This window comes from Paenibacillus sp. Root52, from assembly GCF_001426865.1.
Classification (GTDB): Bacteria; Bacillota; Bacilli; order Paenibacillales; family Paenibacillaceae; genus Paenibacillus.
The window spans coordinates 1-56,069 of sequence record NZ_LMFO01000018.1; the positions used below are offsets into that span (position 1 = coordinate 1).

The following is a 56,069-nucleotide window of genomic DNA, read 5'->3' on the forward strand; positions in this document are numbered from 1 at the left end:
GTTCCACACGTACCCATCCCGAACACGACCGTTAAGCCCTCTAGCGCCGATGGTACTTGGACCGCAGGGTCCTGGGAGAGTAGGACGCCGCCAAGCGAAGAACCACTGCCGATGTTATTCGGTGGTGGTTTTTATTTTTCTCGGAAGAACATCTTATTTTCTTAGTATTTACGTAATCAAGGGGGTGCTAAGGCACCTCTTATTTGACTTTGCAGGGTTCCTCTGACACACTCATAGAGAATATATACATCACAGATCAGACCACACTGGGATGATTTCATCATTTTCTAGAGAACGGGGTGCAGAATGAGATGGAATTTCGTAAATTAACAGCAGACGCTTTCGAAGAATGCATGGCTCTTTCTGAATATGCATTTCAATTTGTAATGAAAGAGGAGCAAAGGGAGAAGCGCCAAAAACAGTTTGAAAAACACAATGTATGGGGAGTTTACGATGATGGCAGCCTAGGTGCCAAGCTCCACCTTATTCCTTTTCAAACGTATATTCATGGTCGATCATTCGACATGGGTGGTATTGCAGGTGTAGCCACTTGGCCAGAGTACAGACGAAAGGGCTGGGTAGCTGGTCTTCTCAAACACACATTGGAAGAAATGAATCGCAACAAACAGAGCATTTCGTTTCTGCATCCGTTCGCGTTTGCCTTTTATCGGAAGTATGGATGGGAAACATACATTGAGTACAAAAAATATAAAGTGCCTACTTCGCATTTGCCTGCCAAAAAACAAACACCCGGAACGTTGCGCAGAGGCAATCCAGATCTGGATGTTTTAAAAAGTGTATATAATGCATATGCGGAGCGCTATAACGGAATGTTGGTCCGTGACGATGCGTGGTGGAAAGACTCGGTGCTTACGGAGGGAACCAGTCAGAAGGCCGTATATTATGATGAAGCTGGGCAAGCCCAGGGATATATATTATACGAGGTCAAGGAGCGTAAATTCACGATCGATGAGATCATTCATCTGAATGAAGAAGCGAGACAAGCCCTGTGGACTTTCATAGCCAATCATGATTCCATGATTGAAGAAGTTACATTACAAGCGCCAGCAAGTGACACCCTTGCTTTTCAATTGGATAATCCACGGATTCAGCAAGAGATTATTCCTTATTTTATGGCTCGCATCGTGAGTGTGGAGCAATTTATTTCTCAATATCCGTTTGCCAGTCAGGATTCCCCAGTACAGATTGCTCTTCAGGTTAGGGATGCTCATGCACCTTGGAACGAAGGCATGTGGCAATTAAATGTTGCCATGAATGGAACGGCTTCAATCTGGAAGGCTTCCGAACCTGTTTCTGAGGAGCAGACAGTACAAATGGATATTCAATCCCTTACTGCTGTGCTGATGGGGTACCGAAGACCTGCTGAAATGGAAGAGATAGGAAGAATTAATGGACCTGCTGAGGCAATTAGTGCTTTGGAGAATGTAATTCCTGTCCGGGAAACGTATTTACTTGATTTCTTCTAAAGGATTAGAGTGATCAGGAAATTATAAGGATTAGTTTAATAGCAGCACTGATGGTTTTTAAAATCACCTGATATAGCACAAAGGCGTAACGGTAAGACAAATGGACTTCTCCAGCCCTTTTGGAGAGGTTTTTTTGTGTCCAAAGAATATTTCGTGTAAAATCGTAAAAAATGAATAGTGACCCCACTTGGCAAACTCACAAAATATGCTATAATGTATATAAAGTCAAAGAAAGTCAAAGTCAACTGAGATCATCTTTTCGTTTGACTTTCTTATGCCATCCGCTGAGTAGAGTGCGACTACACTTTTCTTTGCGGAACAAGCAGTATTAAAGGACCTTCGAGCGGCCTATACTCTCCCGGTAACACTTGTGCTATCCAGATTCGGTGTTTCACGGAATGGTTAAATGGGATGAGAAGGTGCACTCTGTAGGGGCGTGTGGGTCCTTATTGACTTAACGTTTCAGACAGTGGAGGATGAGTGGATGCGTAATATCTCTGATATTATCGAACAATATCTGAAGAGTATTTTGCATGAAAGTCCCGAAGGCATGGTTGAAATTCAGCGTAATGATCTGGCAGACCAATTCTCATGCGTGCCTTCTCAGATTAATTACGTCATTAGCACCCGATTTACCCTTGAGAAGGGTTATCTGGTAGAAAGCAAACGTGGTGGCGGTGGTTATGTACGTATTCAACGGATCGAACTACCTGCTCACTCGGCACTGCATAACCATTTGCATCATAGTATTGGAGATGAGATCGGGCAGACTGCTGCCGAAGGTCTGATCTACCAACTTGAGGAAGCGCGTTTCTTGAGCAAACGAGAGGCGGGGTTGATGCGGGCGGCTGTATCGAGAGAAATTATTTTGGTCAAACTTCCTTACCGGGATCAAATTCGTGCCAGAATGTTGAAGGCGATGTTAATATCTTTGCTCGGTAAATGAAAACTATCGGGATCAAAGGAGGTACATCAATGCTTTGCCAAGAATGTAATAATCGTCCGGCTACACTTCATTTCACGAAGATCGTGAACGGAGAGAAGACGGAATTTCATATCTGCGAGTCGTGTGCTCGTGAAAAAGGGGAAATGATTCCCGGAACAGCAGGTGGATTCTCCATTCATAACTTGTTGTCCGGTCTGCTCGATTTCGACCCATCTGGCAAAGGTGGATCCGCAGGAACACCACCTGCTCAATCCCTTCGATGTGAAGAATGTGGCATGACGTATTCCCAATTTAGCAAAATCGGCCGATTCGGCTGTAGCTCGTGTTATAAATATTTTGATAGCCGTTTAGACCCGTTGTTCAAAAGGGTACATGGCAGCACCTCCCACGTAGGTAAAGTACCTGCAAGGGCGGGTGGTCGTATCAAGGTCAAACGACAAATTGCAGATTTGAAACGTACTCTTCAAGAAAGTATCACGCAAGAAGAATTCGAAGAAGCTGCTCAGATTCGTGACCAGATCAGAGAACTTGAAAAGGAAATAGCTCAGGAGTAAAGTTTGACATGAGTAGGAGGGATGCGTAATGCCTAATCTGCCTTTTACAGAGAAGGCGCTCAGCGATTGGATGCGCAGTGATGCGGCTGATTCAGAGATCGTCATTAGCAGCCGTGTCCGGATCGCACGCAACCTACAGCATTATCCATTTCCGATGCTTGCATCCAATGAGCAATCGGAGGAAGTGCTGAATAAGCTGAGCGAAGTACTTCAATACGACGATGTTCATGCTTTTGGAAATTTCCACACTTTGGATCTAATCGATATTGATGAACTCGACAAACGTGTGTTGGTGGAGAAACATCTGATTAGTCCCAGTCTTGCGAATGAATCCAAGAACGGCGCTGTCATTCTTAGTGAGGATGAATCCGTCAGTATCATGATTAATGAAGAGGATCATCTTCGGATCCAATGCCTCTATCCGGGGTTCCAGGTGAAAGAAGCCTGGGAGAAAGCTTCTGCGATAGATGATGCTTTTGAAGCGCATGTGGATTATGCATTTGATGATCGTAGAGGATACCTGACCAGCTGTCCTACCAATGTCGGTACAGGTGTAAGGGCATCCGTAATGATGCATTTGCCGGCTCTGGTCATGACACAACAGATTGGACGTATTCTAACGGCGGTTTCCCAGGTAGGGCTTACTGTCCGAGGGATTTACGGCGAAGGCAGCGAAGCAATGGGTAACCTGTTCCAGATCTCTAACCAGATTACTCTAGGACAGACCGAGCAAGAAGTCATCGAAAATCTGCATAGTGTTGTTTTACAGATGATTGGACATGAACGTACGGCTCGAGAGCGACTGATTACAGACTCAAGACTGCGTATTACGGACAGGGTTATGCGTTCTTATGGTATTCTGTCTCACGCTGCCATTGTGGACTCGAAGGAAGCTGCACAGCGACTCTCCGATGTTCGTCTTGGTGTAGATCTAGGTCTGCTGGAAGGACTCACCATACCGGTGATGAACGAGCTGAACGTCATGACTCAGCCTGGTTTTTTGCAGAAAACGTTCGGGGAAGATATGCGTACAGATGAACGAGATATCTACCGTGCTCAGCTCATTCGGGATACGATCAACCCCGCAAAGTAAGGTAGCTTTTCCAGAATTATAAATGAGGTTTCACGCTGCAATTGCAGCTTTTATATAATAAGGCAGATTTACATCAGGTCATTGCAACGAATCACAATAATTGATGTGAAATGCTTAATGATTTTATTCGCAGCATGGCTGCAGACAACGTGTTATAAAGAATACGGTGGAGAGCTTGGTTCAGTTGCTCTAGCCCGTTTTATCCAAAACCATGGAGGTGCAGGAGATATGATGTTTGGAAGATTTACGGAACGTGCCCAAAAGGTACTCGCATTAGCGCAGGAAGAAGCTGTCCGTCTCGGTCATAATAACATCGGTACTGAGCACATTTTGCTCGGCCTCATTCGTGAAGGCGAAGGTATTGCAGCCAAAGCGCTGATCGGCCTGGGACTCGGATTGGAAAAAATTCAGGATGAAGTAGAAACGCTGATTGGCCGTGGTCAGGAGCAACCTACTAACATTGCATATACGCCTCGTGCGAAGAAAGTAATTGAGCTATCTATGGATGAAGCCCGCAAATTGGGACACACATATGTAGGAACAGAACACATCTTGCTTGGATTGATCCGTGAAGGTGAAGGTGTAGCAGCACGTGTACTTAATAACTTAGGTATTAGCTTGAACAAAGCTCGTCAGCAAGTGCTTCAATTGCTGGGTAGCAGCGAAGCGGTATCAAGTCATAACGGAACACCTGCTAATGTTAGCACACCGACTCTCGACAGCCTGGCTCGTGATCTCACGGCCTATGCGAGGGAAAACAATCTTGACCCTGTGATCGGACGTAGCAAAGAGATTGAGCGAGTAATTCAAGTGCTGAGTCGTCGTACGAAGAACAATCCGGTATTGATTGGTGAACCAGGGGTAGGTAAGACAGCGATTGCTGAAGGGCTTGCCCAAAAAATCATTGCAAACGAGATTCCAGAAACATTGCGTGACAAACGTGTTATGACACTGGATATGGGTTCAGTTGTAGCGGGTACGAAATACCGTGGTGAATTCGAAGATCGTTTGAAAAAAATCATGGATGAGATTCGCCAAGCAGGTAACATCGTCCTGTTTATCGATGAGTTGCATACTTTAATCGGTGCAGGTGGAGCAGAAGGTGCAATCGATGCTTCTAACATTCTGAAGCCAGCTCTGGCTCGTGGAGAATTGCAGTGCATTGGTGCAACAACGCTGGATGAATATCGTAAATATATTGAAAAAGATGCAGCGCTTGAGCGTCGTTTCCAACCTATTACGGTGGATCAACCATCCCCAGAAGAAGCTGTTCAAATTTTGCACGGCTTGCGAGACCGTTATGAAGCCCATCACCGTGTGAAAATTACAGATGAAGCAATTGTACAGGCGGTTAAATTGTCTGATCGATATATTACTGACCGTTTCCTGCCGGACAAAGCGATCGACTTGATCGATGAAGCGGGTTCCAAAGTAAGATTGAACTCATATACAGTACCACCAAACTTGAAACAATTGGAGAGCCGTCTGGAGGATATCCGCAAGGAAAAAGATGCAGCGGTGCAAAGCCAAGAGTTCGAGAAGGCGGCAGCTCTGCGTGATACGGAACAAAAAATCCGTGAAGAGCTAGATGTAACGAAGAACCAATGGAAAGAAAAACAAGGTCGCACAGATTCTGAGGTAACACCTGAGGATATCGCACAAGTGGTAGCCAACTGGACTGGAATTCCGGTGAACAAGCTGAAAGAAGAAGAAACACAGCGCTTGATGAACCTGGAGCAAATTCTCCATGAACGTGTTATCGGTCAAGATGAAGCTGTGAAATCTGTCAGCCGTGCTGTACGCCGTGCTCGTGCTGGTCTGAAAGATCCGAAACGTCCAATGGGCTCATTTATCTTCCTCGGTCCTACTGGGGTTGGTAAAACCGAGCTGGCTCGTGCGCTGGCTGAAGCGATGTTTGGTGATGAGAATGCAGTAATCCGTATCGATATGTCTGAGTATGGTGAGAAACACTCCACTTCAAGATTGGTCGGAGCGCCTCCAGGATATGTCGGTTATGAAGAAGGCGGTCAGTTGACAGAGAAAGTTCGTCGCAAACCATACTCCGTAGTCCTCTTGGATGAAGTCGAAAAAGCACACCCAGAAGTGTTCAACATTCTGTTGCAAGTGCTTGAAGATGGTCGTCTGACAGATTCCAAAGGCCGCGTAGTTGACTTCCGTAACACATTGATCATTCTGACATCCAATGTGGGTGCAGAAGCGATTAAACGTAACTCTACGCTCGGATTCACTGCTGTGGTAGATGCAGGAGCAGATTATGACAACATGAAGGGTAAAGTAATGGATGAGCTGAAGAAAAGCTTCCGTCCAGAATTCCTTAACCGGATTGATGAAATTATCGTCTTCCATTCTCTCGAAGAAAAACACATTGCTGAAATTGTTACACTGATGAGTGAAGAACTTCGGAAACGACTGCGTGAATACGAAGTCGACTTTGAGCTTACAGACAATGCGAAGGCATTCCTTGCCAAAGCGGGCTTTGATCCAGCTTATGGTGCACGTCCACTACGTCGGGCAATCCAGAAGCATATCGAAGACAAATTGTCAGAAGAGTTGCTCACAGGCAATGTGGTCAAAGGTGATTCCTTGCTCATTGATGAGGATAATGGCGCCTTGTCTGTAACTAAAAAAGATATTGTTCCGTCCACGGAAGAGATCGAAACGAAGTAACCCAACCGGGATCATTCGTTAAGAAATTCGTGGGAATGACTAAAGACCTTTCTGGCCTATGCCAGAGAGGTCTTTTTTGCAATCTGACCCATCTGGCTTCTTACCACTGATGAAGTGGCAATAGCAGGAGTAGAAGATTCAGGAACATGTGTAAAGTTTACGATAATCCTTTACGAAAAATCTCAAACAATGGTAAACTTTTATTAACCCTGCGCGTTAGGAAGTCGGGGCAAAATTCGTCGAATAATGCAAAATGCTGTTATAAAATAAATGGTAGGAGTGCTGAAGTGGCCAAAGTAAAAACCAAGTTTCAATGTACGGAATGCGGCTATGAAGCCCCCAAATGGTATGGTAAGTGTCCAGGTTGTCAGTCATGGAATTCAATGATAGAAGAAACTGAAACGGTGGTCAAAACACAAGGGAGGAATTCTCCCCTATTTGACAGTAAAGATAAACCGCTTCCTATCATAGATATAGATAGCGGTCAGGAGCCGCGAGTGCAGACTGGAATCGGAGAACTGAACCGTGTATTGGGTGGCGGGATTGTTCCAGGTTCTCTCGTTCTGGTGGGCGGAGATCCGGGTATCGGAAAATCAACATTGATGTTGCAGACGTCTCATGCGTTGACACATTCAGGTTTACGTGTGTTATATGTATCGGGCGAGGAATCGGTAAAACAAACCAAATTAAGAGCAGATCGTCTTGGCGCACTCTCTCCTGAGCTATATGTGCTGTGTGAAACCAATATGGAACGTGTTGAGGAAGCGGTGGAGCAGATCCAGCCGCATTTTCTTGTCATCGACTCGATTCAGACGGTATATTTGCCCGAAGTTACCAGTGCGCCGGGAAGTGTAGCCCAGGTAAGGGAATGTACATCAAGGTTCATGCGAATTGCCAAAGGTCGAGGCATTGCAACGGTTCTCGTAGGGCATGTTACCAAGGAAGGTGCCATTGCTGGGCCACGTATGCTAGAACATATGGTGGATTGTGTGCTCTATTTTGAAGGGGAGCGTCATCATACGTATCGTCTATTGCGGGCAGTGAAGAATCGTTTTGGTTCCACAAATGAGATCGGTATTTTTGAAATGGGTGAAGATGGGCTCCGTGAAGTCGGTAATCCATCAGAGCTCTTTCTGTCGGAACGTCCACTCGGCGTAGCTGGATCTACGGTTGTAGCGAGTATGGAAGGAACACGACCCTTACTCGTGGAGCTACAGGCATTAATCTCTGCCACTCATTTCCCTTCTCCGCGTCGTATGGCGACAGGCATAGATCACCACCGGTTAAACTTGATCATCGCTGTATTGGAGAAACGGATGGGGATGTTTCTACAAACCCAGGATGCCTATCTTAATGTAGCGGGGGGCGTACGCCTAGATGAACCTGCTGTGGATTTGGCAGTTGCAATTAGCATCGCTTCTAGTCTAAGAGATGTACCAACCAAACCAGACGATGTCATATTTGGCGAAATTGGTTTGACGGGTGAAGTTCGAGCTGTATCACGAGCCGAACAACGTGTAAAGGAAGCCGAGAAGCTTGGCTTCAAACGAGTCATTTTACCAGAAAAAAGCTTAAAGGGCTGGAAACATCCTCGCGGGATACAACTGATCGGTGTAAATACCGTGGCAGATGCACTAGCGGTCGCTTTAGATTAGGGGGCATAACAAGATGAAAGATTCGAGCCAACTGGATAATATGAATGAGTTGTTAAGGTTGATCGCACCAGGTACACCTTTCCGCGAAGGTCTGGAGAACGTGCTGCGCGCCAAAACGGGGGCACTGCTTGTTGTAGGATACAGCCCTGAAGTGATGGAAGTGGTTGACGGGGGATTTTCAATTAATTGTGATTTCTCTCCGAACTACCTGTATGAACTTGCAAAAATGGATGGTGCCATCATTCTCAGTGAGGATCTGAAACGAATTTTATATGCGAATACTCAACTGATTCCAGATTCGTCCATATCTTCTTCGGAAACAGGGATTCGTCACCGTACAGCGGAGCGCGTAGCGAAGCAAACAGGCAAATTGGTGGTGTCCATCTCCCAACGTCGGAATATTATTACCCTGTATCAGGGAACACTCAGATATTCACTGAAAGAGATCGGTGTAATCTTGACCAAGGCCAATCAGGCTATTCAAACGTTGGAGAAATATAAAGCCGTTTTGACACAGTCTCTAACCAACCTCAGTGCTTCAGAATTTGAAGAACAGGTAACCATTCCTGAAGTCGTGAATGTTATTCAGCGGACAGAAATGGTGATGCGGATCAAAACAGAAATTAAACGATATATTCATGAATTAGGCAACGAAGGAAGACTGATCTCCATGCAAATGGAAGAGCTAGTAGGTACAACGGAAGAAGAAGCATGGTTGCTCTACAAAGACTATGCACGCGACGATAGTGATGACAAGATTCGCGAAATTATTGTGGGTTTGAAGAGATTGTCGGATGATGAACTTCTTGATGCACATCATATTGTACGTTTGCTCGGATATCCTTCATCTGCAGCGACGTCTGAGGACTCGGTTGCTCCACGTGGATTCCGGGTATTAAATAAGATACCCCGTCTGCCCAATGTCATCATTCATAACCTGGTGGATCAATTTGAACAGTTGCCTCAAGTTATTATGGCAACCATTGAAGAGTTGGACGAAGTGGATGGAATCGGTGAAGTGCGTGCTCGCACAATCAAGGAAGGTTTGAAGCGACTACAGGAGCAAATGTTTATCGACAGACAGATGTAAGAGTGTGCCTATAACGGCTTGAAGATGATGAGGTGAAACAACGATGTTAACCAGATTCATTCCGAATCTCTTTACCCTAGGTAATCTGTTTCTTGGAATGATGGCAATATTACTTGCAATTGAGGGGAACTACAGTTTAGCAGCGATTATGGTTATTGTCGCGATGCTACTGGATGGTCTGGACGGACGGGTGGCACGAGCTTTGAATGCCCAAAGTGAATTCGGCAAGGAGCTGGACTCTCTGTCGGATATGGTATCGTTTGGTGCCGCTCCAGCGCTGATTGTGTTTATGGTTTCATTTCAAGATGCTTCACCCGTATTAGCTTGGATTGCAACGGCGAGCTTCCCAATCTGTGGTGCGATTCGTTTGGCTAGATTTAATGTACGACCGGGGATTCCGGGATACTTCACGGGTCTGCCGATTCCAGCAGCAGGTGGGGTGCTGGCGACACTATCCTTGTTTAACAAAGATATCGGTCCAATCAGTATGATCATCGCCACATTGTTGTTGTCTTATCTGATGGTGAGTTCACTCAAATATCCTAACTTCAAAAAGGTTGGTCTGCCTCGTAAAGCGATCTGGATTGCTCCATGGGTGGTTGCTTTTGCGGTAGCCGTAGCGGTTATTTTCCCAGAACAGTTATCCAAATTAATCTTTATTCCACTTGTGCTCTATGCCTTATACGGAATGAAGCACAATTTACGGACAGCAGCCTCTCGTAGCCGAGCTAAGAAACGTAGAGAAGAGAAGACTTCCCGTTCGGATCGGTAAAAGGGTATAAAAGCAATCACTTATGTTTATTTGCTATAGAGCAGTTTCAATAATGCAAAAAGCACGTGTGCTCCGACTTCGGAGCCACGTGCTTTTTCTCGTTATTCCAATCTATACGGTAACAACCAACCTCGTGCAGTGATGATGCATCGTTTATGACAAATTGAACATCCCTAACGTCGAACATTTCTGTGACTCGTGATTCACGACCTCTTCCATGTTGATGTCCAAGAGATTGCAGAGAGCAGACATATAAAACAGGTTGCGTCCTAGTTCGGAACTGATCACCTCTTTACAATTCTCACACAACTCACCTTCGACATGCGTCTCCAGTAAACCCTTGGTCTGAGCAATACCACTCTCAGGGGCGTACTGTTGCTTCGTAGCGTGCAGCTCAATGCAGCCGCATTCGGTAATGGCCTTGGACACGGCACGGTTGACCGAAGCCCCGGCTTGTCCCGTTTTGGACAGCACATCAATCAAACTGCGGTGACGCAATAACAGCTCAGAAACTTGATCCTGAAAAGCCTGTAAACTTAGCGTACTCATTTTGCTACTCACCTCGGGATATGAATTGAATTCATTATATGCCAATTTTTTATCTTCTTTCAACTAAGGATTGCATCTTTTCCAAAAAGTTCTTGTTTATGGGATTAGCATTTTAGGAATTGGATCATACTGGATATGAAGATGGAAATATCATGAAGGAGGTGCAGGGACGTATGTGGAAAAAAGGCATTTTAACTTTTACAGGATTGTGCGGAGCATGGTTCGGCTATACAGCATATCATCTGGCAGGGAAATCCATCCCTTGGATGGCAGAATGGATTCAATCCGCAGGGCTCTTGGGAGCTGGGGTATCCACTGCGCTGGGAGCCGTATTATTTATGGCTGCATGCAATCTAGGTGGCACACTGATCGCCGATCGACTGCATAATGGAATTAATGCTTTGGCAAAAGTACCTATGAATGAATTAGCAGCAGGTGCAGTAGGTACGGTTACAGGTTTATTGGTGGCGTTGTTGCTCTATCCTTGTTTAACATGGTTAGGGACAGCCGGGGAGGTCCTCCAAGTAGCGCTGACGGTTGTTAGTGCATATTCGGGCTATATGCTTGCACTAGCCAAAAAAGACGATCTAGCAGCCTTCTGGATGTCAGGACGATGGGGGCATCCTGAGGCAGATGAAGGACGACGGTTAGAGGAACATAAGATTTTGGATACAAGCGTAATTATTGATGGACGGATTGCAGATATTTGCAAAACCGGATTTATCGAAGGCACGATTGTCATCCCTGAATTTGTGTTGGAAGAATTACAACATATAGCCGATTCATCCGACCTGTTAAAACGAAATAGAGGACGGCGAGGACTAGATATTCTGAATAAAATTCAGAAAGAGCTCGACGTTAAAGTGCTGATTTATGAAGGTGACTTTGAAGAGATATCCGAGGTGGACAGTAAGCTAGTCAAGCTTGCTAAAGTACTTCAGGGCAAGGTCGTTACGAATGATTTTAACCTAAACAAGGTGTGTGAACTTCAGGGTGTATCTGTGTTGAACATCAATGATTTGGCGAATGCAGTCAAGCCAGTCGTGTTGCCAGGTGAAGAGATTATGGTGCAGATCATTAAGGACGGTAAGGAACATGGACAGGGTGTGGCATACCTGGATGACGGTACGATGATCGTTGTAGAAGGTGGACGCGAGTATATCGGCATGATGATGGAAGTGCTGGTGACCAGTGTACTGCAGACATCTGCGGGAAGAATGATTTTTGCGAAGCCGAAACTGTTGGAAAAAGCCCAATAAAAACGGTATGATGGGTAGTGTATCGTAGCACATATTGGATATCCCTTGTGGTGTTTGATATAGCGAACGATAAACTGACAGACAAGGCAGGGATTGCGGCATGGATAAAGGGTGGGGCGTTGTCGTTGTGGCGGCAGGTCGGGGAACCCGGATGGGTACAACCGAGAGTAAGCAGTTCCTGCTGTTGCAGGACAAGCCCGTTTTCATACATACGCTTGAAGTGTTTGCGGCTCTGGACGAGATGCGCGAGATCGTGCTGGTGACCGGAGCTGGAGATGTTGAACGCTGCCTGAATTGGGTAAAAGAATACCATCTGGAATCACGAGTTCGTGTCATCCCCGGCGGGAAAGAGAGACAGCATTCGGTCCATGAAGGCCTCAAGGCCCTAGGAACGGATTGGGTCCTCGTTCACGACGGGGTACGTCCTTTTATTAACCGTGAGCAGATCAACGCTTGCATGACAACTGTAATGTCTGGCGGGGGTGCTGTTCTGGCGGTTCCTGTTAAGGATACGATCAAACAAGTGAATGCGGAAGGTGTCGTTACGGCGACGCCAGACCGCAGCAGTCTGTGGAGCATTCAAACCCCGCAGGCTTTTCGTCTTTCTGCATTGTTGCTTGCATATGAGTCGGCAGAGAAGGATGGCTTTCTAGGAACAGATGATGCGATGCTGGCAGAACGCCAGGGCATAACAGTCAAGGTTGTGGAAGGCAGTTATACGAACATTAAGTTAACGACGCCGGAAGATTTACAGTATGCCGCGTTTTTGCTGAGGGGAGAGAGATAGCAATGATTCGTGTAGGACAAGGGTTCGATGTGCATCAGTTGGTAGAGGGAAGACCTTGCATTATTGGCGGAGTGACTATTCCTCATGAAAAAGGGTTGTTAGGCCATTCGGACGCTGACGTGCTGCTACATGCTATTAGTGATGCGATTCTGGGTGCGCTGGCACTTGGTGATATCGGCAAACATTTCCCGGATACCGATCCGGAATTTAAGGATGCAGACAGTGTGAAACTTTTGGAACATGTGTGGCAGCTTGTGAAGGATCGGGGATACCGCCTCGGTAACATTGATTCAACCATCATTGCACAGAAGCCGAAGATGGCACCTTACATTCCACAGATGGCCGAGGTTATCGCTAAGGTACTGGAAGCGGAAGTAGATCAAGTGAATGTCAAAGCAACAACGACAGAGCAGCTCGGATTCCCTGGTCGGGGAGAGGGCATTGCAGCTCAATCGGTTGTTTGCCTTGTTCGCGTGTGATATCATCAACCAACGAAGAGACGGAGGGGATAGTTATGAGCACGGAAGTACGCGTGCGCTACGCGCCGAGTCCAACGGGACACCTACATATCGGGAATGCCCGTACGGCGTTGTTTAATTACTTGTATGCTAAACATAATAACGGCAAATTCATTATTCGTATTGAGGATACGGACGTGAAGCGTAACATTGCTGGTGGGGAAGAAAGTCAACTGAAGTATCTGAAATGGCTCGGCATCGAATGGGATGAGAGCATTGATGTGGGTGGAGAATACGGGCCATACCGTCAGACGGAACGGCTGGATATCTACCGCAAATATACTCAAGAGCTGCTGGATAAAGGTCTTGCTTACCATTGCTATTGCACAGAAGCGGAATTGGAGCAAGAGCGTGAAGAGCAGACAGCGCGTGGGGAGACGCCGCGTTATTCGGGCAAGCACCGGGATCTGACACCAGAGCAACGAAGTGCATTTGAAGCAGAAGGCCGCGTAGCGAGCATTCGTTTCCGTGTACCGGAGGAACGGATCTACACGTTTGATGATATGGTTAAAGGAACAATTTCGTTTAACAGCAAGGAGTCTGGAGACTTCGTTATCGTCAAAAAAGATGGCATTCCTACGTACAACTATGCGGTAGCAGTGGATGATCACATGATGAAAATTTCCCACGTATTGCGCGGGGAAGATCATATCTCTAATACGCCGCGTCAGTTGATGATCTATGAAGCGCTAGGCTGGGAGCCGCCGCAATTTGGTCACATGACGTTGATTGTAAATGAAAATCATAAAAAGCTGAGTAAACGGGATGAATCCGTTATTCAGTTTATTGAACAATATGATCAGCTCGGCTATTTGCCAGAAGCGATGTTCAACTTCATTTCCTTACTTGGCTGGTCGCCAGAAGGAGAAGAGGAGATCTTCTCACAAGAGCAGCTCATCCAAATTTTTGATACGAAGCGCTTGTCTAAGAGCCCAGCGGTATTTGATACCAATAAACTGGCACACTTGAACAATCACTATATCAAAAATGCAGATCCAGATCGGATTGCTGAAATGGCGATTCCTCATCTGCAAAAGGCAGGACGGATTGCTTCTGAGCTGTCGGCTGAGCAGAAAGAATGGGCTTATACACTCGTTCATCTCTATCAAGAGCAGATGACAGCTGCTTCGGATATCGTTGAATTGTCTGAAGTATTCTTCCGTTCAGATCTCGAACTGGAATCTGAAGCTGCAGCGGTACTCGCTGAAGAGCAGGTGCCGACTGTACTGAAAGCTTTTGCTGACAAAGTTCAAGCAAGTGATGAGTTTACGCCAAGCAAAATGGCAGCACTCATCAAAGAAGTACAGAAAGAAACTGGATTTAAAGGCAAACAGCTCTTTATGCCAATTCGTGTAGCGTTAACAGGGCAAACACATGGTCGCGATTTGAATCAAACCATTGTACTGCTTGGTCGAGACACAGTAATTGAACGTTTGCATGCCCAAGTAAAAGGGGCATAATCCAGCGAGAATACAATTCATTTATAGTTGCGTACAGGCATTTAATTTCTGTCGATTACAGGGGAAGCCTGTTGTCAGTCTCAACCCTTTTCGCTATAATAGCAACACAACGAATAAATGATATGATTTATCTATATAGAACAGCAAAGACCGGGAGGAGTACGTTGAGCCGGACAGATTCAGAGAGGATGGCCCTGCCTAAAGAATGAAGTTCTTTGGTGCGGTGGCTGTGAGCCATCCGCTGTCCGTCAACCGAAATGCGCCTGTGAGCTGCATAGCCGAATCCAGCCCCGCCCTTCTCGATTAGGATAAGGGAAAACGTTAGGATAGGTTGTGACGGTTGGTTCCCGTTATTAAACCGTTTGAGGGTTCATTGTTATACAGATGAACTGAGCAGAGTGGGACCGCGATTAACGCCTCTGTAGCTTACATAGCTACAGGGGCGTTTTTTGTATGTCTGGACATGTAACTCTTTCAAAGATAATCAAATCACAGCGGTGTTGAATTACAGTGACAGCGGTACGGAGTCCTAACATGTGCATAGGTGTGAAGCTAGGAGTACACTATCAAGGAATGCGCCGTCCGGTAAACCGGAGGACGAGAACCTGAACAAGAGGGGAACGAGCATGTTTAAGAAGATCAGATCAGATATCCAGGCGGTGTTTGAAAACGATCCAGCGGCCCGGGGATGGTTTGAGGTGGTATTTACTTACTCGGGGCTGCATGCGATATGGGCGCATCGGATCGCGCATTTTTTATACAAGCGAAGGTTCTTCTCGTTCGCCCGGTTCATTTCACAGATTAGCCGTTTTATGACAGGAATCGAAATCCATCCTGGTGCTACAATCGGCAAACGGTTGTTTATAGACCATGGAATGGGTGTAGTTATTGGTGAAACGTGTGAGATCGGTGACGACGTTGTTATCTATCAAGGGGTTACTCTTGGGGGGACGGGAAAAGAAAAAGGTAAGAGACATCCGACAATTGGTAATAATGTGGTTATCTCGTCAGGTGCCAAAGTGCTTGGTTCGTTCAGTGTGGGGGATCAATGCAACATTGGAGCCAACTCGGTTGTACTGAAAGAGGTGCCAGCGAATAGTACGGTTGTGGGTATCCCGGGGAGAATTGTCAAACAGGATGGGCGCCGTGTCGATCGTCTGAATCAACAGTTACCAGATCCAGTCATTGATTCTTTGCGAAGTATGCAACAAGAGATTGAACGCTTGCGGGAAGAGGTGCGTACGATGCAGAATACCCGTGAGATGGAGTCTTCACGTGATACAATAAATAAAGGAAGCATGAGATGAAAGTGAGTGCTATATAAGTCGAGCGATTTCATTTCATGCGGAAAAGAACGAAAGGAAAGTGACCATGACGCTTCAAATTTACAATACAATGAGTCGTGCAAAAGAAAAATTTGTCCCCCAAGAGCCGGGGAAAGTGAAGATGTATGTGTGCGGACCGACGGTATATGATTACATCCACATTGGTAATGCACGTCCAGTGATCTTCTTCGACACGGTTCGTGGTTATTTGGAACAGACCGGACATGACGTGAATTATGTCGTTAACTTTACAGATGTTGACGATAAGCTTATCCGCAAAGCAGAGCAGCTCGGTACAGACGTACCGCATGTGGCAGAGAAGTTCATAGCGGCTTATTACGAAGACCTTGAAGGACTGGGCATTCCTAAGGCTAGCAGTAATCCGAGAGTAACCGAAAACATGCCGCTCATTATTGATTTCATCCGTGAGCTGGTAGATAAGGATATCGCATACGAAAACGGTGGGGATGTATACTATCGTACTAGCAAGTTTGCGGAGTATGGTAAATTATCTAAGCAGAATTTGCAGGAGCTTCAGTTCGGTATTCGGATCGGTGTGGATGAGCGTAAAGAGAATCCGGAAGACTTCGTTCTGTGGAAGGCTGCTAAGCCAGGAGAGATCTACTGGTCTAGTCCATGGGGAGATGGACGTCCAGGCTGGCACATTGAGTGCTCGGCCATGGCGCGGGAATACCTCGGGGATACGTTGGATATCCATGGAGGCGGGCAGGATCTACAGTTCCCACATCACGAGTGCGAATGCGCTCAATCCGAGGTGCTCACAGGCAAGCCGCTGGCGAATTACTGGATGCATAACGGATTTATCCGTATTGATAATGAAAAGATGTCCAAATCACTAGGAAATGGTGTGTTGGTTAAAGACCTCCGCACGCAATATAAACGTGAAGCCATTCGTTACTTCATGTTATCTACACACTATCGTAACCCGCTTAACTTTACGGAGGATACGATGGAGCAAGCGCAGAACAGTGTAGACCGGATCACTAATGCGGTGGTCAATCTCAAGCATCGTTTGCAGGCGGTGACTGTAGATCAGGATAGCTCAGCTGAGTTCAAGGCAAGATTGGAACAGATTCGTGAGCAGTATCATGAGAAAATGCAAGATGACTTCAATACGCCTGACGCAATCACAGCTTTATTTGAATGGGCAGGTGAAGCGAACCAATTGTTACAACAGGATGTAGTAAATGCTGCGGATATTCGTGCTCTGCTGGAACTGTTCAGCGAACTGAACGCAGTATTGCGCATCTATACTGATGCTGAGCCTGACCTGTTGGATGATGAAATTGAGCGTTTGATCGAAGAACGTGTAGAAGCGCGTAAATCTAAAAATTGGGCTCGGGCTGACGAGATCCGTGATGAACTATCTGCACAGGGAATCTTGCTTGAGGATACAGCTCAAGGGATGAGATGGCGTCGCAAATGAGTGAGGAGCAGCCGAAAAAAATGTCTGAATTTGCCGAACTTACGGAAGCTGCCTCGACAGTAGATAATGAGACACAGCGAATGGAGTCTGAAGAAACAACAACGCATATCGCAGAGGGGGGCTGGTTTCCCTACCCTCCCTCACGGCCTGCTCGTCTGATTCCTCCAATTGCTCTGGCTTATATTGGAGACGCTGTGTACGAGGTGGCGGTACGTCAGTATTTGTTATCCAAACCCAACATGCGCCCGAATCATCTGCACCGTAGTGCAACAGGGCTTGTATCAGCCAAGGCTCAGAGCCGAATTCTTACAGGAATTGAACCAGAGCTGACCGAAGAAGAACGTGATATGGTTCGTCAAGGGCGAAACGCGAAGTCTGGTTCCGTCCCTAAGAATGCGGATGTTCTAGAGTATAGACATGCTACGGCGCTCGAATGTCTGATCGGTTATTTGTATAGCAGCGGTCAACATGATCGTATGATTGCATTGATTGGTCGTGGGATTGAGCACGCAGAACAACAAGCGCAATCTTCGACAAAATAATTGAATTTCAACGAAAACCGCTACGTGAGTTTTGTCTAAACGAACTAAGGCTCGCGCAGCGTTATAGAGAGGATCGAACAACAATGGAAGAAGAATGGATCGCTGGTAAACACTCCGTAACGGAGGCACTACGCTCAGGTCGAACCATTAATAAAATATGGATTGCGGATACGGCCCAAAAGCATCTGACCCAGCCGATAATTGCGGAAGCGAAAAAATTAGGGATTGTGATCCAACATGTGGACAAGCGTAAATTGGATCAAACTGTTCCAGGTATACAGCATCAGGGGGTTGTAGCTCAAGCTGCGCCTTATGCTTACGTTGAGGTAGAAGATATTCTTGCCGCAGCTAAAGCGAAGGGGGAAGACCCATTTCTGATTTTGCTCGACGAAATCGAAGATCCACACAACCTTGGTTCCATTTTGCGGACGGCAGACTGCACAGGCGCTCATGGTGTCATTGTACCTAAACGCCGTTCAGCAGCAGTGACTGCTACGGTATCCAAAACATCAGCAGGAGCTGTTGAGTATGTACCTGTAGCGCGAGTAAGTAACTTGGGTCAAACGATTGATCGTCTCAAGGAAGAAGGCGTGTGGGTGGTCGGCACGGATGTTACTGCCAAAGAAGATGTATTTGGCAATGGGGTCTTTACAGGACCTGTAGCGCTCGTGATTGGGAATGAGAACAAAGGTATGGGGCGCCTCATCCGTGAAAAATGTGATGTGTTGATTAAATTGCCGATGCAAGGTCAGATTAACTCTCTTAACGCTTCCGTTGCTGCGGGTGTAGTTATGTATGAAGTGCTCCGGTCACGCCAAGTGCAGGAATAGAAACTATGGCTGACTCCCGTGATGTGCTTCTTGTAGACGGGTACAACATGATCGGTGATTGGCCAGAGCTGTCTAAGTTAGCGCAAAGTGGATTGGAAGAAGCGCGCAACCGCCTTCTATCGCGTCTTGCTGACTATCAGGCCTTCTCTGGCCGGAAGGTCATTGTTGTTTTTGACGCCTACCTCGTGCCCGGACTCGGCAAATCCTTTACACAGAGCAAAATACAGATCTATTTCACAAAGGAAAAAGAGACGGCGGATGAATGCATTGAGAGACTCGTTCGGGAACTCAGTATGCGAAGACGACAAATCTATGTGGCTACAAGTGATATGGTAGAGCAACACGTCATTTTTGGACAGGGAGCTTTGCGTGTGTCTGCTAGGGAACTGCTGATTGAAGTAGAGCAGAACGAAAAAGAGCTGCAAAAACGTTTGGAAGAAAGGCAGTCTCAAACGACACGCAATACACTTGGGGGGAAACTCAGTCCAGATGTTTTGAAACAATTTGAGCGCTGGCGCAGGGAATAATCTTGTTTTTTACAGATATTACAATATTGAAAGTCTTGACAATTATGTTATTCATGTTCTTTTTTAGGCAGAGCGTGGTTGACGGTGTGAGGTAGCATCATATATACTTGTCCTATATTTCATAGAGTAGAGTAACGGGGTACCTTGCGTTGCAGCCGGAGGGATTGTCTGTGAGTGTCGACCTCAAAGATATCATGTTATCAAAGTATGATTACCAAAGTGACGAAGACATTGTCGAAGCGGTCCGTGAAGGTGAAAGCGAAGCGCTGGAGTTTTTGATTAACAAATATCGCAACTTTGTACGCGCCAAGGCAAGATCTTATTTTCTGATTGGGGCAGACCGGGAAGATATTATTCAAGAAGGAATGATTGGACTCTATAAATCTATTCGAGATTTTAAGGGTGACAAATTGGCTTCGTTCAAAGCTTTCGCTGAACTGTGTATTACACGGCAGATCATTACGGCGATTAAGACAGCGACACGTCAAAAGCACATTCCACTTAATTCATATGTGTCTCTGGACAAGCCTATTTATGATGAAGAATCCGATCGTACCTTACTCGATGTGATTTGTGGAACCCAGGTCAGCGATCCTGAGGAACTTATCATTAATCAGGAAGAGTTTGTAGGCCTGGAAGATAAGATGTCAGAGATTTTAAGTGATCTGGAACGTAAAGTGTTAATGTTGTATCTTGACGGTAGATCTTATCAAGAAATCGCAGTCGATCTGGACAGACATGTGAAGTCCATTGATAATGCGCTACAGCGTGTGAAGCGAAAACTTGAAAAGTATTTGGAAGTACGAGATAATTGAACAATTGTTGTCGTTGACGGAAAAGGCTCGGGGTTTGAGTCTTTTTTTGCTGCTTTAAGTTTATAAAATAAAAGATTGATAATACTAGTAATCGTTCGATCCAAGTAGGAGAAGAGAGAAAATCAGAGATAAGCAGCCGAATGCAGACACGCGGAACTTTTACCCAGTAATGAAAGGCTATTCTTTCGTTGACATGGTTATACCCTTATGATAAAGTGTTTTAGGTAGGCCTAAATTCGCGGCTTTTTTTTTAGGATCAATTTAGAGACTCTGCTTAAGCGGAAGTCTTCGGGAGGTGTACATCATGCGGGTAATTATCACTTTGGCTTGTACTAACTGCAAACAAAGAAATTACACAACGACAAAAAACAAGCGTAATCACCCCGACCGCATGGAGATGAAGAAATTTTGCAAGTTTTGTAACGAGCAGACTTCTCATCGCGAAACCAGATAGTTTTTGGGAGGTGTAGTCGGCGTGAAACGAAGTTTCAAATCTCTGATTTCCTTTTTCTCAGAAAGCTGGGCTGAACTTAAAAAAGTTCGCTGGCCTAATCGCAAAGAGCTTACCAACTACACGTTGATTGTTCTTGGTACTGTTGTGGTTATGACGCTGTTTTTTTGGGTCGTTGACATCGGCATCTCCTTTGTGATCGAAGCGATTATTTAAGAAGGGTCCCAGGTGGCTTGATATGGAAAAAAGATGGTACGTCGTTCATACCTATTCAGGGTATGAGAACAAGGTCAAAGCCAATTTGGAAAAACGCGTAGAGTCCATGGGCATGGAAGACAAGATTTTCCGCGTTCTTGTTCCGATGGAAGAAGAAGTGGTGAACAAAGACGGTAAGAAAAAGACCGTTATGCGTAAAGTTTACCCCGGTTATGTCTTGGTTGAAATGATCCAAACGGATGACTCTTGGTATGTTGTTCGCAACACACCAGGTGTTACGGGATTTGTCGGTTCGACAGGTTCCGGGTCCAAACCAACTGCACTGTTGCCTGAAGAAGTGGAACAAATTCTGAAGCATATGGGCATGGTTGAACCGAAGCCGAAAATTGAATTCGATATTAAGGAATCCGTACGTATTAAAGTTGGACCTTTTGCGAATTTTGTGGGCTCCGTGGAAGAAATTTTGGTAGACAAAAGCAAGTTGAAAGTGCATGTGAACATGTTTGGACGGGAAACACCGCTTGAGTTGGAATATACACAAGTGGAGAAGATATAGTTTCTTCAAGTTTCTTGTGGGAGAACCGAGAGGTTCGCTAACCACTATTTTGCAAGGAGGTGTCAATCATGGCAAAAAAGGTAATCAAAATGGTAAAACTTCAGATTCCAGCAGGTAAAGCGAATCCAGCGCCTCCGGTAGGTCCAGCATTGGGTCAAGCAGGTGTCAACATCATGGCATTCTGTAAAGAATTCAACGCTCGTACAGCCGATCAAGCGGGATTGATTATTCCAGTTGAGATTTCTGTATTCGAAGACCGTTCCTTTACATTCATCACTAAAACTCCACCAGCAGCAGTTCTGTTGAAAGTGGCAGCTAAAGTTGAAAAAGGATCCGGCGAGCCGAATAAGAAAAAAGTCGCTACCGTTAAGCGTGATGCGGTACGTCAAATCGCGGAACAAAAAATGCCTGACCTGAATGCAGCAGACGTTGAGTCCGCAATGCGTATGGTCGAAGGTACTGCCCGCAGCATGGGTATCACCATCGAAGACTAATTTTCATCTGAAACATAGCTTCGTAAAACCGGTCGATTCGCGACCGGTTGATGTGGGAGGTATATCCGCTAACACCACAAAGGAGGAATATAACATGGCTAAACACGGTAAAAAATACCTGGAAGCTGCTAAGCTGATCGACAGCGAAGCAACTTACGAGCCTTCAGAAGCTGTAGAGCTTGTGAAAAAGGCAGCCACTGCAAAGTTCGATGAAACTATCGAAGCAGCAGTACGTTTGGGTGTAGACCCTCGTAAGCAAGACCAGGCTGTACGTGGTGTTGTTGTCTTGCCACACGGCACAGGTAAAACACAACGCGTATTGGTATTTGCAAAAGGTGACAAAGCGAAAGAAGCGGAAGCGGCTGGCGCGGACTATGTTGGTGATGCAGACATGATCAACAAAATCCAACAAGGCTGGTTCGAATTCGACGTCTGCGTAGCGACACCAGATATGATGAGTGAAGTAGGTAAATTGGGCCGACTGCTCGGCGGTAAAGGTCTAATGCCTAACCCTAAAGCCGGAACGGTAACTTTCGACGTAACTAAGGCTGTTCAAGAAATTAAAGCCGGTAAAATCGAATATCGTCTGGATCGTGCAGGTCAAATTCACGCACCGATCGGTAAAGCATCTTTCTCTAACGAGCAACTCAATGAGAACTTCAAAGCTCTCATGGATGCTTTGAACCGTGCTAAACCGGCGGCAGCTAAAGGTGTTTATCTGAAGAATATTAGCATTTCTTCTACGATGGGCCCTGGTGCACGCGTGAACGCAGCAGCTTTTAGATAAAATGTTCTTGACAGGTTCGTCCTGTTCTGATATTCTATAAAAGTTGTGAGTCCGAGTGACTGACCGTTGACATTTGAATATGCTTGCCGTAGACAGTAGGTGCCATCAGGCTTAATTTCCTACCGAGGTGTGATTATAGAACTTAGAACGATGTAAATCGATGATGAGTATATATCAAGCCTTCGTGATTCTACGGAGGCTTTTCTTAATGGGATAAATTTGATCAGGAGGTGTACAGATTGGCAAACGCAAAAGTGATTCAAGCAAAACAAGAGTCCGTTGATGTGGTTACAGCAAAATTGCGCGAGAGCGCTACTACAGTTGTTGTTGACTATCGCGGATTGAACGTTGCCCAAGTAACTGAGCTGCGTAAGCAGCTTCGTGAAGCCGGAATCGAATTCTCAGTGCTGAAAAACACGTTGCTTCGCCGCGCAACTGCTGCAGCAGAGCTGACAGAACTCGATAGTGTTCTTACAGGTCCTACAGCAATTGCATTCAGCGGAGAAGACGCTGTTGCTCCAGCCAAAATTCTGAACGACTTCGCGAAAAAGAACGATGCACTGAAATTGAAAGGTGCAGTTGTAGAAGGTCGCGTAATCGGAGAAGAAGAAGTTAAGGCATTGGCAGAACTTCCATCCCGCGAAGGTCTCCTTTCCATGCTCCTCAGCGTGCTTCAAGCGCCAGTGCGCAACTTCGCGCTTGCGGTTAAAGCTGTTGCAGACAAAGAAGAACAAGGCGCGTAAGCTACTTGATCTGAATACTGCTTAGCAGTAACGAAATACAAAAAAAAAAAATTATATATGGAGGTTCAATCATGAGTAAAGAGCAAATCTTGGAAGCAATCAAAGGCATGACTGTACTGGAACTGAACGATCTTGTTAAAGCAATCGAAGAAGAATTCGGCGTAACTGCTGCAGCTCCAGTAGCTGTTGCAGGTGGCGGAGCTGCTGCAGCTGAAGCTGAGCAATCCGAGTTCGACGTAATCTTGGCAAGCGCTGGCGCTTCCAAAATCAACGTTATCAAAGCAGTTCGCGAAATCACTGGTCTTGGCTTGAAAGAAGCTAAAGAAGTAGTTGACAACGCTCCAAAAGCATTGAAAGAAAAAGTAAGCAAAGAAGAAGCTGAAACTATCAAAGCTAAATTGGAAGAAGCAGGCGCTACAATCGAAGTTAAATAATTTGGCTTTTACAAGCTGAATGAACAAAACAACAAACCCCTTGACTTATATCAAGGGGTTTGTTGCTGTAATTGCAAATGGAAAGTGAGTGAGGGCATGTCCAATCATTATTATTCGGACAAACCGCAAGTAGCGCATGATCGGAAGGCAACTGAAACGATGCTTCGTGGATTTAGTCTGCGGTTCGTGACAGACGCTGGTGTATTTTCCAAGAACGGAATTGATTATGGCAGCAGAGTATTAATTGATGTGATGGAGATTCCGTCAGGAGCTCACGTTCTTGATGTGGGTTGCGGATACGGACCGATGGGTCTTACAGCAGCGAAGCTTGTACCGGATGGACATGTCACCATGATTGATATCAACGAGAGAGCTGTTGAACTTTCCAAGGAAAATGCAAAAGCGAATGGAATTAACAATGTTACCGTCATGCAAAGTAATCTACTGGCTGAAGTGAAAAAGGAAGACTTTGACGTTATACTAACCAATCCGCCTATACGGGCTGGGAAAGAAACGGTTCATATTATATTTGAACAGGCTCATCGTCATTTGAAGGTTGGTGGTTCGTTGTGGATCGTTATTCAGAAGAAGCAGGGAGCTCCTTCGGCAAAATCGAAGTTGGAGTCTTTGTTTGGAAGAGTAGAGGAAGTCACAAAGGATAAAGGCTACCGAATTTTCAAAGCGGTGAAAACGGAAGAAGTCGCTGAAGGTTGATTTCCGATTTGTAAAGTAAGCAGGGGAGCATTTTTTTTGCAATAGGACTATTGACTTGAAATTCAGGTCGTGGTATTATTGTAAAATGTCAGTATTAAGATGCCCTACTTGGCTTTAGCTAACTAAAAATGTCAACCTTTTTTTACGCCGAACGGGCTTATTATGCCAACGTTTGGCGTATAATATGTACATTTTGGGCAAACTGGGGATAAGAATGTTTTGGAAGACATCCGCCGATCAAAGTTGCTCTTTTTTCGAACGACATTTCGAGTAAGGGCTTTTCTTTATTTGTGGATGCATTGCTTTGCTCTGTATGTGTACCATTATAAGGTTACAAACAGAGGTTCGCAACGAAATTTTTAAAGTGAGTAGACATTGAGGGGTGAGTTTAAGTTGGCAGGACATCTTGTTCAATATGGTCGACGCACTCGGCGCAGTTATGCACGAATTAACGAGATACTCGAAGTTCCGAACCTGATTGAAATCCAACAAAAATCCTATGATTGGTTTTTGGAGGAAGGGTTGCGCGAAATGTTCCAGGATATCTCGCCGATCCAGGATTTTACAGGCAATTTGATTTTGGAATTTATCGATTACAGTCTCGGAGAACCGAAGTATACAGTAGACGACGCTAAAGAGCGTGACGTTACTTATGCAGCACCGCTTCGGGTCAAAGTCCGGCTCATTAATAAGGAAACCGGCGAAGTCAAGGAGCAGGAAGTATTCATGGGAGATTTCCCGCTGATGACCGATACTGGCACATTTATTATTAATGGTGCGGAACGGGTTATTGTCAGCCAGTTGGTTCGCTCTCCTAGCGTTTACTTCAGCACTAAAGTAGATAAGAATGCCAAAAAGACGTATACCGCGACAGTTATTCCTAACCGCGGCGCTTGGCTCGAACTGGAGATGGACGCGAAGGACGTTGTTTATGTCCGGATCGACCGCACACGTAAAATACCGGTGACGGTTCTCCTGCGTGCACTTGGTTTTGGCACAGACGCTGAGATTTTGGATCTGCTCGGTAATGACGAATATATCCGCAACACACTGGATAAAGATAACACAGATTCCACGGAGAAAGCGCTGATTGAAATTTATGAGCGTCTTCGTCCGGGTGAGCCACCTACGCTTGATAATGCGAAGAGCTTGCTCGTAGCGCGTTTCTTTGATCCAAAACGTTATGACCTGGCTAATGTAGGTCGTTACAAAATCAACAAAAAACTTCACATCAAAAATCGCTTGTTCAATCAACGCTTGGCTGAGTCTTTGGTTGATACCGAAACTGGTGAAATCATTGCTGAAGCAGGTCAAATGGTTGACCGTCGTTTGCTCGACGAGATCATGCCACACCTAGAGAAAAGCGTTGGTTTCCGCACATATCATGTGGCGAACGGTGTTTTGGATGCCAATGATATCCCGATGCAAACCATTGATGTGTTCTCACCGATTGAAGACGGTAAAGTTGTTAAATTGATTGCCAATGCTAACATTGACAAATCAGTTAAGAACATCACACCGGCAGATATTATTTCATCAATCAGTTACTTCATTAATCTACTGCACGGCATCGGTAGCACAGATGATATCGATCACCTGGGTAACCGTCGTCTGCGTTCAGTAGGTGAACTCTTGCAGAACCAGTTCCGTATCGGTTTGTCCCGTATGGAGCGTGTAGTTCGTGAGAGAATGTCCATTCAGGATGCTAACGTAATCACGCCTCAGGCTTTGATTAACATACGTCCTGTTATTGCATCGATTAAAGAGTTCTTCGGTAGTTCTCAATTGTCACAGTTTATGGATCAAACGAACCCACTGGGTGAGTTGACGCATAAACGTCGTCTGTCCGCACTCGGACCAGGTGGTTTGACGCGTGAGCGTGCCGGCATGGAAGTCCGTGACGTGCATCCATCCCACTATGGCCGGATGTGTCCGATCGAGACACCAGAGGGACCGAACATTGGTCTGATCAACTCCTTGTCTACGTTTGCTCGTGTAAACGAATATGGTTTCATTGAAGCTCCGTATCGTTGGGTAGATCCGAAGACGGGTGTTGTAACTGAGCAGATCGATTACCTGACAGCAGACGAAGAGGACAACTATGTTGTCGCTCAAGCGAACGCGCAGCTGAATGAAGATGGAACATTTGCTGAAGAAGCGATCATTGTACGTTACAACAAGCAATCGGATAACATCCTTACGATGCCGAGTGAGCGAGTTGACTACATGGACGTATCTCCTAAGCAGGTTGTATCCGTCGCTACAGCGCTCATTCCGTTCCTTGAGAACGATGACTCCAACCGTGCGCTTATGGGATCGAACATGCAGCGGCAAGCCGTTCCACTCTTGATTCCTAAAGCTCCGCTTGTCGGAACAGGTATGGAACATAAAGCCGCAAAAGATTCTGGTGTATGTATTGTCTCCAAATATGACGGGATTATCGAACGTTCTTCTGCGAACGAGATCTGGCTCCGTCGTTTGGAAGAAGTAGATGGCCAAGAAGTCAAAGGCGATATTGTTAAATATAAATTACACAAATTTATGCGTTCGAACCAAGGAACATGCATTAACCAACGTCCGATCGTCAAAAGAGGTGCTGTTGTCAAAGCTGGCGACATCCTTGCAGATGGTCCTTCAACGGAAATGGGTGAATTGGCTCTAGGACGTAACGTTGTCGTTGCCTTCATGACTTGGGAAGGTTACAACTACGAGGATGCGATTTTGCTCAGTGAAAAACTTGTTAAGGAAGATGTATATACATCCATCCATATCGAGGAATATGAGTCAGAAGCGCGTGATACGAAGCTCGGACCTGAAGAGATTACACGTGATATCCCGAATGTTGGGGAAGAAGCGCTACGTAACCTTGACGAGCGCGGTATCATCCGAATCGGTGCTGAGATCAGTGCTGGCGACATTCTAGTTGGTAAAGTAACGCCAAAAGGTGTAACTGAGCTGACAGCTGAAGAACGTCTCTTGCACGCAATCTTCGGTGAGAAAGCACGTGAAGTACGTGATACTTCCTTGCGTGTACCTCACGGTACGGACGGAATCGTAGTAGACGTTAAAGTGTTCACACGTGAGAACGGTGATGAGCTGCCTCCAGGTGTTAACCAACTCGTTCGTGTGTATATCGCCCAAAAACGGAAAATCTCCGAGGGTGATAAAATGGCCGGACGTCACGGTAACAAAGGGGTCGTGGCTCGTATCCTACCGGAAGAAGATATGCCTTTCTTGCCGGATGGTACACCTGTTCAGATCGTTCTTAACCCACTGGGCGTACCTTCCCGGATGAACATCGGTCAAGTACTTGAAGTTCACTTGGGTATGGCAGCAATGCAGTTGGGGATTCACGTAGCAACTCCTGTATTCGACGGAGCGAAGGAGTATGACGTCTTCGATACGATGGAAGAAGCAGGAATGCAACGTAATGGTAAAACTGTCCTGTATGATGGTCGTACAGGTGAAGAGTTTGAACGTGAAGTTACCGTTGGTGTCATGCACATGATCAAGCTGGCACACATGGTTGATGATAAAATTCATGCCCGTTCCACAGGTCCTTACTCTCTCGTTACGCAACAGCCATTGGGTGGTAAAGCCCAATTCGGTGGACAACGTTTCGGGGAGATGGAAGTATGGGCGCTTGAGGCTTATGGTGCAGCTTATACCTTGCAAGAAATCTTGACCGTTAAGTCCGATGATGTTGTTGGTCGGGTGAAAACGTATGAATCCATCGTCAAAGGTGAGAATGTTCCGGAACCAGGCGTTCCTGAGTCATTCAAAGTATTGATCAAAGAGCTGCAAAGCTTAGGTATGGACGTTAAGATTTTGAGTGAAGATGAGCAAGAGATTGAAATGAAAGAAATGGACGATGAAGATGACGCTGCGAGCGATAAGCTCAGCCTCAACCTTGAGGGTACAGAGGTCGGAGCGGAGTAACCGCTTCGGGCGCATGATGACCGGCGTTTTTCATCAGGCTCGCGTCTTGCTCCGGCTTCGGCCGGAGGGGGCGTAACCTAGAATACAGGACTTGGTTAAGGAGGGTTGCTCCTTGTTGGACGTCAACAATTTCGAATACATGAAGATCGGGCTTGCTTCCCCAGAAAAAATTCGTTCTTGGTCCCGCGGAGAAGTAAAAAAACCGGAAACGATCAACTATCGTACGTTGAAACCGGAAAAAGAAGGGCTGTTCTGCGAAAAGATTTTTGGCCCTACAAAGGACTGGGAATGTCATTGCGGTAAATACAAACGCGTCCGTTATAAAGGCGTTGTCTGTGATCGTTGTGGCGTTGAAGTAACACGTGCGAAAGTTCGTCGTGAACGGATGGGTCATATCGAGCTCGCTGCTCCAGTATCACACATTTGGTACTTCAAAGGTATTCCGAGCCGTATGGGTCTCGCTTTGGATATGTCTCCAAGATCTCTCGAGGAGATTATTTATTTTGCATCATATGTAGTAACTGATCCAGGAGAAACTCCACTGGAGAAAAAACAGCTGTTGTCCGAGAAAGAATACCGCAGCTACCGTGAAAAATACGGATATGGTTTCCAAGCTGGTATGGGTGCAGAAGCAGTTAAAAAATTGCTTCAAGATCTTGATGTAGATAAAGAACTTGATTTCTTGAAAGAAGAGCTCCGTACTGCACAAGGACAACGCCGTAACCGTGCAATTAAACGTTTGGAAGTTATCGAAGCTTTCCGTAACTCTGGCAATAAGCCGGAGTGGATGATCATGGATGTACTTCCTGTGATTCCGCCGGAACTTCGTCCTATGGTACAGCTTGATGGTGGACGTTTCGCTACGTCTGACCTGAATGACTTGTACCGCCGTGTAATTAACCGGAACAACCGTCTGAAACGTCTGCTTGATCTGGGCGCGCCAGATATTATCGTGCAAAATGAAAAACGGATGCTGCAGGAAGCTGTTGACGCATTGATCGATAACGGTCGTCGTGGTCGCCCTGTAACAGGTCCTGGTAACCGTCCTTTGAAATCTCTCAGCCACATGCTGAAAGGTAAACAAGGCCGTTTCCGTCAAAACTTGCTCGGTAAACGTGTTGACTATTCTGGTCGTTCCGTTATCGTTGTTGGACCTTACCTGAAAATGTATCAGTGTGGTCTGCCAAAAGATATGGCACTTGAATTGTTCAAGCCTTTTGTTATGAAAGAGCTTGTAAATAAAGGGCTTGCCCACAACATCAAGAGCGCTAAACGTAAAGTTGAGCGTGTAAGTCCTGAAGTTTGGGATGTTCTTGAAGAAGTAATTAAGGAGCATCCGGTTCTGCTTAACCGTGCCCCTACGCTTCACCGTCTCGGTATTCAAGCATTTGAACCGATTCTCGTTGAAGGTAAAGCGATTCGTCTTCACCCACTAGTATGTACGGCGTACAACGCCGACTTTGACGGTGACCAAATGGCCGTGCACGTTCCATTGTCCGCTGAAGCTCAAGCGGAAGCGCGTATCTTGATGCTTGCATCAGGTAACATTTTGAACCCGAAAGACGGTAAACCGGTTGTTACTCCTTCCCAGGATATGGTGCTTGGTTCTTACTACCTCACTATGGACAACAAGGAAGAAAAGGGCACAGGTATGATCCTGCGTACTGTCAATGAGGCTGTATCAGCTTACCAACGTGGTACTGCTGGACTGCATGCTCGTGTAGCTATTCCAGTTAAGGCGCTTGGTAAAACAAGCTTCACGGAAGAGCAACAAGAGGGCATGTTGCTGACAACGATCGGTAAAATTATCTTTAACGAAATTTTCCCGGCAACCTTCCCTTATATCAATGATGCGACTCGTGCAAACCTTTATCAAGGTACTGCCGATCACTCATTCGTATATGAGAAAGGCGCAGACCTCAAAGAAGCTATCATGAATGCTCCTCTGGCTGGTGGCGTCGGCAAAGAATATCTCGGATCCATCATTGCACGTTGCTTTGAAATTTATCACACAACGGAAACAGCCGTTATCTTGGATAAAATCAAACAACTTGGATTCACATACTCTACTCGTGCTGGTATTACCGTTGCGGTGTCGGACGTTATCGTTCCGCCTGAGAAGTTCGAAATTCTTAGATTGTCTGAGGAAAAAGCACAAATCGTTACGAATCAATACCGTCGTGGTTTGATTACAAACGAAGAGCGCTATGACCGTATCATTGATATTTGGTCAAAATCTAAAGATGACATCACTGAAATCTTGATGAAGTCCATGGATCGTTACAACTCCATCATGATGATGGTTGACTCCAAAGCGCGGGGTAACAAATCGCAAATCACTCAATTGGGCGGTATGCGTGGTCTGATGGCCAACCCATCTGGTCGAATTATCGAACTCCCAATCAAATCGAACTTCCGTGAAGGTCTGACGGTACTCGAGTACTTCATCTCAACTCACGGTGCGCGTAAAGGTTTGGCCGATACGGCTCTACGTACAGCGGACTCAGGTTACCTGACTCGTCGTCTCGTAGACGTTGCACAAGATGTAATTGTTCGTGAAGATGATTGTGGAACAGATAAAGGATTCACTGTAAGTCGTATCCAGGATGGTAAAGAGGTTATTGAAGATCTCTACGACCGTATTGAAGGCAGATACTGCTTCGAGACATTGCGTCATCCAGAAACGAAAGAAGTTATTGTAGGCCGCAATGAATTGATTGACTCCGACAAGGCAGAGGCTATCATTGAAGCGGGCATAACTAAATTGCAAATCCGCTCTGTACTCAGCTGCCGTGCTCGTCATGGTGTCTGCAAGAAGTGTTACGGTCGTAACTTGGCGACTGGTAAACACGTGGAGATCGGTGAAGCAGTTGGAATTATCGCAGCACAATCCATTGGTGAACCAGGAACCCAGCTTACAATGCGTACATTCCATACCGGTGGTGTAGCCGGAGACGATATCACGCAAGGTTTGCCGCGTATCCAAGAGTTGTTTGAGGCTCGTAATCCTAAGGGTCAAGCAACGATCAGTGAGATTGATGGTGTGGTTAAAGAGATTCGCGAAGCGAAAGATCGTCGTGAAATCGAAATTCAAGGTGAAGCAGAATCCAAAGTATATGCTGTTACCTACGGTTCCCGTGTCCGCGTAAGCGAAGGCATGGAAATTGAAGCGGGTGACGAGTTGACAGATGGTTCTATCGATCCGAAAGAAATGCTGCGCATTAAAGGCATACGTGGTGTGCAAAACTACATTTTGCAGGAAGTACAGCGCGTATATCGTAACCAAGGCGTAGAAATCAATGATAAGCACGTCGAAGTTATGATCCGTCAAATGCTGCGTAAGATCCGTATCGTAGATGCAGGAGATACAACGCTGTTGCCAGGATCGTTCGTTGATATGCATGAGTACGAAAGAGCTAACAAAATTGCGATTCTTAGTGATAAAGAGCCAGCGGTTGCAAAACCAATCTTGCTCGGTATCACGAAAGCATCCTTGGAAACAGACTCTTTCCTCTCAGCAGCTTCGTTCCAAGAAACTACACGTGTCTTGACGGATGCAGCGATCAAAGGTAAAGTCGATCAGTTGCTCGGTCTTAAAGAGAATGTAATCATCGGTAAACTGATTCCTGCAGGTACCGGTATGAACCGTTATCGCAGCATCAAATTTGCTGAGCCAGAAGATGGCCAATCTTCAGTAGAAGAACTTGAGCCAGTTTCGGTTGATTAATAGATTGCTCTTCATTTGAAGAGAATCGAAGGTTTTGTACGTCAGTGAGCGGACGTTTGTTTAATACAGATGGACGTTCCTGATGTACGTAAACTTTTGATAAAATGTTTTGGTGATAGCATTGACAATGTTTGTTCTAGATGCTAATATATCAAAGGTGCGTGAGTAGATGATTGTATTTAGTCCTATTCGGAGGAATGAACAATGTCTAATGAAAAAGGCTTGCAAGATGCTCATGTCAAGATAGGTACCAAACAGACCACGCGGATGGTTCAGACAGGTATGGCTTCCGAAGTCTATGTGGCTGAAGATAGTGATCCGCAGCTTACTTCCAAAATCATTGCTTTGTGTGAACAACACAATGTGAAGTGCACGAAAGTGGACACAATGAAAAATCTCGGCAAGGCTTGCGGGATTGGAGTAGGGGCAGCAATGGCTGCAGTCGTAAAATCATAAGGTAAGGAACGTTTTTGTCCGAGAACTTTTAGTGATTCTCCAAGGCAAAAACTTTTCATTTGTCTTTTTATGAACCGCCTGGGTCTGTGGACTTAGCGAAAAGAGGTTTATAAAGAAACATGAATAATTGAGGAAGGGGGTGGCAATCAAATGCCAACTATTAACCAACTGGTTCGTAAAGGACGTCAAGCTAAAGTTGATAAGTCAAAATCACCAGCTTTGCAAAAAGGATTCAACGCTTTGAAACGTGAATCCACTAACATCAGTGCCCCACAAAAACGTGGTGTCTGCACTCGTGTAGGTACAATGACTCCACGTAAACCGAACTCTGCACTTCGTAAATATGCCCGTGTTCGTTTGACGAACCGTCTCGAGGTAACTGCTTATATCCCGGGAATCGGACATAACCTTCAAGAGCACAGTGTGGTATTGATCCGCGGAGGTAAAGTAAAAGACCTTGCAGGGGTTCGTTATCACATCGTTCGTGGAGCTCTCGATACTGCAGGCGTTAACAACCGTATGCAAGCTCGTTCTAAATACGGTGCTAAGCGTCCAAAAGCTAAAAAAGCTTAAACTATTATAAGTAGATTATCCTGAAGCCTTCTGGCTTAGGTCTGGAAGGTACAGGATCTGCTGAACAAGAAAGAAAGGGGGATATCCATGCCACGCAAAGGTCCAGTTACAAAAAGAGACGTGTTGCCAGATCCGGTATACAACTCCAAGTTGGTTACTCGTTTGATCAACCGCATCATGCTCGACGGAAAACGCGGTGTTGCTCAAAGCATTCTGTATAATGCGTTCAAGTTGATCCAAGAACGCACGGGTAATGACCCAATGGAAGTATTTGAGACAGCTATCAAGAATATCATGCCAGTCCTGGAAGTTAAAGCTCGCCGTGTCGGCGGTGCCAACTACCAAGTACCAATCGAGGTTAAACCAGAGAGACGTACTGCTCTGGGATTACGTTGGCTCGTAAACTACTCCCGCAACCGCGGTGAGAAAACGATGGAAGAGCGTTTGGCTGCTGAGATCATCGATGCTTCCAACAACACAGGCGCTTCCGTTAAAAAACGTGAAGATACGCACAAAATGGCTGAAGCGAACAAAGCGTTTGCTCACTACCGTTGGTAGGATTCAGTTCATAAAAAATAACTTCAATTTTGAAGGGAGACCCATTTCATGGCTAGAGAGTTCTCCTTGAAAAATACACGTAATATCGGGATTATGGCTCATATTGATGCGGGTAAAACCACGACAACTGAGCGGATCTTGTTCTACACAGGCCGTACGCACAAAATCGGTGAAGTTCACGAAGGCGCTGCGACAATGGACTGGATGGAGCAAGAACAGGAGCGCGGAATTACGATTACTTCCGCTGCGACTACCGCTGCTTGGAAAGGTCACCGCGTTAATATCATTGATACCCCGGGACACGTTGACTTCACTGTTGAAGTTGAACGTTCCCTTCGTGTATTGGACGGAGCAGTTGGTGTATTCAGTGCGAAAGAAGGCGTTGAGCCTCAGTCCGAAACCGTATGGAGACAGGCTGACAAGTACGGCGTACCTCGTATCGCATATGTAAACAAAATGGATATCATCGGTGCTGACTTCCTGAACGTTGTATCTGACATGCGTGATCGCCTTCAAGCGAACGCTGTTGCGATTCAACTTCCAATCGGCGCTGAAAATGATTTCAAAGGTATCATTGATATCGTTGCTCAAAAGGCTCATATGTACAAAGATGACCTGGGACAAGATATCGAAGAAACCGAAATTCCTGCAGAATTTGCAGATCAAGTTGAAGAACTTCGCAACGAGTTGATTGAGCGCGTTGCTGAACTAGACGAAGATTTGACTATGAAATACCTGGAAGGCGAAGAGATCACAATTGATGAGATCAAAGCCGCTCTCCGTAAAGGTGTAGTAGAAGTTAAAATCTTCCCAGTTATCTGTGGTTCCTCATACCGTAACAAAGGTGTTCAACTGATGTTGGATGCTGTTATCGACTACTTGCCAGCTCCAACAGATGTACCATCAATCACGGGTCATCTCGAAGATGGAACTGAAGCAGTTCGTAAGTCCTCTGATGAAGAGCCATTCTCTGCATTGGCATTCAAAATCATGACTGACCCTTACGTTGGTAAATTGACATTCTTCCGCGTATACTCCGGTGTTCTTCAATCCGGTTCTTATGTATTGAATGCAACCAAAAACAAACGTGAGCGTATCGGTCGTATCCTTCAAATGCACGCGAACAGCCGTCAAGAGATCACTGAAGTTTACTCCGGTGACATTGCAGCTGCAGTAGGTTTGAAAGATACGGGTACAGGTGATACACTATGTGATGAGAAAAACCCGGTAATCTTGGAGTCAATGAACTTCCCTGATCCGGTTATCGAAATCGCCGTTGAACCTAAAACCAAAGCTGACCAAGATAAAATGGGTGTTGCTCTCGGTAAGTTGACAGAAGAGGATCCAACTCTTCGTGCTCACACTGATGAAGAAACAGGCCAAACAATCTTGGCAGGTATGGGTGAGCTTCACCTTGATATCATCATCGACCGTATGCGTCGTGAGTTCAAGGTGGAAACTACTGTGGGTAAACCACAAGTAGCTTACCGTGAAACATTCCGTGCTCCAGCGCGCGTTGAAGGTAAATTCGTACGTCAATCCGGTGGTCGTGGTCAATACGGTCACGTATGGGTTGAATTCGAACCTCTCGAGCCTGGTACAGGCAGCCAGTTCGAAAGTAAGGTTGTCGGTGGTTCCGTACCAAGAGAATACATTCAACCTGCACTGTCAGGGATTGAAGAGCAAATGAAAAACGGCGTTATTGCAGGCTTCCCGCTTGTAGACGTTAAGGCTACAATCGTAGACGGATCTTACCATGATGTCGATTCCAATGAGATGGCATTTAAAATTGCCGGATCTATGGCGCTTAAAGCGGCTAAAGACAAGTGTAAACCAGTTCTGCTTGAGCCTATCATGAAAGTAGAAGTAACAGTTCCAGAAGAGTACATGGGTGACGTTATGGGTATGTTGAACTCCCGTCGTGGCCGCATCGAAGGTATGGATTCCCGTAGTGGAGCTCAAATCATCCGTGCTAAGGTACCTTTGTCTGAAATGTTTGGTTACTCTACAACTCTTCGTTCCGGTACTCAAGGACGCGGCGTGTTCTCCATGGAACTCTCTCACTATGAAGAAGTTCCTAAGAGCATCGCTGAAGAAATCGTTGCCAAAACAAAAGGCACCGAGTAGTTTTCTCACACTGGATGCAAGTGCGTAAGAATTCATTTCGGAGCACTTCATTCAGTGAAAACATAAATTATAATTTTAAGGAGGCCACGTTCAAATGGCAAAGGCTAAATACGAACGTAATAAACCCCACGTTAACATCGGTACTATCGGTCACGTCGATCACGGTAAAACAACACTGACTGCTGCAATCACAACTGTATTGTCCAAAACTTACGGTGGTGCTGCTGTAGCATTCGACCAAATCGACAAAGCTCCAGAAGAGCGCGAGCGCGGTATCACTATCTCCACAGCACACGTTGAGTACGAAACTGACACTCGTCACTACGCTCACGTAGACTGCCCAGGTCACGCCGACTATGTTAAAAACATGATCACTGGCGCGGCACAAATGGACGGAGCTATCTTGGTAGTATCCGCAGCTGACGGCCCAATGCCACAAACTCGTGAGCACATCTTGCTCTCCCGTCAAGTAGGCGTACCTTACATTGTTGTTTTCTTGAACAAATGTGACATGGTTGAAGACGAAGAGTTGTTGGAATTGGTTGAGATGGAAGTTCGCGACCTTCTTAACGAATATGAGTTCCCAGGTGATGATACTCCAATCACTCGTGGATCCGCTCGTGAAGCTCTGCAAAACCCTGATGGTGAGTGGGCTCAAAAAATCGTTGAGATGTTCAAAGAAATCGACACTTACATCCCACTTCCTGAGCGTCAAACTGACAAGCCTTTCTTGATGCCTGTCGAGGACGTATTCTCCATCACTGGTCGTGGTACCGTTGCTACAGGTCGTGTAGAGCGTGGTACTGTTAAAGTCGGCGAAGAGATCGAGATCGTTGGTATCACTGAAGAAACTAAAAAATCCGTAGTTACGGGCGTTGAGATGTTCCGTAAATTGTTGGATTCCGCTCAAGCGGGTGACAACATCGGTGCATTGTTGCGTGGTGTTGACCGTACTCAAATCGAGCGTGGTCAAGTACTGGCAAAACCAGGTTCTGTTAAACCACACACAGAATTCACTGCACAAATTTACGTTTTGACTAAAGAAGAGGGTGGCCGTCATAAGCCTTTCTTCACTGGATACCGTCCACAGTTCTACTTCCGTACAACTGACGTAACTGGTATCATCAACTTGCCAGAAGGTACTGAAATGGTAATGCCTGGTGACAACATCACGGTTACTGTTCAACTGATCTCTCCAATCGCAATCGAAGAAGGAACTAAGTTCTCTATTCGTGAAGGTGGACGTACAGTTGGTGCGGGTTCCGTAGCTACAATCCAAAAATAATAATTTAGCCTAGTGCTAAATGAGTATATGCAACAGTGTACTGGAACGAGTAACATTGTACTGTAACGAAGCTTCGGAAGAGTTCTTTATCCGACATCGGATAAAGAACTCTTTTATTATGTAATCGTTCGGAACCTGTGTCTCTTAAAATCGAACACCATTTATAGTATAGAATAATCGGTTAGGCAGCTTGGGTATAGAAGAAAAACACCTACAATAAACGAACTCATTTCATCAGAAAAGATTAGTTTAAATGTTTTTTTTAAATATGCTTGCAATACGCCCATTTTTTCTATATAATAATGAATGTTGTTCTGAGACGTTGCGATGATGTGAGAGGTTACTGGCACACCCGGCCCCTTTGCCATGAGGCGGTGGCTAGAAAATTTTCACGGAGTATGTCCGATAAAAAATTGGGCGATAGAAGGAGGGACTAAAATGGCAAAGCAAAAAATTCGTATTCGTTTGAAAGCTTACGACCACAGAATTCTTGATCAATCCGCGGAGAAAATTGTTGAAACAGCAAAACGTTCGGGTGCAGGTGTATCCGGTCCGATTCCGCTTCCTACTGAAAAACAAATCATTACTATTCTTCGTGCGGTGCACAAGTACAAGGATTCTCGGGAGCAATTCGAACAACGCACACATAAGCGTTTGATCGACATCGTTAACCCGACTCCACAAACTGTGGATGCCTTGATGCGCTTGGATCTGCCGTCCGGTGTAGATATCGAAATTAAATTGTAATACAAGCTACAACAAAGACCATGTATAGAGGAAAAGAGGTGTCAACATGAAAGCAATCTTAGGAAAAAAACTCGGAATGACTCAAGTATTTACTCCTGAAGGTAACGTTATTCCTGTAACGGTTATCGAAGCAGGTCCTTGTGTTGTTTTGCAAAAGAAAGACATTGAGAACGATGGCTACGAAGCAATTCAAATCGGTTACTCCGATAAGAAAGAGAAAAATGCTAACAAGCCAGAAGCAGGTCACGCTAAAAAAGCGAATACTGCCCCTAAGCGCTACGTTCGTGAAGTTCGCGGTATCAACATCGCTGAATATGAAGTTGGCCAAGAACTGAAAGCTGACATTTTCGCTGAAGGCGAATTCGTTGACGTAACGGGTGTTTCTAAAGGTAAAGGTTTTGCCGGCGTAATCAAACGTTGGGGACAAAGCACTGGACCTATGTCACACGGTTCTCGTTATCACCGTGGCCCGGGTTCGATGGGTTCGATCCAAGCTAACCGCGTTCCTAAAGGCAAACGCCTGCCAGGACACATGGGACATGATACAGTTACAATCCAACGTCTTGAAGTAGTTAAAGTGGACGCTGAGCGTAACGTGTTGCTCGTGAAAGGTTCCATTCCTGGACCGAAAAACAGTCTCATTAAAGTTAAAGAAACGGTGAAAAAATAACCACTGAAGAAAGGAGGAACACAAAATGCCAAAAGTATCAGTTTACAATGTAGATGGTAGCCAAGTAGGTGAAGTTGAATTGAACGATGCTGTATTCGGAATTGAGCCGAATCAACACGTTCTGTACGATGCAGTTCTTATGCAACGCGCTTCCCTTCGTCAAGGTACCCACAAAGTAAAAGGACGTTCTGAAGTACGTGGCGGTGGACGTAAGCCTTGGAAACAAAAAGGTACAGGTCGCGCTCGTCAAGGTTCAATCCGTTCTCCACAATGGAAAGGCGGCGGTATCGTATTTGGTCCGACACCACGGAGCTATGCATACAAACTGCCTAAGAAAGTTCGCCGTTTGGCGATCAAATCAGCTCTTTCATCCAAAGTGCTTGACAATGACATTATCGTTTTGGATGCTCTCGCATTGAGCACACCTAAAACTAAAGAATTTGCAGCTATTTTGAATAATCTCAAAGTAGGACGTAAAGCTTTGATCGTAGCACCTAGCTATGATGATAATGTAGCTCTTTCCGCACGGAATATTCCAGGCGTGAAATTCGTAGCTGCTGACGGCATTAATGTTCTTGACGTGCTTGCGCACGACAAACTGATCATTACGAAAGAAGCAGTTCAGAAGGTAGAGGAGGTGCTCGCGTAATGAAGGATCCTCGTGATATTGTAAAACGTCCGATTATTACGGAACGTACTGCTGACATGATGAACGACTTGAAATATGTATTTGAAGTCGATATCCGTGCAAACAAAACCGAGATCAAAAAAGCGGTAGAAGCTATTTTCAACGTAAAAGTGAAAAACGTGAACACACTTCGTGTTCCAGCTAAACCGAAACGGTACGGACGTTATTCCGGATATACTAGCGAATGGAAAAAAGCGTTTGTAACGCTGACACAAGACAGCAAAACGCTTGAGTTTTTTGAAACTGTATAATTGAAATTGTTGAAGTAAGGAGGGAAACCCAGTGCCAATCAAAAAGTATAAACCAACATCCCCGGCAAGACGGAACATGTCCGTTTCTACATTTGAGGAAATCACCACAGATAAGCCGGAGAAATCGTTGCTTGCCCCGCTTAGCAAACAAGCAGGCCGCAACAACCAAGGTAAAATTACAGTTCGTCACCATGGTGGTGGACACAAACGTAAATACCGTATCATTGACTTCAAACGTACTAAAGATGGAATACCGGGCCGCGTTGCTACAATCGAGTATGACCCGAACCGTACATCTAACATTGCTTTGATTCATTATGCTGATGGTGAGAAACGTTACATCATCGCTCCTAAAGGTTTGAAAGTTGGAGATCAAGTATTCTCCGGACCTGAATCAGACATCAAAATTGGTAATGCGTTGCCACTCGAAAACATTCCAGTAGGTACCGTTATCCACAACATCGAGTTGAAACCAGGTAAAGGCGGACAATTGGTTCGTGCTGCTGGTACAGAAGCTCAGTTGCTTGGTAAAGAAGAAAAATACGTTTCCGTTCGTCTCTCTTCCGGAGAAGTTCGTCGTATTCTTAAAGTTTGCCGTGCGACAATCGGATCTGTTGGTAACCAAGACCACGAGCTCATCAAAATCGGTAAAGCCGGTCGTAGCCGTTGGTTGGGACAACGTCCTGAAGTTCGTGGTGTTGTAATGAACCCTAACGATCACCCTCACGGTGGTGGTGAAGGTCGTGCTCCAATCGGACGTAAATCGCCAATGTCACCATGGGGTAAACCTACTCTTGGTTTCAAAACGCGTAAGAAAAATAAAGCTTCTGATAAATACATCATTCGCCGCCGCACGAAGTAATACACACTGTGCATGACTTCGTGAGGCATCTGCGGATGCATAATAGCTACGTTTGAAGGGAGGATCTCCACATGAGTCGCAGTTTGAAAAAAGGGCCATTCATTGATGGCTACATGCTCAAGAAGGTAGAAGAGATGGAAGCGTCAGGTAAGAAGAACGTTATCAAAACCTGGTCCCGTCGCTCTACAATTTTCCCACAATTCATCGGACACACATTTGGCGTTTACGACGGTCGTAAGCACGTGCCAGTGTATGTAACTGAGGACATGGTTGGACACAAACTGGGTGAGTTCGCTCCAACCCGTACGTACAAAGGCCATACTGATGATGATAAGAAAACAAGAAGATAAATGAATATCTTTAATGTTTGAGAGGAGGTTACACAATGGAAGCAAAAGCACATGCTAAGTTTATCCGGATTGCTCCTCGTAAAGTTCAACTCGTTGTTGACTTGATTCGCGGCAAGCAAGTAGGTGAGGCGGTTGCCATTCTCCGTCACACTCCGAAATCTGCTTCTCCAATCGTTGAGAAGTTGCTCAACTCCGCTATTGCGAACGCGGAACATAATTATTCTTTGGATGTTAATAACTTGGTTATCTCGCAAGCTTACGTGAACCAAGGACCGACAATGAAACGTTTCCGCCCTCGTGCAATGGGACGTGCAAGTCGTATTAACAAACGTACTAGCCACATAACTTTGGTGGTATCTGAAAAGTAAAAGGAGGGGAAACGTGTGGGCCAAAAGGTAAATCCAGTCGGACTCCGTGTCGGAGTTATCCGTGACTGGGAATCTAAGTGGTATGCAGGCAAAGACTTCGGTGATCTTTTGATGGAAGACGTGAAAATTCGTGAATTCCTGAAAAATAAATTGAAAGACTCCGCTATGTCTCGTGTTGAGATCGAGAGAGCGGCTAACCGCGTAAACGTAACGATTCACACAGCGAAACCAGGTATGGTAATCGGTAAGGGTGGATCTGAAGTAGAAAATCTTCGTAACCAAATTACGAAAATTGCTGGCGGTAAAAAAGTACACATCAACATCTCTGAAATTAAGAACCAAGACCTGGATGCAGTCCTGGTAGCAGAAAGCATTGCACAACAATTGGAACGTCGTGTTTCTTTCCGTCGTGCTCTGAAACAAGCTATTCAAAGAACTATGCGTTCTGGCGCAAAAGGCATTAAAACTCAAGTAGGCGGACGTCTTGGCGGAGCTGAGATTGCACGTTCTGAAGGCTACAGCGAAGGAACTGTTCCACTGCACACACTGCGTGCTGACATTGACTATGGTACAGCAGAGGCTCATACTACTTACGGACGTATCGGCGTAAAAGTATGGATCTATCGTGGAGAGGTTCTTCCTACGGCTAAGAAACAAGCTGCTAAGGAAGGAGGCAACTAATCATGTTGGTACCAAAACGTGTAAAACACCGTAAGCAACAACGCGGACATATGAAAGGCCAAGCTAAAGGCGGAACTACGCTGAACTTTGGCGAATACGGTCTGCAAGCTACGGAACCGGCTTGGATTACGAACCGTCAAATCGAAGCGGCTCGTATTGCGATGACTCGTTACATCAAACGTGGTGGTAAAGTCTGGATTAAAATTTTCCCTGACAAACCAATCACTCAAAAGCCTCTCGAGGTTCGGATGGGTAGCGGTAAAGGTAATGTAGAAAAATGGGTTGCAGTAGTGAAACCAGGTAAGATCATGTTTGAACTTGCTGGTGTACCGGAGGAGATTGCACGCGAAGCAATGCGTCTTGCCGCTCACAAACTGCCAATCAAAACGAAGTTCGTGAAACGTGAAGAATTGGGTGGTGAAGCAAATGAAAGCTAGTGAATTTCGCAACCTAACCTCTGCTGAAATCGAGCAAAAGATTGCCGGATTTAAAGAAGAACTCTTTAACCTCCGCTTTCAACTCGCTACCGGTCAGCTGGATAACCCGACTCGAATCCGTGATGTGCGGAAAGAAATAGCTCGTGCTAAAACCATTATCCGTGAAAGAGAATTGGGAATCGGTTAATTAGGGTCGGATATATAATCCGTCCGTAATCAGGAAGGAGGCCAACAATGAGCGAAGAACGTAACGCACGTAAAGTGCAAACTGGTAAAGTAGTCAGTGATAAAATGGATAAAACGATTGTTGTTGCTGTAGAAACCTACAAAAACCACAAATTGTACCATAAGCGCATTAAGGTTACTAAAAAGTTCAAAGCGCATGACGAAGAAAACACTGCGAAAATCGGTGACACGGTGAAAATCATGGAGACTCGTCCGCTTTCGAAAGATAAACGCTGGAGACTTACTGAAGTCGTAGAAAAAGCGGTTATCATCTAATGCATATACAGCATAGCTGAAAGGAGGAATTCTAAATGATCCAACCATTTACACGATTGACTGTAGCTGACAACTCCGGCGCGAAGGAATTGATGTGTATCCGCGTACTCGGCGGTACTGGACGTCGTACAGCTCAAATCGGTGACTTGATCGTTTGTTCTGTAAAACAAGCAACACCAGGCGGCGTTGTCAAAAAAGGTGATGTAGTTAGAGCGGTTGTCGTTCGTACTAAACGTTCTATACGTCGTAAAGACGGTTCCTACATCGGTTTTGATGAAAATGCAGCGGTTGTTGTCAAAGACGACAGAAGCCCTCGTGGAACACGTATTTTCGGACCTGTTGCTCGTGAACTTCGCGACAAAGATTTCATGAAAATCGTTTCCTTGGCTCCAGAAGTTATCTAAAGCTTAATCTCGTGATGTTAGAAACAGGAGGTGTACGAAATGCCAAGAGTGAAAAAAGTTCTGGAATCACATAACAACAAACTTCACGTTAAAAAGGAAGATACGGTTATGGTGATCAGCGGTAAAGACAAAGGTAAAAAAGGCCGTGTCATCGCTGCTTATCCTCGTGAGAACCGCGTCCTTGTGGAAGGTGTTAACATGGTGAAAAAACACCAGAAGCCTAACCAGCAAAATCCGCAAGGCGGCATTATCGAGAAGGAAGCTCCGATTCACGTTTCAAACGTAATGCACATCGATCCGAAGAGCGGAAAAGTAACCCGTGTTGGTTACAAAGTGTTGGATAGCGGAAAGAAAGTGCGCGTTGCTAAACGTTCCGGAGAAATTATCGACTAATTGAACCGAATGAGAAAGGAGGGCTATGATTCATGGCATCAAGAATGAAAGAACGTTACCTGCAAGAAATCGCTCCTGCTTTGATGCAGAAGTTTAACTATACAACGGTAATGCAAGTGCCGAAAATCGAGAAAATCGTTATCAACATGGGTGTGGGCGAAGCTGTCCAAAACTCCAAAGTGTTGGATTCTGCAGTAAACGATTTGCAACTGATCGCAGGTCAAAAACCTGTAATCACTCGTGCTAAAAAATCTATCGCAGGTTTCAAACTGCGTGAGAACATGCCTATCGGTGTGAAAGTGACATTGCGCGGCGAGCGTATGTATTACTTCCTCGATAAATTGCTTAACGTAACACTTCCACGTGTCCGCGACTTCCGCGGTGTTTCAAGCAAAGCTTTTGATGGTCGTGGTAACTATACACTGGGTCTTAAAGAGCAATTGATCTTCCCAGAGATCGAGTATGATAAAGTAGACAAAGTCCGCGGTATGGATATTGTCATTGTAACAACGGCGAAAACAGACGAAGAGTCCCGTGAGTTGCTCACGCAACTGGGAATGCCTTTCGTTAAATAATGTTGGTATAACGTTTCCGGGTGTCTGGAAAGACTCCCTTTTCTCCGAAATTATTTAGGAGGTGTCAGGCTAAGTGGCAAAAACTTCGATGAAAGTTAAACAACAACGTACACCAAAGTTTAAAGTACGTGCTTATACACGCTGTGAGCGTTGCGGACGTCCACATTCGGTACTGCAGAAGTTCAAAATTTGCAGAATTTGCTTCCGTGAATTAGCTTATAAAGGCCAGATCCCTGGCGTGAAAAAAGCAAGCTGGTAAAAAGTCCTGAACGGGAAGGAGGTTAACTCACAATGACTATGTCTGATCCAATTGCAGATATGCTTACTCGTATTCGTAACGCGAACACTGTTCGCCACGAAACAGTAGAAATGCCTGCTTCGACAATGAAAAAACAAATCGCCGATATTCTGAAGCGTGAAGGTTTCATCCGTGATGCTGAAGTTATCGATGATAACAAACAAGGGATTATCCGTGTTTTCCTGAAATACGGTCAAAATAACGAGCGCGTTATCACTGGTCTGAAAAGAATCAGTAAACCTGGTCTTCGTGTTTACACGAAAAGCAACGAAGTACCTCGTGTACTTGGTGGCCTGGGAATCGCGATCATCTCAACATCCAAAGGTATCATGACGGACAAAGAAGCTCGTCAATCAAAATCCGGCGGCGAAGTAGTCTGCTACGTTTGGTAATATAACGTCACAAGATAGGAGGTGCAACATATGTCTCGTATTGGTCGCAAACCAATTACAGTACCAAGTGGTGTGGACATCACACTGGACAACACCGTTATTACGGTAAAAGGACCAAAAGGAACTCTGACTCGTGAGCTTCATAAAGATATGAAGGTTACAGTTGAGAACAACGAAATTACAGTTGTGCGTCCTTCCGATAACAAAACTCACCGTTCTTTGCACGGCACAACGCGTAGCGTTGTAAACAATATGGTGAGCGGCGTTACTGAAGGATTCGCAAAATCTCTGGAGCTGGTTGGGGTCGGATATCGTGCAAGCAAATCCGGAGATAAAATCGTTCTGAACGTTGGATACTCTCACCCGGTTGAAATTACACCGGAAGCGGGAATCGAATTCGAAGTTCCTTCGAATACGAAAATCATCGTTCGCGGAATCGATAAAGAGCGCGTAGGAGCTTACGCTGCTAAAATTCGTTCCGTTCGTGAACCTGAGCCGTACAAAGGTAAAGGTATTAAATATGAAGGCGAGCGTATCATCCGTAAGGAAGGTAAAGCCGGTAAGAAGAAATAAGATTTCTCTTACCGCCTTTGCGCGGCTTTCGGCTTGCTTGCTTCGTGTGTTTCTAATATACCCCGTGGCTTCTGCTTTGAAGCCAGCGAGGTAACCTGAAAGGAGTGAATCCCTGAGATGATTACGAAACCAGATAAAAATAAGGCTCGTCTGAAAAGACACCTTCGTGTTCGTAAGAAAATCCAAGGAACGGCAGCACGTCCACGTTTGAACGTATTCCGTTCTGGTAAACATATGTATGCTCAAATCATCGATGATGTAGCTGGTGTAACAATCGCTTCCGCGTCTACCGTAGACAAAGAATTGAGCAGCGGCATTCAAAATGGTGCATCTGTTGAATCAGCTCGTAAAGTTGGCGAACTCGTTGCTAAACGTGCGAAAGACAAAGGTGTTTCCAACATCGTATTTGACCGTAGTGGTTATCTGTACCATGGTCGTATCGCAGCATTGGCTGAAGCGGCTCGTGAAGCAGGACTTGAGTTTTAAGATATTTTTCAAAAGGAGGTTAACGACTTGCGTGTAGATCCGAATACTTTGGAACTGACTGAAAGAGTTGTAAATATTAATCGCGTAGCTAAAGTAGTAAAAGGCGGACGCCGTTTCAGCTTTAGCGCACTAGTTGTAGTCGGCGACGGCAACGGCTGGGTTGGAGCTGGTATCGGTAAAGCGGGCGAAGTACCTGATGCAATTCGCAAAGGTATCGAAGACGCTAAGAAAAACCTTGTACACGTTCCACTCGTAGGAACATCGATTCCTCACTTGGTAACAGGTAAGTTCGGCGCAGGACGCGTGCTGTTGAAACCAGCATCTGAAGGTACTGGTGTTATCGCTGGTGGTCCTGTACGTGCGGTTCTCGAACTTGCTGGTGTGGGTGACATTTTGACAAAATCTCTGGGTTCTTCGAATTCCATGAACATGGTCAATGCGACTTTGGAAGGTTTGTCCCGTTTGAAGCGTGCTGAAGACGTGGCTAAACTGCGCGGAAAATCCGTCGAAGAGCTTCTGGGTTAGGAGGGAATTCTCATGGCTAAATTAGAAATTACCCTCGTCCGTAGCTTGATCGGACGTCCGGAGACGCAAAGAACAACTGTGAAAACATTGGGATTGCGCAAAATCAACAGCAAAGTGGTTCAAAACGATAATCCTGCCATCCGTGGTATGATTAACAAAGTAAGCCACTTGGTAGCTGTAAAAGAAGTAGAAGCTTAATAACGGGTTAATCCCACAAATCTTTAAGGAGGTGCAACGAACGATGAAGTTACATGAGCTTTCTCCATCTCCTGGATCTCGTAAAGAGCGTAAGCGTGTTGGTCGCGGTCCAAGTAGTGGTACAGGTAAAACATCAGGTCGCGGTCACAAAGGACAAAACTCTCGCTCTGGCGGTGGTGTTCGTCCAGGCTTCGAAGGTGGACAAAATCCATTGTATCGTCGATTGCCAAAACGTGGTTTCGTAAACCCAACTCGCAAAGAATTTGCAGTTGTGAATATTGAAGACCTGAACAGTTTTGCTGCGGGTACTGAAGTAACTCCAGAATTCTTGATGACGAACGGCGTAGTTAAAAACGCTAAATCCGGAATCAAAATCCTGGGTAACGGTGAAGTCACTGTGAAGCTGACTGTTAAAGCTAATAAGTTTTCTCAATCTGCGGTGGAGAAAATTGAAGCTGCCGGCGGTACAACCGAGGTGATTTAATGTTCAAGACCCTAAAGAATATCTGGCGGGTTGAGGATCTGCGCAAAAGGGTATTATTTACCCTTTTTGTACTGATCATTTACCGCATCGGCTCCTTTGTTCCCGTTCCCGGTGTCAACAAAGATGTGTTCGAAGCGACAAATTCTGCGGGTAAAGAAGTTTTTGGACTTCTCAATACGTTTTCGGGTGGAGCACTGTTCCAGTTCTCGATATTTGCACTCGGAATCGTACCTTACATCACTGCGTCTATCATAGTACAGTTGCTTTCCATGGACGTTATACCAAAATTAGCGGAGTGGGCAAAGCAAGGTGAACAAGGTAAGAAGAAATCTGCACAGTTGACCCGTTATTTAACGATAGGGTTGGCATTGGTTCAAGCGTTTGGTACGTCGATCGGATTCAATCGCTTGTACAATACTGACATGATTCCTAATGCAACTTTTGCAGATTATATCTTGATTGCGATTGTACTTACGGCCGGTACTTCATTCCTGATGTGGCTTGGTGAGCAGATCACCGAGAAGGGCATAGGAAACGGGATTTCGATTTTGATCTTTGCGGGTATCCTATCAACGGTGCCTAACATTATCAAACAAACGATCGAATCCGACTTTATCCAACCTGATCAGTTGTTTATGAACATTCTCAAGGGTGTAATCATCGCAATTGTTATTGTGCTGATCATCATTGGTGTCATTTACATTCAGCAGGCGATTCGGAAAATTCCTGTACAGTACGCTAAACGTGTCGTAGGTAACAAAATGTACGGTGGACAGAATACACACATCCCGCTGAAAATTAATGCAGCAGGTGTTATCCCTGTCATCTTCGCATCATCGCTGTTGATGTTCCCAACGATTATCGCCAACTTCTGGGCAGATCGCGTATGGGCACAGTGGATCGGTCAGAATCTGACTACACACAAACCTCTTGGTATGTTGTTGTATGTCGTGATGATCTTCGGTTTCACATTCTTCTATACTTTCGTACAGATGAATCCTCAGCAGATGGCTGACAATATGAAAAAGAACGGCGGTTACGTCCCAGGCATTCGTCCGGGTAAAGCAACCGAGAAATATCTGACCCGTGTCATGACTCGTTTGACAATGGCCGGAGCCATCTTCTTGGCAGTCATTTCCGTTCTGCCTGTATTCTTAGGGGCACTTTCTGGTTTGCCTCAAGCAGCGCAAATTGGAGGAACATCCCTCCTGATCGTTATCGGTGTTGCGCTGGATACGATGAAGCAAATCGAAAGCCAATTGATCAAACGCCACTACAAAGGTTTTATCAATAAATAGGCAATAGGTACCGGTCGAGTGAAGATTTACTTGCCGGCACCTATTGTGCTGTTTGTTGATGTAGGGTAGTCTTGGAGGGAGTGACATAACGTGAACATCCTATTCATGGGCCCTCCGGGGGCAGGAAAAGGAACGCAAGCAGAAGTCATCGTGAAAGAGTTCGGTATTCCCCATATTTCAACAGGCGATGCATTTCGCCTTGCGATCAAACAGGGAACTCCCATTGGTTTGAAAGCCAAGGAATATATGGATCAAGGATTGCTTGTACCAGATGATGTTACAATCGGCATCGTTGAAGAACGATTGCAGCAGCCTGACTGCAGAGAAGGGTTTCTCTTGGATGGTTTTCCAAGAACCTTGTCTCAAGCAGAAGCGCTCGATGGCATTCTGGATCGACTGAATTCAGGTCTTGATCATGTGATTAACCTGAAAGTGGATCGCAACAAACTGTTGGCTCGTTTAACGGGTCGTCGGCTTTGTAAAGACTGTGGCGCCACGTATCATGTCGTATTCAATCCGCCTAAGCAGGAAGGTATTTGTGATAAATGCGGCGGAGAGTTGTACCAACGCTCTGATGATAATGAAGAGAGCGTAGGCACGCGTCTGGACGAGTATATCAACAAAACAGCACCACTCCTCACGTTTTATGAGAACAAAGCTCTTCTTCGTCAAATGGATGGAGAGCAGGATATCGATCAAGTTTCTCAACAAATCGTGTCCTTACTGAGAGGTTAATTGAATGATCATTGGTAAGTCAGAAACGGAACTGGGTTTGATGCGAGAAGCAGGGAGAATCGTGGCGGAAACGCATCGTCTCTTAGCAGAACATATCTCACCCGGTATTACGACTGGAGAACTTGACCATATGGCCGAACAATTTATCCGCAGTCAAGGAGCTGTGCCGTCTTTCAAAGGTTATAACGGTTTCCCTGCCAGTGTGTGCGCTTCAGTGAATGAAGAGTTGGTGCATGGATTTCCCGGCAAACGCAAGTTGAACGAGGGCGATATTGTTACGTTTGACATCGGCGCGCAGTACCAAGGGTATCACGGAGATTCAGCCTGGACTTATCCAGTTGGCCGTATTTCTGAAGAAGCCCGTCGTCTCCTAGACGTTACGGAGGCTTCATTGTACGCAGGTCTGGCGCAAGTGAAACCTGACGTTCGCTTGTTTACAATATCTCATGCGATTCAGAAATATATTGAGGATGCTGGTTTTTCGGTAGTACGTGAATATGTCGGTCACGGCATAGGAGCCAATCTGCATGAGGAACCAAAGATTCCGAACTATGGTCTTCCTGATCGGGGGCCACGGCTCAAAGCGGGCATGGTGCTGGCCATAGAGCCGATGGTTAACGTAGGTAGACGGTATGTAAAAACGTTGGAAGATAACTGGACTGTCGTAACTGTTGATGGATCGTTATGTGCCCACTTTGAACACACCGTAGCAGTTACACCAGATGGCATGGAAATTTTCACAAAACTGAATGCGTAGGTGATAAGGCATGAATAATCAGTCTAATCCGCAGCTCGGTCAACTTGTGAAGATCCGTAAAGGCCGCAATGCGGACCAAGCCGCAGTAATTGTTGCTATAGCGGACGCGAGGTTCGTATATATTGCGGATGGAGACAAACGTAAGTTTGATCAGCCCAAGAAGAAGAACATTCTTCATCTTGAGCTCCAACCGATGATTAGCAGCGAGGTCGTAAACAGTTTAAACGAGAGTGGTCGGGTGACAAACGGAAAGCTCCGCTATGCGGTGCATTCGTTTCTGGAATCCACCAACATTCAAGCTGAAGAGAAAGGAGACTGACTAATGGCTAAGGAAGATGTCATTGAAGTGGAAGGTACGGTTCTCGAACCGCTACCGAATGCAACGTTCAAAGTTGAGCTTGAGAACGGTCATCAAATTCTCGCTCACGTTTCCGGAAAGTTGCGGATGCACTTTATCCGTATCCTGACTGGTGACAAAGTAGTTGTTCAGTTATCGCCTTATGATCTAACAAAAGGTCGTATAACTTACCGTAAATAGTAGTAGACAGTTGCAATGAACTGTGAAGCTTATGAAGCGGGTTTTGCCCGGCAAAACTTGCGAAAGCTTCGAAGCCGGTTTTACAATAGTAGAACAAGGTCAATGCTTACGAAGAGAGTTTTGCTAAGCAGAACTTTGAGGAGGTAATTCACATGAAGGTAAGACCTTCGGTCAAGCCGATTTGCGAAAAATGCAAAGTCATTCGCCGCAAAGGGAATGTTATGGTTATCTGTGAAAATCCGAAACACAAACAAAAACAAGGTTAATGAAGGGGGTGTAGCGTAAAATGGCACGTATAGCTGGTGTGGATTTGCCACGTGATAAGCGCGTTGAGATCGCCTTGACTTATATTTTCGGAATCGGTAAAACGACTTCCCAGAAAATTCTGAGCTCTACAGGCATCAATCAGAACACTCGTGTTCGTGATTTGACGGAAGATGAAGTCAGCAAATTGCGTGAAAGTATCGACAAAGAGGTCAAAGTTGAAGGTGACCTGCGTCGTGAAATCTCTTTGAATATTAAACGTTTGACGGAGATCGGTTGTTACCGTGGAGTTCGTCATCGTCGTGGTCTGCCTGTTCGTGGACAACGTACGAAAACGAATGCTCGTACTCGTAAAGGTCCTCGTCGTACAGTAGCGAACAAGAAGAAATAATAAGGGGGGATAAGAGAAAATGGCTAAACCGAAAAAAGTCGTACGTACTAAACGTCGTGACCGTAAAAATATTGAATCTGGCGTGGCACATATCCGTTCCACTTTCAATAACACTATCGTTACTATTACGGATCCTCACGGAAACGCAATTTCGTGGGCAAGCTCCGGCGGCCTCGGATTCAGAGGTTCCCGTAAATCGACTCCGTTTGCTGCACAAATGGCTGCTGAGACTGCTGCCAAAGCTGCAATGGAACATGGGATGAAAGCCGTTGAGGTTATGGTTAAAGGACCAGGCGCAGGCCGTGAAGCAGCGATCCGCTCTTTGCAAGCTGCTGGTCTTGAAGTTAACCTGATCAAAGACGTAACTCCAGTCCCGCATAACGGATGCCGTCCTCCAAAACGTCGTCGTGTCTAATGAGATTTGCCCCTGCGTGTGGTATACTTCCGGCACAATCTGCTAATAATGGTTGTTTAGGCATAGTACTGCATGTTTTCGCAAGAGAAGGTAAATGTTTCATAGAGGACCGACGTTTTGAAGGAGGGGTATTGCAGTGATTGAAATCGAAAAGCCGAAAATTGAGACGGTAGACGTCAACGATGATGGCACCTATGGGAAATTCGTAGTAGAACCGCTGGAACGTGGATACGGTACGACGCTTGGAAACTCGCTTCGCCGAATCTTGCTTTCCTCACTGCCGGGTGCGGCAGTGTCTTCGGTTCAAATCGATGGCGTTCTGCATGAATTTGCTACAGTTCCTGGCGTAATGGAAGATGTAACGGAGATTATTCTTAACCTGAAAGCTTTGTCGCTTAAGATTCATTCCGACGAGGAGAAAGTTCTCGAGATTGATGCTGAAGGCGAAGGAGCAATTACGGCAGGAGATATCCGTGCTGACTCCGATGTGGAAATCCTTAATCCGGATCTTCACATTGCTACGCTCGGACCAGGTTCGAGACTTCACATGCGTATTTTTGCCAATCGCGGTCGCGGCTACGTCCAGGCAGATCGGAATAAACGCGATGACCAGCCGATCGGCGTCATCCCTGTCGATTCCATCTTCACCCCGATCAGTCGCGTAAACTACGCTGTGGAAAATACGCGTGTCGGCCAAGTGACCAACTATGACAAGCTCACGTTGGAAGTTTGGACTGACGGAAGTATTCGTCCTGAAGAGGCTGTAAGCCTCGGCGCTAAAATTTTGACCGAGCACTTGATGCTCTTCGTGGGTCTTACAGACGAAGCGAAAGATGCAGAGATCATGGTCGAAAAAGAAGAAGACAAAAAAGAAAAAGTACTCGAAATGACGATCGAAGAGCTGGATCTCTCTGTTCGTTCCTACAACTGCCTCAAACGTGCTGGTATTAATACCGTACAAGAGCTGACTACGAAAACAGAAGAAGACATGATGAAAGTCCGTAACCTCGGACGTAAGTCTTTGGAAGAAGTTCAAGAGAAGCTTGAGGAACTTGGTTTGGGACTCCGTACAGAAGAATAGACAGCCGAGTGCTTGAAGTGAAGGAGGGAAAACAATGGCATACCAAAAGTTGGGCCGTAATTCCAGCGCACGTAAAGCTTTGTTCCGTGACCTGGTAACCGACCTGTTCTTATACGAACGCATTCAGACAACTGAAGCGAAAGCAAAAGAGGTTCGCTCTATTGCTGAAAAACTGATCACTAAAGCGAAAAAGGGAGATCTTCACGCCCGTCGCCAAGTGGCAGCATATGTTCGCCGCGAAACTATCGATGGTGAGCAAGATGCAATCCAAAAACTGTTTAGCGAATTGTCCGGTCGTTACGCTGAGCGTCCAGGTGGATACACTCGTATCCTGAAACTGGGACCTCGTCGTGGTGACGCAGCGCCAATGGTTTACTTGGAACTGGTAGACCGCGCGTAAAACAGATGAGATGAGGAAAGGGGACAGAGTCAACGATTCTGGGTTAACCCTTTTTTTCTCTTCATTTCGGAATTCGTGCTGTAATTGAAGCTCCGTAAGGGGCTTCTTTTGCTGTTCGGGATAGGGATATGTATAGTATGGAACAAAGGTGTGGTTATGATGCGCAACTTATGTATGACGGTAACTTATGATGGAACAGCCTATTACGGCTTTCAAGTACAGCCGGGAGGTAATACCATTCAGGACCATCTTGAAGATGCCATTCGTGCATTAACCGGTGAGACAGTTAAAATTACAGGTTCAGGCCGAACGGATGCAGGCGTTCACGCCCGCAGACAAATCTTCAATTTTCCTACAGCGTCACAGATTCCAATTGAGCGTTGGTGTATTGCACTCAACTCCAGATTACCATCGGATATTGTCGTTATTGATGCACTGGAAGTGCCAGTGGATTTTCATTCTCGCTATGCAGCGAAAAAGAAAACGTATCGGTACACTGTTAATGCGAATCAATTTCCGGATGTTTTCAACAGACGACTGCAATATCATCACCATGCCAAACTGGACACTGCGGCTATGGAGGAGGGACTGCGTCACTTTATAGGTACGTATGATTTCACTTCCTTTGCTTCACGCAAGTCTCAGAAAGAGAATCATGTACGTTCGGTATACGAAGCATGGATGGAAGTAGACCGTTCAATGTGTAGGGATCATCCGCGCGATCAGGGTGTCATTCACATTTATGTGAGTGGTAACGGCTTTTTGCAGCATATGGTTCGTATCATTGTAGGTACACTGCTGGAGATCGGAGAGGGCAAACGGAAAGCCTCTGAAGTACCGAATATGATTGCTGCATGTAATCGATCTGCTGCAGGACCTACTGCAGTTAGCTGTGGTTTAATGCTCTGGGATCTTGAATACAAAAAAGATTAAATTTGGTGGGTAAAAAGCTTAATTAACACTTGCGATTTAATCTCCTATCATGTAATATAAAAGTTGTGTTTTCTTAATGGCTTTCCCACAGCCCCAATTAAGAGGTTCACATCGCAACAACTAATCCATCAACACCTAAAGTTATAACTTAATGAACGAAGATAAATGAAAATGATGATTTTGAACATTTTAAGGAGGAACTTTTCATGCGTACTACGTACATGGCGAAGCCTAGCGAAGTTGAGCGCCAATGGCACATCATTGATGCTGAAGGCAAAACCCTCGGACGTTTGGCGAGCGAAGCAGCTGCTTTGATCCGCGGCAAACATAAGCCACAATTCACTCCACATGTGGACACTGGCGATTTCGTTGTTATCATCAATGCTGAGAAAATCGTATTGACTGGTAAAAAAATGCAAGGTAAGAAATACTACCGTCACTCGATGCACCCAGGTGGTTTGAAAGTAACTACTGCCGAAGAGATGGTTAAAAACAAACCTGAGCGTATGTTGGAATTGGCTGTTCGCGGTATGCTTCCAAAAACTCGCATGGGCGAGAAAATGAAGCTGAGACTTAAAGCGTACAGAGGCACTGAGCATCCACATGCAGCACAAAAACCAGAAGTTTACGAACTTCGCGGTTAATTAAAAGGAGGACAGTTTCATGGCACAAGTACAATACTATGGGACAGGTCGTCGTAAACATTCGGTAGCACGTGTTCGCCTTGTACCGGGTGAAGGACGCATTGTCATCAATAAACGTGATATTAATGAATACTTCGGTTTGGAAACACTCAAACTGATCGTAAAACAACCATTGACTTTGACAGAAACGCTCAGCAACTATGACGTTTTGGTTATCGCTCATGGTGGCGGAATCTCCGGTCAAGCCGGCGCTATCCGTCACGGTATCTCCCGCGCTCTGTTGAAAGCAGATCCTGAGTACCGTGCATCCCTGAAAAAAGCAGGATTCCTGACTCGTGACCCACGGATGAAAGAACGTAAAAAATACGGTCTCAAAGCCGCTCGTCGCGCTCCTCAGTTCTCCAAACGTTAATATGCATTACAAGCCTCTGGCCTCGGCCAGGGGTTTTTTTGTGTCTAAAATGCCTACAACCTACGGCGATCAATGATATTTTCTTACACCCTGCCACATCTTGTTTTCTTCTCCGGGAGAGGGTTAGAAATACGTAGTTCGCTATATAGCCTCATCTCGTTTTGAAGCTATTCCTTCGGACACCATAGATCACACAAAGAACTTGAGCTATACAATACTTCAATACATAATCACAATAACCTGATGAAGTGGCCTACCAATCCATCAGTCTTTCTTATAGTTTCAATAAAACTCGCTTACATATCTACGAGTAATCATTGATCTTAGTTCTGAGTGTAAGCACATCTATCCGCTACTACAGTTAGACAATATAGATAGGGAGAGGCGTATGATCTAAACTCCTTAAATGTCTGTAAACCCAATAGGGGCAAAGGATTACTGGCAATCACTATAAGGGGTGTACTGGCTTAGTGTGTGCTGTATTGATTCACATCTATTCCTTTCAGCAGGGTTAGAGGGTAACTGAATCATTAATTGATGGCTCATTTGTAACGTCAAAGTGAAGTAAAGCATGTTCTTTTTTACCATATGGCAGGCATTGACATCCCCTAAGAAAGATTTATACTAAACATAATTCATATTAGATTAGTCGGCTTTAGATTTACAATTGTTGAATGGGGGAAATACAAAATGAACTTGCTTGAAAAAGAGGAACTTGCCCGGACAAAAGCTGAGGAATTAGAATCTGCTAGCCCAGAAGATATTATTCGTTATGCGGTTGAGACATTTCCCAACATTACATTTGCATGCAGCTTTGGTGCGGAGGATGTTGTGTTAGTAGATATGCTGCAAAAGATCAGTCCATCCACGGATGTGTTCTACTTGGACACGGACTTTCATTTTAAGGAAACGTA

The 56,069-nt window shown here is 45.5% G+C and carries 69 protein-coding genes, 1 rRNA gene and 1 other annotated feature (1 of these 71 running past the window's edge); of the genes, 69 read left to right on the forward strand and 1 reads right to left on the reverse strand.

Annotated elements, in window-relative coordinates; translation table 11 throughout:
• The 9 genes from rrf to pssA form a co-directional block, all read left to right on the forward strand.
• Positions 1-96, forward strand: a 5S ribosomal RNA gene (gene rrf / locus ASD24_RS16375); the annotation flags it as partial.
• Positions 97-311: 215 nt separating this feature from the next.
• A complete protein-coding gene (locus ASD24_RS16380; protein WP_056697608.1) occupies positions 312-1,487 on the forward strand; it encodes a GNAT family N-acetyltransferase in 1,176 nt (391 codons plus the stop codon).
• A gap of 484 nt (positions 1,488-1,971) precedes the next feature.
• Positions 1,972-2,433, forward strand: a complete 462-nt coding sequence (locus ASD24_RS16385; RefSeq protein WP_024633618.1) for a CtsR family transcriptional regulator — start codon at positions 1,972-1,974, stop codon at positions 2,431-2,433.
• A gap of 29 nt (positions 2,434-2,462) precedes the next feature.
• Positions 2,463-2,987, forward strand: coding sequence for a UvrB/UvrC motif-containing protein (locus tag ASD24_RS16390; RefSeq protein ID WP_056697612.1), 525 nt, complete (start codon positions 2,463-2,465; stop codon positions 2,985-2,987).
• A gap of 28 nt (positions 2,988-3,015) precedes the next feature.
• Positions 3,016-4,080 (forward strand): protein arginine kinase, encoded by a 1,065-nt coding sequence (locus tag ASD24_RS16395; protein WP_056697615.1) that lies wholly within the window; start codon positions 3,016-3,018, stop codon positions 4,078-4,080.
• A 228-nt stretch (positions 4,081-4,308) separates the two neighbouring features.
• On the forward strand, positions 4,309-6,768 hold the full coding sequence (locus ASD24_RS16400; RefSeq protein ID WP_056697769.1) for an ATP-dependent Clp protease ATP-binding subunit: 2,460 nt from the start codon (positions 4,309-4,311) through the stop codon (positions 6,766-6,768).
• 287 nt (positions 6,769-7,055) lie between these two features.
• The gene (gene radA, locus ASD24_RS16405; protein ID WP_056697618.1) at positions 7,056-8,423 is read left to right on the forward strand and encodes a DNA repair protein RadA; all 1,368 of its coding nucleotides are present in this window, start codon (positions 7,056-7,058) and stop codon (positions 8,421-8,423) included.
• Between the two features lie 13 nt (positions 8,424-8,436).
• Positions 8,437-9,513, forward strand: coding sequence for a DNA integrity scanning diadenylate cyclase DisA (disA, locus tag ASD24_RS16410; protein WP_056697620.1), 1,077 nt, complete (start codon positions 8,437-8,439; stop codon positions 9,511-9,513).
• A 43-nt stretch (positions 9,514-9,556) separates the two neighbouring features.
• Positions 9,557-10,285 (forward strand): CDP-diacylglycerol--serine O-phosphatidyltransferase, encoded by a 729-nt coding sequence (gene pssA / locus ASD24_RS16415; RefSeq protein WP_056697623.1) that lies wholly within the window; start codon positions 9,557-9,559, stop codon positions 10,283-10,285.
• Between the two features lie 153 nt (positions 10,286-10,438).
• On the opposite strand, the gene ASD24_RS16420 is transcribed toward pssA, so the two are convergent.
• Positions 10,439-10,834 (reverse strand): hypothetical protein, encoded by a 396-nt coding sequence (locus tag ASD24_RS16420; RefSeq protein ID WP_056697625.1) that lies wholly within the window; start codon positions 10,832-10,834, stop codon positions 10,439-10,441.
• Between the two features lie 173 nt (positions 10,835-11,007).
• Between ASD24_RS16420 and ASD24_RS16425 the strand changes: the two genes are divergently transcribed.
• The 60 genes from ASD24_RS16425 to ASD24_RS16715 form a co-directional block, all read left to right on the forward strand.
• Positions 11,008-12,093, forward strand: a complete 1,086-nt coding sequence (locus tag ASD24_RS16425) for a PIN/TRAM domain-containing protein (protein ID WP_056697627.1) — start codon at positions 11,008-11,010, stop codon at positions 12,091-12,093.
• A 100-nt stretch (positions 12,094-12,193) separates the two neighbouring features.
• The gene (gene ispD / locus ASD24_RS16430) at positions 12,194-12,880 is read left to right on the forward strand and encodes a 2-C-methyl-D-erythritol 4-phosphate cytidylyltransferase (RefSeq protein ID WP_056697629.1); all 687 of its coding nucleotides are present in this window, start codon (positions 12,194-12,196) and stop codon (positions 12,878-12,880) included.
• A 2-nt stretch (positions 12,881-12,882) separates the two neighbouring features.
• The gene (ispF, locus tag ASD24_RS16435) at positions 12,883-13,359 is read left to right on the forward strand and encodes a 2-C-methyl-D-erythritol 2,4-cyclodiphosphate synthase (protein WP_056697632.1); all 477 of its coding nucleotides are present in this window, start codon (positions 12,883-12,885) and stop codon (positions 13,357-13,359) included.
• Positions 13,360-13,394: 35 nt separating this feature from the next.
• Positions 13,395-14,858, forward strand: coding sequence for a glutamate--tRNA ligase (gene gltX / locus ASD24_RS16440; RefSeq protein ID WP_056697635.1), 1,464 nt, complete (start codon positions 13,395-13,397; stop codon positions 14,856-14,858).
• Between the two features lie 626 nt (positions 14,859-15,484).
• Positions 15,485-16,165, forward strand: a complete 681-nt coding sequence (gene cysE / locus ASD24_RS16445; RefSeq protein WP_056697639.1) for a serine O-acetyltransferase — start codon at positions 15,485-15,487, stop codon at positions 16,163-16,165.
• A gap of 64 nt (positions 16,166-16,229) precedes the next feature.
• On the forward strand, positions 16,230-17,630 hold the full coding sequence (gene cysS, locus ASD24_RS16450) for a cysteine--tRNA ligase (RefSeq protein WP_056697641.1): 1,401 nt from the start codon (positions 16,230-16,232) through the stop codon (positions 17,628-17,630).
• Positions 17,631-17,710: 80 nt separating this feature from the next.
• Complete coding sequence (locus tag ASD24_RS16455; protein ID WP_056697774.1) at positions 17,711-18,172, forward strand: Mini-ribonuclease 3; 462 nt, start codon at positions 17,711-17,713, stop codon at positions 18,170-18,172.
• An 83-nt stretch (positions 18,173-18,255) separates the two neighbouring features.
• Positions 18,256-19,002, forward strand: coding sequence for a 23S rRNA (guanosine(2251)-2'-O)-methyltransferase RlmB (rlmB, locus tag ASD24_RS16460; protein WP_056697644.1), 747 nt, complete (start codon positions 18,256-18,258; stop codon positions 19,000-19,002).
• Positions 19,003-19,007: 5 nt separating this feature from the next.
• Positions 19,008-19,529, forward strand: a complete 522-nt coding sequence (locus tag ASD24_RS16465) for an NYN domain-containing protein (RefSeq protein WP_056697646.1) — start codon at positions 19,008-19,010, stop codon at positions 19,527-19,529.
• 170 nt (positions 19,530-19,699) lie between these two features.
• Positions 19,700-20,344 carry an RNA polymerase sporulation sigma factor SigH gene (sigH, locus tag ASD24_RS16470; protein WP_024633601.1) on the forward strand — a complete coding sequence of 215 codons (645 nt, stop codon included), beginning with the start codon at positions 19,700-19,702 and terminating at the stop codon, positions 20,342-20,344.
• Positions 20,345-20,648: 304 nt separating this feature from the next.
• The gene (rpmG, locus tag ASD24_RS29980; protein WP_072735843.1) at positions 20,649-20,798 is read left to right on the forward strand and encodes a 50S ribosomal protein L33; all 150 of its coding nucleotides are present in this window, start codon (positions 20,649-20,651) and stop codon (positions 20,796-20,798) included.
• 21 nt (positions 20,799-20,819) lie between these two features.
• A complete protein-coding gene (secE, locus tag ASD24_RS16475) occupies positions 20,820-21,011 on the forward strand; it encodes a preprotein translocase subunit SecE (protein ID WP_056697649.1) in 192 nt (63 codons plus the stop codon).
• A 22-nt stretch (positions 21,012-21,033) separates the two neighbouring features.
• Positions 21,034-21,567, forward strand: a complete 534-nt coding sequence (nusG, locus tag ASD24_RS16480; RefSeq protein WP_056697652.1) for a transcription termination/antitermination protein NusG — start codon at positions 21,034-21,036, stop codon at positions 21,565-21,567.
• Between the two features lie 68 nt (positions 21,568-21,635).
• Complete coding sequence (rplK, locus tag ASD24_RS16485; protein WP_056697655.1) at positions 21,636-22,061, forward strand: 50S ribosomal protein L11; 426 nt, start codon at positions 21,636-21,638, stop codon at positions 22,059-22,061.
• 94 nt (positions 22,062-22,155) lie between these two features.
• Positions 22,156-22,848: a 50S ribosomal protein L1 gene (gene rplA, locus ASD24_RS16490; RefSeq protein WP_056697658.1), complete on the forward strand. Its 693-nt coding sequence runs from the start codon at positions 22,156-22,158 to the stop codon at positions 22,846-22,848.
• A 68-nt stretch (positions 22,849-22,916) separates the two neighbouring features.
• Positions 22,917-23,063, forward strand: a sequence feature (ribosomal protein L10 leader region).
• A 24-nt stretch (positions 23,064-23,087) separates the two neighbouring features.
• Entirely contained in the window at positions 23,088-23,591 is a 504-nt protein-coding gene (rplJ, locus tag ASD24_RS16495; protein WP_056697660.1) for a 50S ribosomal protein L10, read from the forward strand.
• Between the two features lie 71 nt (positions 23,592-23,662).
• Positions 23,663-24,025, forward strand: coding sequence for a 50S ribosomal protein L7/L12 (rplL, locus tag ASD24_RS16500; protein ID WP_056697662.1), 363 nt, complete (start codon positions 23,663-23,665; stop codon positions 24,023-24,025).
• A gap of 96 nt (positions 24,026-24,121) precedes the next feature.
• Positions 24,122-24,739 carry a class I SAM-dependent methyltransferase gene (locus ASD24_RS16505; RefSeq protein WP_056697665.1) on the forward strand — a complete coding sequence of 206 codons (618 nt, stop codon included), beginning with the start codon at positions 24,122-24,124 and terminating at the stop codon, positions 24,737-24,739.
• 393 nt (positions 24,740-25,132) lie between these two features.
• The gene (rpoB, locus tag ASD24_RS16510) at positions 25,133-28,678 is read left to right on the forward strand and encodes a DNA-directed RNA polymerase subunit beta (protein WP_056697667.1); all 3,546 of its coding nucleotides are present in this window, start codon (positions 25,133-25,135) and stop codon (positions 28,676-28,678) included.
• Between the two features lie 112 nt (positions 28,679-28,790).
• Complete coding sequence (rpoC, locus tag ASD24_RS16515; RefSeq protein WP_056697670.1) at positions 28,791-32,405, forward strand: DNA-directed RNA polymerase subunit beta'; 3,615 nt, start codon at positions 28,791-28,793, stop codon at positions 32,403-32,405.
• A gap of 204 nt (positions 32,406-32,609) precedes the next feature.
• The gene (locus tag ASD24_RS16520) at positions 32,610-32,861 is read left to right on the forward strand and encodes a ribosomal L7Ae/L30e/S12e/Gadd45 family protein (protein WP_056697674.1); all 252 of its coding nucleotides are present in this window, start codon (positions 32,610-32,612) and stop codon (positions 32,859-32,861) included.
• A gap of 150 nt (positions 32,862-33,011) precedes the next feature.
• Positions 33,012-33,434 (forward strand): 30S ribosomal protein S12, encoded by a 423-nt coding sequence (gene rpsL, locus ASD24_RS16525; RefSeq protein ID WP_056697677.1) that lies wholly within the window; start codon positions 33,012-33,014, stop codon positions 33,432-33,434.
• Positions 33,435-33,521: 87 nt separating this feature from the next.
• Entirely contained in the window at positions 33,522-33,992 is a 471-nt protein-coding gene (rpsG, locus tag ASD24_RS16530; RefSeq protein ID WP_056697679.1) for a 30S ribosomal protein S7, read from the forward strand.
• Between the two features lie 48 nt (positions 33,993-34,040).
• On the forward strand, positions 34,041-36,119 hold the full coding sequence (gene fusA / locus ASD24_RS16535) for an elongation factor G (protein WP_056697681.1): 2,079 nt from the start codon (positions 34,041-34,043) through the stop codon (positions 36,117-36,119).
• A 94-nt stretch (positions 36,120-36,213) separates the two neighbouring features.
• Positions 36,214-37,404 carry an elongation factor Tu gene (gene tuf / locus ASD24_RS16540; protein ID WP_056697684.1) on the forward strand — a complete coding sequence of 397 codons (1,191 nt, stop codon included), beginning with the start codon at positions 36,214-36,216 and terminating at the stop codon, positions 37,402-37,404.
• 438 nt (positions 37,405-37,842) lie between these two features.
• Positions 37,843-38,151 (forward strand): 30S ribosomal protein S10, encoded by a 309-nt coding sequence (gene rpsJ / locus ASD24_RS16545; RefSeq protein WP_017692074.1) that lies wholly within the window; start codon positions 37,843-37,845, stop codon positions 38,149-38,151.
• A gap of 46 nt (positions 38,152-38,197) precedes the next feature.
• Complete coding sequence (rplC, locus tag ASD24_RS16550) at positions 38,198-38,821, forward strand: 50S ribosomal protein L3 (protein WP_056697686.1); 624 nt, start codon at positions 38,198-38,200, stop codon at positions 38,819-38,821.
• 25 nt (positions 38,822-38,846) lie between these two features.
• Positions 38,847-39,470 (forward strand): 50S ribosomal protein L4, encoded by a 624-nt coding sequence (gene rplD / locus ASD24_RS16555; RefSeq protein WP_056697690.1) that lies wholly within the window; start codon positions 38,847-38,849, stop codon positions 39,468-39,470.
• Positions 39,470-39,760 (forward strand): 50S ribosomal protein L23, encoded by a 291-nt coding sequence (gene rplW / locus ASD24_RS16560; protein WP_024633586.1) that lies wholly within the window; start codon positions 39,470-39,472, stop codon positions 39,758-39,760. The genes rplD and rplW overlap by 1 nt, the downstream gene beginning before the upstream one ends.
• A 31-nt stretch (positions 39,761-39,791) precedes the next feature.
• A complete protein-coding gene (rplB, locus tag ASD24_RS16565; protein WP_056697692.1) occupies positions 39,792-40,622 on the forward strand; it encodes a 50S ribosomal protein L2 in 831 nt (276 codons plus the stop codon).
• Positions 40,623-40,693: 71 nt separating this feature from the next.
• Positions 40,694-40,972 (forward strand): 30S ribosomal protein S19, encoded by a 279-nt coding sequence (gene rpsS / locus ASD24_RS16570; RefSeq protein ID WP_056697694.1) that lies wholly within the window; start codon positions 40,694-40,696, stop codon positions 40,970-40,972.
• Between the two features lie 35 nt (positions 40,973-41,007).
• On the forward strand, positions 41,008-41,340 hold the full coding sequence (rplV, locus tag ASD24_RS16575) for a 50S ribosomal protein L22 (RefSeq protein WP_024633583.1): 333 nt from the start codon (positions 41,008-41,010) through the stop codon (positions 41,338-41,340).
• 15 nt (positions 41,341-41,355) lie between these two features.
• On the forward strand, positions 41,356-42,021 hold the full coding sequence (gene rpsC / locus ASD24_RS16580; RefSeq protein ID WP_056697698.1) for a 30S ribosomal protein S3: 666 nt from the start codon (positions 41,356-41,358) through the stop codon (positions 42,019-42,021).
• Between the two features lie 2 nt (positions 42,022-42,023).
• Positions 42,024-42,458, forward strand: coding sequence for a 50S ribosomal protein L16 (rplP, locus tag ASD24_RS16585; RefSeq protein WP_017692082.1), 435 nt, complete (start codon positions 42,024-42,026; stop codon positions 42,456-42,458).
• Positions 42,448-42,645, forward strand: coding sequence for a 50S ribosomal protein L29 (gene rpmC / locus ASD24_RS16590; protein ID WP_017692083.1), 198 nt, complete (start codon positions 42,448-42,450; stop codon positions 42,643-42,645). Before rplP ends, rpmC begins: the two co-directional genes overlap by 11 nt.
• Positions 42,646-42,692: 47 nt before the next feature.
• Positions 42,693-42,959, forward strand: a complete 267-nt coding sequence (gene rpsQ / locus ASD24_RS16595) for a 30S ribosomal protein S17 (RefSeq protein WP_056697701.1) — start codon at positions 42,693-42,695, stop codon at positions 42,957-42,959.
• A 35-nt stretch (positions 42,960-42,994) separates the two neighbouring features.
• Positions 42,995-43,363 carry a 50S ribosomal protein L14 gene (rplN, locus tag ASD24_RS16600; RefSeq protein WP_056697703.1) on the forward strand — a complete coding sequence of 123 codons (369 nt, stop codon included), beginning with the start codon at positions 42,995-42,997 and terminating at the stop codon, positions 43,361-43,363.
• A gap of 39 nt (positions 43,364-43,402) precedes the next feature.
• Positions 43,403-43,756: a 50S ribosomal protein L24 gene (gene rplX / locus ASD24_RS16605; protein ID WP_056697706.1), complete on the forward strand. Its 354-nt coding sequence runs from the start codon at positions 43,403-43,405 to the stop codon at positions 43,754-43,756.
• Between the two features lie 32 nt (positions 43,757-43,788).
• Positions 43,789-44,331: a 50S ribosomal protein L5 gene (rplE, locus tag ASD24_RS16610; RefSeq protein WP_056697709.1), complete on the forward strand. Its 543-nt coding sequence runs from the start codon at positions 43,789-43,791 to the stop codon at positions 44,329-44,331.
• Positions 44,332-44,404: 73 nt separating this feature from the next.
• Positions 44,405-44,590, forward strand: a complete 186-nt coding sequence (locus tag ASD24_RS16615; RefSeq protein ID WP_013312154.1) for a type Z 30S ribosomal protein S14 — start codon at positions 44,405-44,407, stop codon at positions 44,588-44,590.
• A gap of 32 nt (positions 44,591-44,622) precedes the next feature.
• Positions 44,623-45,021: a 30S ribosomal protein S8 gene (gene rpsH, locus ASD24_RS16620; RefSeq protein WP_017692088.1), complete on the forward strand. Its 399-nt coding sequence runs from the start codon at positions 44,623-44,625 to the stop codon at positions 45,019-45,021.
• Between the two features lie 30 nt (positions 45,022-45,051).
• Positions 45,052-45,594, forward strand: a complete 543-nt coding sequence (gene rplF, locus ASD24_RS16625; protein ID WP_017692089.1) for a 50S ribosomal protein L6 — start codon at positions 45,052-45,054, stop codon at positions 45,592-45,594.
• Between the two features lie 117 nt (positions 45,595-45,711).
• On the forward strand, positions 45,712-46,080 hold the full coding sequence (gene rplR / locus ASD24_RS16630) for a 50S ribosomal protein L18 (RefSeq protein ID WP_056697711.1): 369 nt from the start codon (positions 45,712-45,714) through the stop codon (positions 46,078-46,080).
• A gap of 27 nt (positions 46,081-46,107) precedes the next feature.
• Complete coding sequence (rpsE, locus tag ASD24_RS16635) at positions 46,108-46,605, forward strand: 30S ribosomal protein S5 (protein WP_017692091.1); 498 nt, start codon at positions 46,108-46,110, stop codon at positions 46,603-46,605.
• Between the two features lie 12 nt (positions 46,606-46,617).
• Positions 46,618-46,803 (forward strand): 50S ribosomal protein L30, encoded by a 186-nt coding sequence (gene rpmD / locus ASD24_RS16640; protein WP_017692092.1) that lies wholly within the window; start codon positions 46,618-46,620, stop codon positions 46,801-46,803.
• 43 nt (positions 46,804-46,846) lie between these two features.
• Complete coding sequence (gene rplO, locus ASD24_RS16645) at positions 46,847-47,287, forward strand: 50S ribosomal protein L15 (protein ID WP_056697714.1); 441 nt, start codon at positions 46,847-46,849, stop codon at positions 47,285-47,287.
• Positions 47,287-48,585: a preprotein translocase subunit SecY gene (gene secY / locus ASD24_RS16650; protein WP_056697717.1), complete on the forward strand. Its 1,299-nt coding sequence runs from the start codon at positions 47,287-47,289 to the stop codon at positions 48,583-48,585. The genes rplO and secY overlap by 1 nt, the downstream gene beginning before the upstream one ends.
• A 90-nt stretch (positions 48,586-48,675) precedes the next feature.
• Positions 48,676-49,320 carry an adenylate kinase gene (locus tag ASD24_RS16655; protein WP_056697720.1) on the forward strand — a complete coding sequence of 215 codons (645 nt, stop codon included), beginning with the start codon at positions 48,676-48,678 and terminating at the stop codon, positions 49,318-49,320.
• A 4-nt stretch (positions 49,321-49,324) separates the two neighbouring features.
• Complete coding sequence (map, locus tag ASD24_RS16660; RefSeq protein ID WP_056697724.1) at positions 49,325-50,077, forward strand: type I methionyl aminopeptidase; 753 nt, start codon at positions 49,325-49,327, stop codon at positions 50,075-50,077.
• 10 nt (positions 50,078-50,087) lie between these two features.
• Positions 50,088-50,396 carry a KOW domain-containing RNA-binding protein gene (locus ASD24_RS16665; RefSeq protein WP_056697726.1) on the forward strand — a complete coding sequence of 103 codons (309 nt, stop codon included), beginning with the start codon at positions 50,088-50,090 and terminating at the stop codon, positions 50,394-50,396.
• 3 nt (positions 50,397-50,399) lie between these two features.
• The gene (infA, locus tag ASD24_RS16670) at positions 50,400-50,615 is read left to right on the forward strand and encodes a translation initiation factor IF-1 (protein WP_017692098.1); all 216 of its coding nucleotides are present in this window, start codon (positions 50,400-50,402) and stop codon (positions 50,613-50,615) included.
• Positions 50,616-50,767: 152 nt separating this feature from the next.
• On the forward strand, positions 50,768-50,881 hold the full coding sequence (gene rpmJ / locus ASD24_RS16675; protein WP_003333770.1) for a 50S ribosomal protein L36: 114 nt from the start codon (positions 50,768-50,770) through the stop codon (positions 50,879-50,881).
• Positions 50,882-50,901: 20 nt separating this feature from the next.
• A complete protein-coding gene (gene rpsM, locus ASD24_RS16680; protein WP_056697730.1) occupies positions 50,902-51,270 on the forward strand; it encodes a 30S ribosomal protein S13 in 369 nt (122 codons plus the stop codon).
• A 19-nt stretch (positions 51,271-51,289) separates the two neighbouring features.
• Positions 51,290-51,685: a 30S ribosomal protein S11 gene (rpsK, locus tag ASD24_RS16685; protein WP_017692100.1), complete on the forward strand. Its 396-nt coding sequence runs from the start codon at positions 51,290-51,292 to the stop codon at positions 51,683-51,685.
• Between the two features lie 136 nt (positions 51,686-51,821).
• Complete coding sequence (locus tag ASD24_RS16690) at positions 51,822-52,766, forward strand: DNA-directed RNA polymerase subunit alpha (protein ID WP_024633566.1); 945 nt, start codon at positions 51,822-51,824, stop codon at positions 52,764-52,766.
• A 34-nt stretch (positions 52,767-52,800) separates the two neighbouring features.
• The gene (rplQ, locus tag ASD24_RS16695) at positions 52,801-53,166 is read left to right on the forward strand and encodes a 50S ribosomal protein L17 (protein WP_017692102.1); all 366 of its coding nucleotides are present in this window, start codon (positions 52,801-52,803) and stop codon (positions 53,164-53,166) included.
• Between the two features lie 159 nt (positions 53,167-53,325).
• On the forward strand, positions 53,326-54,099 hold the full coding sequence (gene truA, locus ASD24_RS16700) for a tRNA pseudouridine(38-40) synthase TruA (protein ID WP_056697733.1): 774 nt from the start codon (positions 53,326-53,328) through the stop codon (positions 54,097-54,099).
• Between the two features lie 206 nt (positions 54,100-54,305).
• Positions 54,306-54,743 carry a 50S ribosomal protein L13 gene (rplM, locus tag ASD24_RS16705; RefSeq protein WP_056697737.1) on the forward strand — a complete coding sequence of 146 codons (438 nt, stop codon included), beginning with the start codon at positions 54,306-54,308 and terminating at the stop codon, positions 54,741-54,743.
• A gap of 19 nt (positions 54,744-54,762) precedes the next feature.
• Entirely contained in the window at positions 54,763-55,155 is a 393-nt protein-coding gene (gene rpsI / locus ASD24_RS16710; protein ID WP_056697740.1) for a 30S ribosomal protein S9, read from the forward strand.
• Between the two features lie 690 nt (positions 55,156-55,845).
• Positions 55,846-56,069: the 5' portion of a phosphoadenylyl-sulfate reductase gene (locus ASD24_RS16715; RefSeq protein ID WP_056697744.1), read on the forward strand. Its footprint extends 469 nt past the window's final position; only the first 224 of its 693 coding nucleotides appear in the window; it begins with the start codon at positions 55,846-55,848; the stop codon falls past the right edge of the window.

What these genes read in the sequence shown, in the direction of transcription:
- ASD24_RS16380 (WP_056697608.1), top strand. Translation starts at nt 312, where the DNA reads ATGGAATTTCGTAAATTAACAGCAGACGCTTTCGAAGAATGCATGGCT.
- ASD24_RS16385 (WP_024633618.1), top strand. Translation starts at nt 1,972, where the DNA reads ATGCGTAATATCTCTGATATTATCGAACAATATCTGAAGAGTATTTTG.
- ASD24_RS16390 (WP_056697612.1), top strand. Translation starts at nt 2,463, where the DNA reads ATGCTTTGCCAAGAATGTAATAATCGTCCGGCTACACTTCATTTCACG.
- ASD24_RS16395 (WP_056697615.1), top strand. Translation starts at nt 3,016, where the DNA reads ATGCCTAATCTGCCTTTTACAGAGAAGGCGCTCAGCGATTGGATGCGC.
- ASD24_RS16400 (WP_056697769.1), top strand. Translation starts at nt 4,309, where the DNA reads ATGATGTTTGGAAGATTTACGGAACGTGCCCAAAAGGTACTCGCATTA.
- disA (WP_056697620.1), top strand. Translation starts at nt 8,437, where the DNA reads ATGAAAGATTCGAGCCAACTGGATAATATGAATGAGTTGTTAAGGTTG.
- pssA (WP_056697623.1), top strand. Translation starts at nt 9,557, where the DNA reads ATGTTAACCAGATTCATTCCGAATCTCTTTACCCTAGGTAATCTGTTT.
- ASD24_RS16420 (WP_056697625.1), bottom strand. Translation starts at nt 10,834, where the DNA reads ATGAGTACGCTAAGTTTACAGGCTTTTCAGGATCAAGTTTCTGAGCTG.
- ASD24_RS16425 (WP_056697627.1), top strand. Translation starts at nt 11,008, where the DNA reads ATGTGGAAAAAAGGCATTTTAACTTTTACAGGATTGTGCGGAGCATGG.
- ispD (WP_056697629.1), top strand. Translation starts at nt 12,194, where the DNA reads ATGGATAAAGGGTGGGGCGTTGTCGTTGTGGCGGCAGGTCGGGGAACC.
- ispF (WP_056697632.1), top strand. Translation starts at nt 12,883, where the DNA reads ATGATTCGTGTAGGACAAGGGTTCGATGTGCATCAGTTGGTAGAGGGA.
- gltX (WP_056697635.1), top strand. Translation starts at nt 13,395, where the DNA reads ATGAGCACGGAAGTACGCGTGCGCTACGCGCCGAGTCCAACGGGACAC.
- cysE (WP_056697639.1), top strand. Translation starts at nt 15,485, where the DNA reads ATGTTTAAGAAGATCAGATCAGATATCCAGGCGGTGTTTGAAAACGAT.
- cysS (WP_056697641.1), top strand. Translation starts at nt 16,230, where the DNA reads ATGACGCTTCAAATTTACAATACAATGAGTCGTGCAAAAGAAAAATTT.
- ASD24_RS16455 (WP_056697774.1), top strand. Translation starts at nt 17,711, where the DNA reads ATGGAGTCTGAAGAAACAACAACGCATATCGCAGAGGGGGGCTGGTTT.
- rlmB (WP_056697644.1), top strand. Translation starts at nt 18,256, where the DNA reads ATGGAAGAAGAATGGATCGCTGGTAAACACTCCGTAACGGAGGCACTA.
- ASD24_RS16465 (WP_056697646.1), top strand. Translation starts at nt 19,008, where the DNA reads ATGGCTGACTCCCGTGATGTGCTTCTTGTAGACGGGTACAACATGATC.
- rpmG (WP_072735843.1), top strand. Translation starts at nt 20,649, where the DNA reads ATGCGGGTAATTATCACTTTGGCTTGTACTAACTGCAAACAAAGAAAT.
- nusG (WP_056697652.1), top strand. Translation starts at nt 21,034, where the DNA reads ATGGAAAAAAGATGGTACGTCGTTCATACCTATTCAGGGTATGAGAAC.
- rplK (WP_056697655.1), top strand. Translation starts at nt 21,636, where the DNA reads ATGGCAAAAAAGGTAATCAAAATGGTAAAACTTCAGATTCCAGCAGGT.
- rplA (WP_056697658.1), top strand. Translation starts at nt 22,156, where the DNA reads ATGGCTAAACACGGTAAAAAATACCTGGAAGCTGCTAAGCTGATCGAC.
- rplL (WP_056697662.1), top strand. Translation starts at nt 23,663, where the DNA reads ATGAGTAAAGAGCAAATCTTGGAAGCAATCAAAGGCATGACTGTACTG.
- ASD24_RS16505 (WP_056697665.1), top strand. Translation starts at nt 24,122, where the DNA reads ATGTCCAATCATTATTATTCGGACAAACCGCAAGTAGCGCATGATCGG.
- ASD24_RS16520 (WP_056697674.1), top strand. Translation starts at nt 32,610, where the DNA reads ATGTCTAATGAAAAAGGCTTGCAAGATGCTCATGTCAAGATAGGTACC.
- rpsL (WP_056697677.1), top strand. Translation starts at nt 33,012, where the DNA reads ATGCCAACTATTAACCAACTGGTTCGTAAAGGACGTCAAGCTAAAGTT.
- rpsG (WP_056697679.1), top strand. Translation starts at nt 33,522, where the DNA reads ATGCCACGCAAAGGTCCAGTTACAAAAAGAGACGTGTTGCCAGATCCG.
- fusA (WP_056697681.1), top strand. Translation starts at nt 34,041, where the DNA reads ATGGCTAGAGAGTTCTCCTTGAAAAATACACGTAATATCGGGATTATG.
- tuf (WP_056697684.1), top strand. Translation starts at nt 36,214, where the DNA reads ATGGCAAAGGCTAAATACGAACGTAATAAACCCCACGTTAACATCGGT.
- rpsJ (WP_017692074.1), top strand. Translation starts at nt 37,843, where the DNA reads ATGGCAAAGCAAAAAATTCGTATTCGTTTGAAAGCTTACGACCACAGA.
- rplC (WP_056697686.1), top strand. Translation starts at nt 38,198, where the DNA reads ATGAAAGCAATCTTAGGAAAAAAACTCGGAATGACTCAAGTATTTACT.
- rplD (WP_056697690.1), top strand. Translation starts at nt 38,847, where the DNA reads ATGCCAAAAGTATCAGTTTACAATGTAGATGGTAGCCAAGTAGGTGAA.
- rplW (WP_024633586.1), top strand. Translation starts at nt 39,470, where the DNA reads ATGAAGGATCCTCGTGATATTGTAAAACGTCCGATTATTACGGAACGT.
- rpsS (WP_056697694.1), top strand. Translation starts at nt 40,694, where the DNA reads ATGAGTCGCAGTTTGAAAAAAGGGCCATTCATTGATGGCTACATGCTC.
- rplV (WP_024633583.1), top strand. Translation starts at nt 41,008, where the DNA reads ATGGAAGCAAAAGCACATGCTAAGTTTATCCGGATTGCTCCTCGTAAA.
- rplP (WP_017692082.1), top strand. Translation starts at nt 42,024, where the DNA reads ATGTTGGTACCAAAACGTGTAAAACACCGTAAGCAACAACGCGGACAT.
- rpmC (WP_017692083.1), top strand. Translation starts at nt 42,448, where the DNA reads ATGAAAGCTAGTGAATTTCGCAACCTAACCTCTGCTGAAATCGAGCAA.
- rpsQ (WP_056697701.1), top strand. Translation starts at nt 42,693, where the DNA reads ATGAGCGAAGAACGTAACGCACGTAAAGTGCAAACTGGTAAAGTAGTC.
- rplN (WP_056697703.1), top strand. Translation starts at nt 42,995, where the DNA reads ATGATCCAACCATTTACACGATTGACTGTAGCTGACAACTCCGGCGCG.
- rplX (WP_056697706.1), top strand. Translation starts at nt 43,403, where the DNA reads ATGCCAAGAGTGAAAAAAGTTCTGGAATCACATAACAACAAACTTCAC.
- rplE (WP_056697709.1), top strand. Translation starts at nt 43,789, where the DNA reads ATGGCATCAAGAATGAAAGAACGTTACCTGCAAGAAATCGCTCCTGCT.
- rpsH (WP_017692088.1), top strand. Translation starts at nt 44,623, where the DNA reads ATGACTATGTCTGATCCAATTGCAGATATGCTTACTCGTATTCGTAAC.
- rplF (WP_017692089.1), top strand. Translation starts at nt 45,052, where the DNA reads ATGTCTCGTATTGGTCGCAAACCAATTACAGTACCAAGTGGTGTGGAC.
- rplR (WP_056697711.1), top strand. Translation starts at nt 45,712, where the DNA reads ATGATTACGAAACCAGATAAAAATAAGGCTCGTCTGAAAAGACACCTT.
- rpmD (WP_017692092.1), top strand. Translation starts at nt 46,618, where the DNA reads ATGGCTAAATTAGAAATTACCCTCGTCCGTAGCTTGATCGGACGTCCG.
- rplO (WP_056697714.1), top strand. Translation starts at nt 46,847, where the DNA reads ATGAAGTTACATGAGCTTTCTCCATCTCCTGGATCTCGTAAAGAGCGT.
- secY (WP_056697717.1), top strand. Translation starts at nt 47,287, where the DNA reads ATGTTCAAGACCCTAAAGAATATCTGGCGGGTTGAGGATCTGCGCAAA.
- map (WP_056697724.1), top strand. Translation starts at nt 49,325, where the DNA reads ATGATCATTGGTAAGTCAGAAACGGAACTGGGTTTGATGCGAGAAGCA.
- ASD24_RS16665 (WP_056697726.1), top strand. Translation starts at nt 50,088, where the DNA reads ATGAATAATCAGTCTAATCCGCAGCTCGGTCAACTTGTGAAGATCCGT.
- infA (WP_017692098.1), top strand. Translation starts at nt 50,400, where the DNA reads ATGGCTAAGGAAGATGTCATTGAAGTGGAAGGTACGGTTCTCGAACCG.
- rpmJ (WP_003333770.1), top strand. Translation starts at nt 50,768, where the DNA reads ATGAAGGTAAGACCTTCGGTCAAGCCGATTTGCGAAAAATGCAAAGTC.
- rpsM (WP_056697730.1), top strand. Translation starts at nt 50,902, where the DNA reads ATGGCACGTATAGCTGGTGTGGATTTGCCACGTGATAAGCGCGTTGAG.
- rpsK (WP_017692100.1), top strand. Translation starts at nt 51,290, where the DNA reads ATGGCTAAACCGAAAAAAGTCGTACGTACTAAACGTCGTGACCGTAAA.
- rplQ (WP_017692102.1), top strand. Translation starts at nt 52,801, where the DNA reads ATGGCATACCAAAAGTTGGGCCGTAATTCCAGCGCACGTAAAGCTTTG.
- truA (WP_056697733.1), top strand. Translation starts at nt 53,326, where the DNA reads ATGCGCAACTTATGTATGACGGTAACTTATGATGGAACAGCCTATTAC.
- rplM (WP_056697737.1), top strand. Translation starts at nt 54,306, where the DNA reads ATGCGTACTACGTACATGGCGAAGCCTAGCGAAGTTGAGCGCCAATGG.
- rpsI (WP_056697740.1), top strand. Translation starts at nt 54,763, where the DNA reads ATGGCACAAGTACAATACTATGGGACAGGTCGTCGTAAACATTCGGTA.